Below are 57,671 nucleotides of genomic sequence, written 5' to 3'. Positions count from 1 at the left end.
CATCGCCTCGGCGATCTCGCCGTCGGCGGGCACGAGGGGGGCGTCCGGGTCGGCCTGGGCGTGGAACCCCACCATCAGCGACCGCGGGAACGGCCACGCCTGGCTGCCCAGGTAGCGGATGTCGCGGATGGCGGCCCCGACCTCCTCGTGGATCTCCCGCAGCACGCACGCCTCGAGCGACTCGCCCGCCTCCACGAACCCGGCGAGCACCGAGTACCGCCCCTCCGGCCACGTCGGCTGGCGGGCCAGCAGCACGCGGTCGGCGCCGTCGTGGACCAGGCAGATGATCGCCGGGTCGGTGCGCGGGTAGTCCTCGTGCCCCTCCGCCTCGCAGACCCGGTGCCACCCGGCGTTGCCCGGGCGCGTCGGCGACCCGTCGCGCCCGCAGAACCGCGCCGCGTCGTGCCAGTTGAGCACCGCCACCGCGCCGACGAGGAGGCCGGCACCGAGGTCGTCGAGGGCCGCGCCCGCGGTGCGCAGGTCGGCCCAGTCGCCCTCGTCCGCCCCGTCGGACGAACGCATCGCCCAGTACGCGACGCCGTCGGCCTCGCCGAGCAGCACGGCGTCGGGTGGCGGCAGCTCGCCCGCCGTCGGGCGCGTGCGCAACCGCGCCCACTCCCGGGTGGCGGCGTCCCAGGGGCCGTCCGGTGGGCCGGCTGTGCCCCAGTCCACCGGAGCGCGGCCCTTCTCGTCGATGAGGACCAGCCGCGCGGCAGGCCAGCCGGCGACCTGCCGCTGCGCGTCGGTGCGCAGCGGCTCGTCGCGGAGCACGGCCGAGCGCGAGAGCACCGGCGGGTCGAGCAGCGTGAAGTCGGCCCTCGTCAGTCCCGTCACGGTCCGGTGATCCCGCCCAGCGCGCGGACGCCCGCGCCGATGACGTCGGCGTCGCCGACCACCACGCCGGTGAACGTGGTCGGCGCGAAGAACTCCAGCGCCGCCTCGGTGACCTGTTCGACGGTGACGGCCTCCAGTCGGTTCGGGTGCTCGCGCAGCCAGTCGATGCCGAGCCCGTCGGCGGCCAGCGCGGCCAGCGTGGACGCGAGCCCACCCTGGCTGTCGAGCGAGATCAGCAGCGACCCGACGGCGTACGCGCGGGCGGCGTCGACCTCGGCCGCGGTCGGCGGCACCGCCGTGAGCCTGCCCAGCTCGTAGCGGGTCTCGAGCAGCGCGGCGGCGGTGACGTCGCTCGCCACGTCGGTCTCGACGCCGAGGACGGCGCCGTCCGGGATGAACTCGATCCCGGAGTGGGCGCCGTAGGTGTAGCCCTTGTCCTCGCGGATGTTCTCCATCCAGCGCGAGGAGAAGTAGCCGCCGAACACGAGGTTGGCCAGCTGCAGCGCGGCGTAGCGCTCGTCGTGACGGCGCAGCGCCGACGCCGAGAGCCGCAGCTGCGACTGCACCGAACCGGGGCGGTGCACGAGCTGCAGGTCGCCCGGCGCGAGCGGCGGCGGAGCGGAGAGCTCGCGGGCGGTGGCGTCCGACGTCCACGCGGCGAGTGCCTTGTCGACCTCGGCGATCGCCGCGGCGGTGTCGATGTCGCCGACGAGGGTGAGGATCGACCCGCGCGGCACGAGCGCCGCGGCCTGCAGCGCGCGCACCTGCTCGGGCGTGACGGCCGCGACCTCGGCGCCCGTGGGCATCTCGCGGGTGATCGGGTGATCGCCGAAGCGCCTGCGCTGCAGCGCCTCGCGCGCGATCGTGCGCGGCTGCGACCGTGCCACCGTGATCCGCTCGACGAGCCGCTCCCGCTCGCGGGTGACCTCGCCGTCGGGGTGCGTGGCGGACGTGAGCACGTCGGCGAGCACGCCGAGCAGGTCGGGCAGCCCGTCGGCGAGCCCGGAGCCGCCGATCTGCAGCCGCTCCGGGTCGACGTTGACGCCGAGGTCGGCGCCGACGGCGGCCAGCTCGTCGTCGATCCCGACGCGGTCGCGGGTGGCGGTGCCGGTGAGCAGCGAGGACGCCAGCAGCTCGGCGACGGCGGGGTGCTCGGGCGCGTCCCCCGCGAACGGGACCCGCAGGCGCAGCTCCACCATCGGCACGCCGGGCCGGTGCGCGGCGAGCACGCGCAGCCCGTTCGGCAGCGTGCGCTCCTCGACGTCCGGGAGCGGGACGGCGCGGGTGGGACCCAGCGGCGGCAGCGACCGCGGGCCCGCCGCGGTGCGACCGATCTCCTCGGCGGTGCGGTGGGTGGTGACGGTCATGCGGCGTCCTCCTGGGCGGCGCTCGGCTCCACCAGCAACACGCCCCGCCCGCCCGAGCGCAGCGCGGCCGCGGCGGCACGCACCTGCTCGGGGGTGACGGCGGCGAGCCGGTCGGGCAGCTCGACGCTGATCTCGGCGCGGCCGTACAGCAGCTCGCGCGCGCCGAGGCCGAGCATCCGGTACATGACGCGGTCGTTCTCCTGGTGCATCCCGGCGGACCAGCGCGCCACCTGGCGGGCCAGCTCGTCCTCGCTCGGGCCCTCGGCGGCGAGCTTGTCCAGCTCCTCGTCGACGGCGGCGAGCACGCGGTCCGGGTCGACGGCGGCCGGGTGCACGGCGGTGATCGTGAACGTGTCGGGATCGCGGGCGTCCAGCGGGCCCATCAGACCGGCGCTCGCGGAGATGTCGGTGACGAGCCCGTCCGCGTGCACGAGCCGGCGCTGCAGACGGGCGGCCTCGCCGTCGCCGAGCACGGAGCCGAGCAGTGCGTGGCCGAGGTAGCCGTCGAGGTCGGTGGCCGGGTCGGGCATCCGGTAGCCGAGCGCGAGCGCGGGCAGCGGGGCGTGCGCGTCCGGTGTGGCCTCGCGGCGCTCGCCGCTGGGCAGCGGCTCGCCGAACGACGGACGGACGGGCGTCGGCCGGGCCGGGATGTCCCCGAAGTGCTTCTCGACCAGGCGCAGCGTCTCCTCGACGTCCAAGTAGCCGGCCACGGTGACCTGCGCGTTGCCCGGGGCGTAGTAGGTGTCGAAGAAGGCGGCGGCGTCGTCGAGCGAGGCCTGCTCCAGCTCGGAGAAGTCGCCGTAGCCGTTGTGCGCGTTGGGGAACGTGTCGTACAGGACCGGCGGCAGCAGGATCCACGGGAACCCGCCGTAGGGCCGGTTGAGGACGTTGAGCCGGATCTCCTCCTTGACCACGTCCACCTGGTTGCGCAGGTTCTCCTCGGTGAGCTTCGGCGCGCGCAGGCGGTCGGCCTCGAGGAACAGCGCGCGCTCCAGCGCCGCCGCCGGGAGCACCTGGAAGTAGTCGGTGTAGTCCTGGTGCGTCGAGCCGTTGAAGACCCCACCGGAGCCCTGGACGTGCCGGAAGTGGGCCAGCTTCTCCAGGCTCTCGCTGCCCTGGAACATCAGGTGCTCGAACAGGTGCGCGAAGCCGGTGCGGCCTTCGGGCTCGGAGCGGAATCCGACGTCGACGTGCACCGCGACGCCGACAACGGGGGTGGCCGGATCCGGGACGATGAGGACCCGCAACCCGTTGGGCAACGTCGTCCGATGCAGTTCTACGGCAGGCACGCCGCCGAATGTAGCCCGTGGTGACGGCGGCTCGCTCGGGCCCGGGAGGGCCGCCCGGTCCTGCCGGGTCCGATTGCAGCAAAGCCACTTTCACGCAGCCTGCTGGCATGAAAGTGGCTTTGCTGCAACGGGGCGGACCGTACTCCCGGGTCAGGCGGGCGGCAGCACCACGAACTGGCGCAGCGACAGGTCCACGTACGTCACCGGGCCGCGCGGGCCCGGCGTGTGGTCGACGTTGATGCCGGTCTCGGGCAGGCCGAGGAGCTTGTAGCCGTCGAGCAGCCGGGTGGTGGCGTTCCAGAACACCCCGGTGCCGGTGTAGGCGTCGATGAACGCCGTGGCGGCGGCCTCGTCGGTGGCGCAGACGGTGGCCGCGAGCCCGGACGTCTCGCGGGCCGCGGTGGTGGCGGCGTCGACCGGGCCGTCGACCTGCGCGACGGTGACGTGGGCCTCGGCGCCGGAGTCGAGCGCCCACTCGTGGCCGAGCCGGTGGTCGTGCGGAGGGAGGCTCGGCGTGATCCTGCGCTCGGCGAGAGCGCGCTCGGCGACCGGCCACAGCCGGTCGTACGCGGGCCGGTCGATGAGCAGCAGGTTGAGCCGGTTGCAGACACCCAGCCGGTCGGTGCTGTCGGTGACGAGGCGCGTCACGTCCGCCTCGTCGGAGCTGGCGTCGAGGTAGAGGACGCCGCCGCCGTCGGCGTGGGCCAGCACTCGGGTGCCGGCGGCCGCGCCGAGCGTCGAAAGCTTGCGGGTGACCTCGCCGCTGCCCCGCACCACCACGAGCGGGACGAGGTCGGGCAGCCCGACGAGCGCCTCGGCTCCCGCGTGCCCCGGCGTGGGGACGAGCTGTACCGCCGCCTCGGGCACCCCGTGGCGGGCGAGCGCGGGCGCGATGACGAGCTCGACGAGCGCGGTGGCCGACCCGAGTGCGGCCGAGCCGGTGCGGAGGACGGCGGCGCTGCGGGCCTTGAGCACCTGCGAGGCGACGTCCACCGTGACGTTGGGGCGGGCCTCGAACACCGCGCCGATCACCCCGACCGGCACCCGGCGCTCGAACACGCGCTCACCGGTGGGCAGCGTCCGGACCTCGCGCTGCAGCGGCGGCTCGGGAGTGTCGGCGAGCACCTCGAGCTGCGTGGCCATGTCGGCCAGCCGCTCCGGGCTCAGCCGCAGCCGATCGAGCAGGCCCTGCGCCATCCCGTTCCGCTTCGCCGCCTCGACGTCGGCGGCGTTGGCGGCGAGCAGGTCGTCGGAACGCTCGCGGAGCAGGCCCGCTGCGGTGCGCAGGGCGGCGTCGATCGCCGGTCCCCCGGCGGCCCGGACGCCCGGCGCCGCGGCCGCGGCGCGCTGGGCGGCCTCGCGGACGGCGGTGGCCTCGGGAGTGACGTCGGTGGGTGCGGTGGTGCTGGTGCTCACGGGGAAAGGTTGCCACGCGTGGGCCGGGGCGGATCCGAGGGCTGGCTCAGATCTCCAGGATCCCGTCGACCGCCTCCGTCATGGGCGGCAGGTATCCAGTGTCCAGGTCCTCCATCAACCCGATGTCGGCGTACTCGGGCTCGACCGGGCGCCCGAGCTCGTCGACGAGGGGGATGCGGCGGCTGAGGAGGCCGCCCGGGAAGTACGGGTGCCGGAAGGTGACCCGTACGGCGAGGTCAGGCCACTCACCGTCGAGCGCCGCGCGGGCGTCGGTCATCCCGGCCGCGAGCGGTGCGGTCGCCCCGGCCTCGTCGGTCCAGAACGCCTCGAGACCGGCGAACCGGCCGAGCCATTGCTCGGCGTGCTCCATCACGTGTGCCGGCGGGGCGGACGGCGGCGGCCAGCAGTGCGCCGCGATCACGACGGCGTCCGGTGCCAGCGCCTGTGCCACCCGACGCGCGACCGGGTCGAGCACGACCACGTCGGCGGGCGCGTCGGCGTCCACGTGGAGGAACCGTCCGCGCCACACGGCGAGCCAGATCCGCTCACCCACGATGCAGCCGGCGCGGATGCTGCCCCTGCCCAGCGCCACCCTGGCCTGCTCGGCACCCTCGTCGTCGACGCCGACGGCGAGCAGCGGGCGGTCGATCTTCGATCCGGCCGGGTCCCAACCGCCGCTCCACCACAACCCGCCGGCCCACCAGCCCGCGTGGGGCCTGGGCCGCAACCAGCCGGGGTTGCCTGTGTGACGGCGTTCCACCCGTGGATGGTCGGCGCAGACGATCCGGTCCGCCCCCAGCGCCTGCCACGGCACGATCAGCGTCGTGCGGTGGTAGTCGAACGTGTTGCCCCCGGGCCCGGTCGGGATCGCCTCCGGCGGCCGTTCCGACACCGTAACCAGCAGGCCGCCGGGGTCGGCGGCCAATACGGACACCGGGCGATCCAGCCGGATCTCCCGGTGGCGGCGGTCGGGAGTGACGAGCACGATCCGGCCGTCCGGCAGGGGTGGCGCGGGGCCCCACGTGCCGTCCGGTCCCGCCTCGCCGACATCGATGTACGGAATCTCGGCGAGCCATGCGCCGGGCCCACCCGCGGCGAGCAGGGTGGCTCCCGCCGCGCGGCAGGTGCCGCGAACCCCGTCGGCGTCGAGGAGACCGAGTGTTTCGCCGTGCTGCACCCAGACGTTGCCGGGCGTCGGCCGCGACGAGCCGGGCCCGGTCGACCGGCTGCGGCGGCAGTTCCGGCCAGGCCACGGTCCCGAGCAGCTGCCCGTCGACCGGGTCGAGGCGGGCGGCGACGGGCTGGAAGTCGTCGACCGCCCAGACCGCGTCGGCGGTGGCGACGAGGTGGGACGGGCGCAGGAACCGCGTCATGCGCGTCCGCCCACGAGCGCGGCGCCCTTCACCAGTGAGCGGAGCTCGGCCCGCGCGTTCCGCGGGTCGATCCCGTCCGCACCGACGGTCACGGTGGCGATCCCGCAGCCGGTGGGCGCCCCCACCACCTCGGCGTACCGCTCGATCCGCTGCGCGACCAGGTCGGGGTGCTCGACGTCGTCAGTGCCGTCGCGAGCAACGGTGCGGGCCGCGGCAGTCTCCCCGCACACGTCGCCGCGATGCGGTCGTGACCCATCGGACCCCCATGATGGAGAACCAGGTTGACCTGAACCCCTGTCAAGGTTGCACGATCGTCGCCGTGACCGCAGCCCCTGTCCCCGCCCCCGTCCGCGCTGAGCTCTTCGGCCCGAGCCGCCGCGCGACGACGACCGGGCTGGTGCTGCTGATCAGCCTGGTGGCGTTCGAGTCGATGGGCGTCGGGACGGCCATGCCCGCGCTCGTGGCCGACCTCGGCGCGGTCGCGCTGTACGCCTGGCCGTTCGTGGCGTTCATGGCGGCGTCGGTGTTCGGCACCGTGCTCGGCGGGCGTTGGTGCGACCGCGCGGGGCCGAGGGTGCCGCTGGTCGCCGCGCCGCTGCTCTTCGGCATCGGCCTGGCCGTGGCCGGCACGGCGGGCGCGATGGCGCAGCTGCTCGTCGGGCGGGTGCTGCAGGGACTCGGTGCCGGCACGATGACCGTGGCGGCGTTCGTGCTGATCGCCGTGGTCTATCCGGAGCGGGCCCGGCCCGCGGTCTTCGCGCTCATCTCCTCGGCATGGGTCCTGCCCGCGCTGATCGGTCCGCCCGTCTCGGGCGTGGTGACCGAGGCGCTGTCCTGGCACTGGGTGTTCCTCGGGCTGGTCCCGCTCGTCCTGCTGGCCGTCGGCCTCGTGGTGCCGGCCGTCCGACAGCTCGAGCCACCGAGCGGTGAGGTGGCCGCGCCGCGGCGCGGGCTGGTCGTCGCCGCCCTCGCCGCGGCGGCCGGCGTGGCCGGGCTGAGCTGGGCGTCGCAGCAGGTGAGCCTGCTCGCGCTCGGGGTGGCGGCCGCGGCGCTCGGAGTGCTCGTGCCCGCGCTGCTGCGATTGCTGCCGACCGGGGTGTTCCGGGCCGGACGGGGCATTCCGACCGTCGTCGCCGCGCGCGGGCTGCTCGCCGGCGCGTTCTTCGCGATCAACTCGTACCTGCCGCTGATGCTCAACGGCACCCACGGCTGGTCGCTGACGGCTGCCGGCATCCCGCTGATTCTGGGCTCGCTCGGCTGGTCGTGCGCCGCCGCCTGGCAGGGCCGCCACCCCGACCTGTCCCGGGTCACGCTGCTGCGCGCCGGCTTCTGCTCCGTCGCGCTCGGTGCGGCCGGGATGCTGCTCGTCGCGCCGGCCTGGGGTGTGCCGTGGCTCGCCGCCCCGTTCTGGGTGGTCGCCGGCGTCGGGATGGGGCTGGGCTTCTCGTCGGTGTCCTACCTGCTGTTGCAGCAGTCGGCCCCGAGCGCGGTCGGATTCCACTCCTCGGCGGCGCAGATCGCCGACCAGCTCACCGTCGCCCTCATGATCGGCCTGGGCGGCGCGCTCCTCGCGCTGTTCACCTCGCCTGCGGTGGCGCTGCCCGTGCTGGTCGCAGGGATGGCCGGGCTCGCCCTGCTGGGGGCGGCAATCACCGGCCGCGCCGGGGCTCAGGCCTTCGCGGCGAACACCACCACGTTGTCCTCGTAGTGCCGCGTGCGGGGGTCGAACCGGCCCCCGCACGTGATCAGGACCAGCCCGGGCGGCGCGCCCGCCGCGAACACCTCCGGCGGCAGCTCGGCCTTGACGTACTGCCGCCGCGCGACGACCTCGTACGCGAACGTGCGGCCGTCGACGCCGGTCACCTCGATCCGCTCCCCGACCTCCACGACGCGGAGCACGGCGAGCGCACCGATCCCGGCGGCTGCCGTGTCCACGTGCCCGGCCAGCACCGTCGGGCCGGTCGCGCCACCGGCGAGCGCGCTCGGCGACCACCACCCGACGGTCGACGGGGCGTCGGGCACCACGAGCGCGCCCGCGCCGTCGGTGCGAACCGGGACGACCGGGGCCCGCACGTCGCGTCCCGGGAACGCGATGCCGACGGGCACCACGCCCGCGTCGACGGCGCCGGGGGCGGACCACGGGGGACGGAACGGGACGGCGGGCGGCCCGAGGAGCACCCCGCGCGACGGAACCGCGACGACGGGCGCCGGCAGGGTGCCGAGCGCGCCCGGCTCGGGCGGCGCCGTCGCGAGCAGCGTGGCGCCGGCCTCCAGGCAGAGCACGCCCCAACACGCGAGCAGGATCCGGGGCCGGCGGGTGGCCGAAGCGGTCAGGTCGCGCGCCGCCGCCACAGCGCGCTGCACACCAGGACCACGCCCGCGGCGAGGAGCCCGAGCGCCACGCCGGGCGGCGCGTCGGTGGCGGCCTGGCCGCCGGTCCCGGCGTCCACCGCGGCGGGGGTGTCGGCCCCCGCTGAGGTCGCGGCCCGCCGGATCTCGGCGTTCATCCCGTCCAGCAGCGCCAGCAGCGACTCGGCGGCGTCGCGGGCCTCGGCGGAGGCGTCCGCCGAGGAGAGGATCGCGGTGGCCGCGTCCCGGGCCTGCTGCTGCACCTGCATCGCGGTGCGCAGCCAGGCCTGGTCGAACGGCTGCCCGGACCGCGCGCGGAGGTCGGCGAGCAGCGCCTGCTGCTCCGCGCTGGGGAAGTCCCCGAGCGCCACACCCTGGGCCGTCGCCGCCTGCTGGAGCCGGTCCAGGAACGCCTGACCCTCGGTGGCGAGCCGGGTACCGAGGTCACGGACCTCGTCGCCCGCGGCCTGCTCGCGTCCGAGCCCGCCGAGTGCCACCAACGTCAGCGCACCCTGGTTGGCCCGGCCGAGCGCGCTCCGCTGCACGTCGCCGGACGCGCCGTCGCCGTCGGGCTCGGTGGGCGCGGCCGCGGGCGGCGCCCCCTGCGACTCCGCCGCCGGATCCGTGGCCGAACAGGACGCCACGGCGACGATCGCGAGGCAGGCGAGCGCCCCCACGGCGTGCCTCCAGATGGAACGAGCACTCACGGGGCCTCCTCGGTCGGGCCGGTGACTCGTTCGCAACGGTCGCGCGCACCGGCCCGACGTGCAGCTCAGGACCCAGGAGACCGCCCGGACGGGTGTCGCCCCATCCGGTGGGCGCGCGGCCCGAGTTGCAGCAAGGTGGCTTTGCTGCCACCGGACCGCAGTAAAGCCACCTTGCTGCGATCGGCGGGACGGGCAACCGCGTCAGCCGCGCGGTGCCGGCGACAGGTGCACCGCCTTCGTCGTCGTCATCTCGTCCAGCAGCTCGGGGCCGTAGCCGTAGCCGGTGCCGCTCGCCCCGCGCGGCTGGGCCGCCCCACCAGGCGCCCCTCCGAACACGTTGTTTATCTTCACGGTGCCGACCGGCAGCTCCCGCCACGCCGTCTGGGCGTTACCCATGTCCGAGGTCAGGACGGTGGCCGCGAGCCCGTAGCCGTCGTCGCACGCCTCGGCGAGCGCCGTGTCGAAGTCCGTTACCACGCGCACAGGTGCGACCGGGCCGAACGTCTCGTCCCGCAGCACCGCCATGTCCGGCTCGACGCCGATCAGCACGGTCGGCGGGTAGAAGGCGCCGGGCCCGTCGGGGATCTCGCCGCCGGCGAGCGCGTGCGCGCCGCCGGACAGGGCGCCCGCCACGTGGCCGTGCACGTGGACCCGGTGCTCCCGGTCCACCAGCGGGCCGATCCGATCCGCCCACTCCCGGGCCTCCTGCGTGAGCGCCGCGAGGAACGGGTCGGCGACCGCGGCGTGCACGTAGATCCGCTCGACGGCCACACAGATCTGTCCGGCGTTGGCGTACGAGCCGAGCGCGGCCTGCGCGGCGGCCCAGGCCGGGTCCACGCCGCCGTCGACGATCAGCGGGTCGTTGCCACCGTTCTCCAGCAGCGGCTTGGCCCCCGTCCGCACGCAGGCCTCGCCGATGGACCGGCCGGTGGCGGTGCTGCCGACGTGCGCGACGACGTCCACCGGTGCCGCCGCGAGGAACGCGCCCACCGCGCCGTCCCCGTCGAGGATCTCCAGGACGCCCGCGGGCAGGTGCTCGGCGACGATCTCGGCGAACCGCCGCCCGGTCTGCGGGCACCGCTCGCTCGGTTTGTGGACCACGGTGTTGCCGGTGGCGAGCGCCGCGCCGATCAGGCCCGCCGCGACGGCGACCGGGTCGTTCCACGGCGTCAGCACGGCCACCACGCCGCGCGGCCCGGGCACCATCAGGTCGGTGGCGTCCCAGCCGCCGTGCAGGCTGCGGCCCCGGTGCACCGGGCCGAGCTCGGCGTACTGCACGAGCGTGCCGATCCCGGCCTCGACCCCGCCGCGGGCGTCGTCGAGGGGCTTGCCGGTCTCGCGGGTGTTGAGCTCCGCCAGCTCGTTGGCGGCCGCTCGGACGGCGGCGGCCGCGGCGTGCAGGGCGGCCCCGCGTTCGGCGGCGGGCGTCCGGGCCCAGGTGGAGGCGGCGGCGCGGGCGGACCGCACGGCGGCCTCGCACCGCTCCTCGGAGGCGATCGGGACGCGCGCCACCACCTCGTCGGTGCGCGGGTCGAGGACGGTCAGCTCACGGTTCTCCAGCAGCGTCACGCGGGAGCAGTACCCGGATGGATCATCCGTCACCCGCCCGAGTCGTCGGCCCGCTCAGCCCGGGTGTCGCGGTGGGTCCTCCCATGCGGGTGGCGGGCCCCAGCCGCTTCGTGGCGCGGCGGCCCCCGGCGGGGCCAGGGCGGTGGCGCTCCGGGCCACGGCGGTGCGAACGGGCGGCGCCCCGGGCGGCAGGACCTCGGTGCGCCGTGGGACCAGCAACAACACGGCCGCGACGAGCGCGGCCGACGACGCGGCGAGGATCAGGTATCCCCCGGCACCGATCTCGATCCCGTCCAGGAAGCCGCTTCCCGGCTCGATGCCGTCCCGGGCCACGTTGTGCATCGAGGTGAGCAGGCCGAGCCAGACGACCGAGACGATGCCGATCAACAGTCCGGCAGCGCCGACGCCGAGCAACCGCGCCGGGGCGGGATCGTCCGGCCGCCGGGCCGCGACCACGAGCAGGACCGCCGCTCCGAGCGCGAGCGCGGCGGCCGCGGCGAGCGGGACGCCGAACAGGGTGGGAAGCGCGGTGCTCGGCGTCTCGGGCGCGGGCTCCACCGTGACTCCCCAGCCGCTCGCCGTGCTCGTGGTGGGTGGGGTGAACGCCGACTCGTACCGGTAGACGGAGAAGGCGCCGAAGCTCCCACCCACCGCCAACCCGGCCGCGACCACCAGCAGCGCGGCGGCGACCAGCCGCACCACCGCCGCGCGCGGGCGCTGCGGACCGAACTGCGGATACCCGTACGCGCCCGACATGCGAGCACTGTCCCAGGCGGTGGGCTCCCGTGAGCCGGTTTCCGGGGATTCAGGCCCGGTGCGGCAGCTTCGCGGGCGTCGAGGGCGGGGGCACGACGGGCCCGATGTCACCGTCCGGGGCGGTGTCGAGGTCGACGATCACGGGCGCGTGGTCGCTGGGGCCCTTCCCCTTGCGCGCCTTGCGGTCCACCCATGCCGCGGCCACCCGGCCCGCGGGATCGGCCCCGGCCAGCACCAGGTCGATCCGCATCCCCTTGTCCTGGTGGAACAGCCCGGCGCGGTAGTCCCAGTACGTGAACACGCGCTCGCCGGGCCACCGGTCGCGCACCACGTCGTGCAGCCCGAGCTGCTGCAGCTCCGCGAGCGCCTTGCGCTCCGGCGGCGTCACGTGGGTCGACTCGACGAACAGCGACGGGTCCCAGAGGTCGTCGTCGGTCCACGCGATGTTCATGTCACCCGCGACGACCGAGGTGGCCGGATCCGTCACGGACGCCTGCAGCGCCGCGAGCCACTCGAGCTTGTAGCCGTAGTGCGGGTCGCCCGGGGCACGCCCGTTGGGCACGTACACCGAGGTGACGCGCAGCCCGCCACAGGTCGCGGTCACGGCGCGCGCCTCGGCGGGCGACGTCGGGGCCGGAAACCGCGGCTCGTCGACCAGGCCGCGGACGACGTCGACGAGCCCGACGCGCGAGAGCAGCGCGACGCCGTTCCAGCGGCCCTCCCCGAAATGGGCGACCTCGTACCCGCGCTCGCCCAGCGGTGCGGCGAACGACTCGGCGAAGGCCTCGTCCGACAGCTTCGTCTCCTGGAGGCAGACGACGTCCGGGGCGCGTTCGTCGAGCCACGGCAGCAACCGGGGCAGCCGGGAGAGAGCCGAGTTCACGTTCCACGTAGCCAGACGCACGTGCGGCACGCTACCGTTCCCCTGTTTGTACGATGGTCGAACAAAAGGGGTTCCCCAATGCCGCAGCCCACCCGCGACGACCGCTTCAGCTTCGGCCTGTGGACGGTCGGCTGGCCCGCCCGCGACCCGTTCGGTGACGCCACCCGGCCGGCCCTCGACCCGGTCGAGAGCGTCCACCGGCTGGCCGAGCTGGGCGCGTACGGCGTCACGTTCCACGACGACGACCTGATCCCGTTCGGCACGCCTGCGGCCGAGCGCGACCGGCTGATCGCCCGCTTCAAGCAGGCGCTCGAGGAGACCGGGCTCGTCGTCCCGATGGTCACCACGAACCTGTTCACCCACCCGGTGTTCAAGGACGGCGCGTTCACCAGCAACGACCGCGGGGTGCGCCGCTTCGCGCTGCGCAAGGTGCTGCGCAACCTCGACCTGGCCGCCGAGCTGGGCGCGTCGACGTACGTGTTCTGGGGCGGCCGCGAGGGCGCCGAGGTCGACGCCGGCAAGGACATCGGCGCGGCGCTCGACCGCTACCGCGAGGGCATCGACATGCTCGCCGGCTACGTCAAGGAGCAGGGCTACGGGATCCGGTTCGCGATCGAGCCGAAGCCGAACGAGCCCCGGGGCGACATCCTGCTGCCCACCGTCGGGCACGCCCTGGCGTTCATCGCCGAGCTGGAGCACGGCGACATCGTGGGCGTGAACCCCGAGGTCGGCCACGAGCAGATGGCCGGGCTGAACTACTCGGCCGGGATCGCCCAAGCGCTGTGGGCCGGCAAGCTCTTCCACATCGACCTGAACGGCCAGCGCGGCATCAAGTACGACCAGGACCTCGTGTTCGGCCACGGCGACCTGCTCAACGCGTTCGCCACGGTCGACCTCCTCGAGCACGGCGCCCCCGGCGGCGGCCCGGCCTACGACGGGCCGCGGCACTTCGACTACAAGCCGCTGCGCACCGAGGACGTCGACGGCGTGTGGGTGTCGGCGGCCGCCAACATGCGCACGTACCTGCTGCTCAAGGAGCGCGCCGCGGCGTTCCGGGCCGACCCCGAGGTCGCCGAGGCGCTGGCGGTAGCGGGCGTGGCCGACCTCGCCAAGCCCACGCTGAACCCCGGCGAGACCGTGGCCGACCTGCTCGCCGACCGCAGCGCGTTCGAGGACTTCGACGCCGACAAGGCCGGCGAGCGCGGCTACGGCTTCGTGCGGCTCGCCCAGCTCGCCGTCGACCACCTCACCGGCGCGCGATGACGCTCGTGGCAGGGGTGGACTCCTCCACCCAGTCCTGCACGGTCGTGGTCCGCGACGAGCAGACGGGCGCCCTGGTCCGCGAGGGCCGGGCGCCCCACCCGCCAGGCACGGAGGTCGACCCGGCCGCGTGGTGGGACGCGCTGCAGGCCGCGCTGGACGCGGCGGGCGGGCTGTCGGACGTCTCCGCGATCGCCGTCGGCGGGCAGCAGCACGGGATGGTGTGCCTGTCGGCCGACGGCGAGGTGGTGCGGCCTGCGCTGCTGTGGAACGACACCCGCTCGGCGGGTGCCGCAGCGGACCTGGTCGCCGAGCTCGGCGCGAAGGAGTGGGCGGAGGCGACCGGCAGCGTCCCGGTCGCGTCGTTCACCGCCACGAAGCTGCGCTGGCTCGCGACGCACGAGCCGGAGCACGCCGCGGCGACGGCGGCGGTGTGCCTCCCTCACGACTGGCTCACCTGGAAGCTGCGCGGCACCGGGGTCCTCGACGACCTCGTCACCGACCGCAGCGACGCGAGCGGCACCGGGTACTACTCGGGCGTCACCGGCGAGTACCGGCGGGACCTGCTGGCCCGGGCGCTCGGCCGCGACGACGTCGTGCTCCCCCGGGTGCTGGCTCCGGGCGAGACCGCAGGCCGGACGCCCGACGGCGTGCTGCTCGGCCCGGGAGCGGGCGACAACGCGGCCGCGGCGCTGGGACTGGGCGCGGCCGTGGGCGACGTGGTGGTGTCGCTGGGCACGTCGGGCGTCGTGTCGGCGGTGAGCCCGACGCCCACGGCGGATCCGACCGGGATCATCGCCGGGTTCGCGTCCGCGACGGGCGAGCACCTGCCGCTGGTGTGCACGCTCAACGCGGCCCGGGTGCTGGACGCGGCGGCGGCGCTGCTCGGCGTCGACCACGACGAGCTCTCCCGGCTGGCGCTGTCCGCGCCGGCCGGCGCGGGTGGGCTCGCGCTCGTCCCGTACCTGGAGGGTGAGCGCACGCCCAACCGGCCGGACGCCACGGGCGCCCTGCACGGGCTCACGCTGGCGACGTCGACGCCCGCGCACCTGGCCCGGGCCGCCGTCGAGGGGCTGCTGTGCGGGATGGCCGACGCCCTGGACGCGCTCGTCGCGGCCGGGGTACCGGTGGGCAGGGCCTTCCTGATCGGCGGCGGGGCGCGCTCGGAGGCCGTGGCGCGCATCGCGCCCGCGGTGCTCGGGCGGCCCGTGCTGCGCCCGACGCCCGGCGAGTACGTGGCCGACGGGGCGGCGCGGCAGGCAGCCTGGGTGCTGGCCGGGTCGGCCGAACCGGCGGTGTGGGCTGCGGCCGACACCACGACGTTCGAGGCGGAGCCGACCCCGGCCGTTCGGGAGCGCTACGCCGAGGTCCGCGACCTGACGGCCGCCCGGACGTGACCCGAGCCCCCGCGAGTCGGCACGAAGTGGCGGGCGAGTCGGCACGAAACGGCGGCGCAGCCGGTCAGCAGACCGTGCGCCGCCACAACCTCGCGCTCGTGCTGGGCGAGATCGCCGGCGGCGAGCCGGTGTCGCGGGCGGGGGTGGCGGCACGGACCGGACTCACCCGCGGCACCGTGTCGTCGCTGGTGGAGGAGCTGCTGGCGGCCGGGCTCGTCACCGAGCTCGCCGCCGCCCGGGGCACGCCGGGCCGCCCGGCGAGCCCGTTGCAGCTCAACCGCTCCGGACCGGCCGGGCTCGGCATCGAGATCGGCGTCGACCACGTGAGCGCCTGCGTGGTCGACCTGTCCGGCGCGGTGCGGGCTCGCCGCACGGTCGCGTCCGACCACCGCGACGACGTGCCGTCTGCCGGCCTCGCCACGGCCACGGCGCTCGCGGGCGAGGTGACCGCCGAGGCCGGGCTGCCCGTCGCCGGTGCCACCGTCGCCCTGCCCGGCGTGGTGGGCGCCGACGGCGTACTGGAGCGGGCCCCGAACCTGCCCCGATGGGTCGACGTGGCGGTCGGCGACGAGCTCGGCGTCCGGCTCGACGGGCTTCCGGTGCGCGCCGGGAACGAGGCCGATCTCGCCGCGCTGGCGGAGCTGCGCACCGGCGGCCCGGCCGACGCGGTGTACGTCTCCGGCGGCATCGGCGTCGGCGCCGGGATCCTCCTCGGCGGCGCGCTGTTCCGCGGGGCCGGTGGCCGGGCCGGGGAGATCGGCCACGTGGTCGTCGAGCCGGACGGGCCGGCGTGCAGCTGCGGCGGGCGCGGCTGCCTCGAGACGGCCGCCGGGCTGGAGGCGCTGCTGCGCGCGGCCGGGACGCCCGATGTGGACGCCCTGCTCGCCGCCCGGCCGGGCCCCCCGCTCGCGCGGGCGGGACGGGCGCTCGGGGTGGCGTTGGCCGGGGCGGTCAACCTGCTCGACGTGCCGTCGGTGGTGCTCGGCGGGATCTACCCCCGCTGCGGCGAGCCGCTGATCGACGCGGTGCGCACCGAGCTGGCCGCGCGCGTGGTCTCCCGCCCGGCCGTCGACGTCCGGTTCTCCGCGCTCGGGCCGGACGCCGCGCTGCTCGGCGCGGCGACGGCGGTGGTGCACGACCTGCTCGCCCGGCCGTGAGTGGAGAACGTCGTGATGGCGACGTTCTCCACTCATGAGCCGGTCAGGCGACCCGCGGGAAGACGCGGATGCCGTCCGCCCGCAGCGTGCTGCGGTCGGCGGCGATGCCGGTCAGGGTCACGACATCGCCCACGACGGGCTTCTGCGACAGGGCCGCGACGTCGACGGCGACGACGAGCCCGTCCACGCCCGTGACCGTGGCGCGGTCGCCGTCGAGCGCCGTCACCGTGCCGGTGACAGCCGCCTCGGGCGTCCACACGCTGTCGGCGACCGCGGTGTCGCCGCTGCCCTCGACCTCGACGACCACCCGCTCGCCGGCCTGCAGGTCACCCAACCGGCTGTTGCCCGCGCCGCGGACGTCGGTGTCGCCGTCGGTGCGCAGGACGCGCTGCGCGGCACCGTCGATGTTCACCGCGAGGGTGCCGTCGCCGACCGCCGCCACGGTGCCGGTGAGCACGGCGTCGTCGGAGTCCAGGCCGTCGCGGCCGTCGGCGGGGCCGCGGTCGGCGTCGCGGTCGGCGTCGCGGTCGGCGTCACCGTCATCGTCGCGGTCGTCCTCGGCCCACCGGGCGTCGCCGCGGCCGGGGCCGTCCCGCCCGTCCATGCGGACGGACGCGGGGTCGAACCCCGGTCCGAACCCGTCGAGCAGTGCCACGACCGCCGCGCCGATGACCAGGCGGCGCCCGCGCAGCCTGCGGCGGCGCGGGGAGGGGGATGTGGTGGGGGTGCTCATGGTGGTGCTCCTCGTGGTCTCGATCGGTCCCCACCGACGCTGCTGCCCGTTCCTGAACGCGACCTGAAATCCCCGCCACACCTTCAGCCGATCTTCAGCCCGGGCCGGGCGGGGCGGCACAGAATGGTCGGGTGGACGCGCGCGTGCTGGTGGTGGAGGACGCCGAGGCGATCCGCGCCGCCGTGCTCGCCGGGCTCGGCGAGGCCGGGTTCGGGGTGACCGGACGCCCCGACGGGCGGACCCTGGAGGCTGACCTCGCCGCGTTCCGACCCGATCTCGTCGTCCTGGACATCATGCTGCCGGGGCGCGACGGGTTCACGCTGCTCGACGTCGTGCGCCGGCACAGCGACGCGGGCGTGGTGATGCTGACCGCGCGCGACGCCGTCGACGACCGGCTGCGCGGGCTGCACGGCGGGGCCGACGACTACGTCGTCAAACCGTTCGTGCTGGCCGAGCTGGTCGCGCGGGTGACCGCGGTGCTGCGCCGGATGGGCCGCACGCCCTCGGTCGTCGAGATCGGCGACCTGATGATCGACGCCTCCGCCGGGGAGGTGCGCCGGGCGGGCGTGCCGATCGAGCTGACCGCCACCGAGCTGCGGCTGCTCGACTTCCTCGCCGGCCAGCGGGGCCGCGTCGTCGGCAAGGGGCAGATCCTCACGCGCGTCTGGGGCTACGCGAGCTACGACCCGAACCTGGTGGAGGTGCACGTGTCGGCGTTGCGGCGCAAGCTCGGCGAGCCGCGACTGGTGCACACCGTGCGCGGGCTGGGATACGTCCTCCGGGCCGACCCGCCGGAGGGCGGGGCGTGACGCGGCTGCGCACGGTGTCGCTGTGGCGGCGCGTCACGGCGCTGAGCATGGCGGTGCTCGCCGCGGTGCTGCTGCTGGTCGGTGTCCTGACCGACGTTGTGTTCAGCGCGCAGATCCGGGCGGAGCTGCGCGAGCAGCTGGACGTCCGCGCCGCGCTGGCCGGCCAGCTCGTGGCGCAGGGGGTGCCGGCGGAGGAGGTGGCGCGGCGGGTGGAGGCACCGGGGGTCCGGGCCGAGATCGTCGCGCCGGACGGGCGCGTCTACGAGGGCGACGCCGACGACGACGAACCCGGGCAGCCGCCGGGCCGGCCAGGGCCGCGCGATGACGACTGGTGGGACGATGACGGCGACGACCGCGACGACCAGGTGCTGCAGGCGCCGCTGGCCGACGATTCACAGCTCACCCTGGTGGCCGACGGCGGCCCGGTGAGCGGCGCCCAGGGCTTGCTGCGACGGACGTTCCTGCTGCTGAGCGTCGGGGCGCTGGCGGTTGCCGGGGTGGTGACGCTGTTGACCACCCGCGTCGCGCTGGCCCCGCTGGACACCATGACCGGGCTGGCGCGCTCCATCACCCGCGGCGACCGGGGGCGCAGGCTCGCGCCGTCGCGCACCGACACGGAGCTCGGCCGCACCGCCTCGGCGTTCGACGCGATGCTCGACGAGCTGGAAGGGGCGGAGGCGGCCGCGCGGACGTCCGAGGCGCGGACCCGGCGGTTCGTCGCCGACGCCGCACACGAGCTGCGCACCCCCATCGCGGGCGTGCAGGCCGTCGCCGAGGCGGCGATCGCCCCCGGACTCGGCGACGAGGAGCGGGAACGGCTGCACCTGCTGCTGCTCCGGGAGAGCCACCGCGCCGGACGGCTGGTGGACGACCTGCTGGTGCTGGCCCGGATCGACGCGGGCATCGAGCTGCGCCGCGAACGGGTGGACCTGCTGGAGGTGGTCGACGCCGAGGTCGAGCGGGTGCGGCTGCTGGCGCCCGACCTGACCGTCGAGGTGCACGGCGACCCGGTGCGGGCCCCCGGCGACGCGGCGCGGCTCGGGCAGGTGCTGGGCAACCTGCTCGACAACGCGCGGCGGTACGGCGGCGCGGACGGGCGCGTCACGGTGAGCGTCACCTCGGACGGGCCGACCGCGACGGTGCTCGTGACGGATCGCGGCCCCGGCGTGCCGCCCGCCGACCGGGAGCGGATCTTCGACCGGCTCGTGCGTCTGGACGAGGCGCGCGCCGCCGACGGCGGAGCCGGCCTCGGGCTGGCGATCGCGCGCGGGATCGCCCGCGCACACGGGGGCGGCCTGCGGTGCGTCGAGCCGCCGGACGGCCGCGGCGCCACCTTCGCCCTGACCCTCCCCACCGCCTGACAAGGGGCGAGTCACGTGCGGATTCCGGGCGACTCGCGGACAGTTCCCGCGAGTCGCCCGATTCCGACGCGCGAGTCGCCCGATTCCGACGCGCGAGTCGCCCGATTTCCGCGGGCGATCACCCCGACGGCGTCAGTCCTCGTCGGGCGGGCTCGCCTTGCGGACGTAGAGCAGCCGGTCGCCGTGCTCCAGGGCGTCGACGGCGGAGGCGTCCACGCGGTAGAGGTCGTCGCCGCGCACCACGCCGAGCACGATATCGGACAGGTGCCGCGGCGACCCGCCGATCTCCGAATCGTCCACCGGCCGCTCACTGATCGCGAATCCCGCGTCGGGCGTCAGGAGGTCCTCGACGACCTCGACCACACTCGGCGTGGTGGTCGCCATCCCGAGCAGGCGGCCCGCCGTCTCCGCCGAGACGATCACCGAGTTGGCGCCGGACTGCCGCAGCAGGTGCACGTTCTCCGACTCCCGCACCGACGCGACGATCCGGACGTCCGCCGCGAGCTCGCGCGCGGTGAGCGTGACCAGCACGGCCGTGTCGTCGCGGTTCAGGGCGATCACGATCGCCGCGGCCTTCTGCAACCCGGCGATCCGCAGCACGCTGGAACGGGTGGCGTTGCCGGTGACCGTCACCAGCCCGAGCGCGGACGCGGCGTCGAGCTGGGTGCGGTCCGTGTCGACGACGACGATGTCGGTGGGATCGGCCCCGTCGCCGAGCAGTGTCTCGACGGCGGCCCGGCCCTTGGTGCCGTAGCCGACGACGATGGTGTGGTCGCGCACGCGGGACCTCCAGCGTTCGATGCGCACTGCCTGCCGGGAGCGCTCGGTGAGCAGCTCGACCGTGGTCCCGACCAGGACGATGAGGAACAGCAACCGCAGCGGCGTGATCACGACCGTCGTGATCAGGCGCGCCTGGGCCGTGACCGGGACGATGTCGCCGTAACCGGTGGTCGACAGCGACACCGTGGCGTAGTAGAAGGCGTCGCCGAGCGAGATCGGTGTGTCGCTGTTGTTGTCGACGTAGCCCTCGCGGCCGAGGAACACGACGAACGCGGCGACCGCGAGCGCCCCGAACGCGATGAACAGCCGCCGCAGCAGCGCAACCGCCGGGCTCGCCCCGCTGGCGGGCATCCGGATGAGCCCCACCAGCGATGGGTCGGCCAACGGCCGCCGCCGATCGGTCATCACGCGCGGAGGGTAACCGCATCCTGTCGGCCAGGTCGCGGCGACCGGGCGGTCTGCGATGATCGCCCGATGACGAGACGACGGCCCGGCGCAGCGGAAACGCTGGCGACGATGCTCGCAGGGATGGGCGCGCTGCACTTCGCCGTCCCCCGTCCGTTCGACGAGATCGTTCCGGAGCAGCTCCCCGGCTCGGCGCGGTTCTGCACGCTCGCGTCCGACGTCGCGGAGCTGGGCGTCGCCGCCGCGGTCGCCGCACCGCGCACCCGGAGACACGGCGCACTGGCGGCGACGGCGTTGTTCGCCGCCGTGTTCCCCGCGAACATCAAGATGGCCGTCGACTGGTCCGACGCCCGCCCCGGCAGCGGCTGATCGCCTACGCCCGGCTCCCCCTGCAGATCCCGCTCATCCTGTGGGCACTGCGCGTGTACCGATCCGCTTCGGAGCCGGCCCGACTGCGCTAGCGTCGGCCGGGTGCGCCGCGCCCTGCCGCTGATCGCCGCCGCGGTCCTGCTCACGGCCTGCTCGGCGGGGACGCCGGGAAGCGCCGAACCCGCCCCCGCCCCCACGGCCGCCGAACCGACGGGACTCGTGCTGCCGCCCCGGCCGCGCGAACTCCCGCTCGACGACGTCGACCCGTGCGCACTGCTCACACCGACGCAACGGGAGACCCTCGGGTTGACAGACGATTCCTCACGTTCGAGAAGCACTGCTCCCGGTTTCGTCGGCCCGGCCTGTTCCATCCGCGGCTACCAACCCCGGGCTGTGGCGATCAACATCGCGCTCGTGACCGGCAGTGGGATCGGCGTGCTCACCGGTCCCGGCGCGACGACCGACGACATCACGCCCATCACCGTTGCGGGTTTCCCCGCGCTCCTCGCCCGTCCTGCGAGCGCCGACTTCTGCTCCGTGGACATCGACACCGCCGAGGGTCAGTTCATCGATGTGCAGTTCGCAGACGGCGGCCGCACACCCCCGATCGCCCAGGACGAGTTGTGCCGCGGCGCCATCGAAGTCGCTGAACAGGCCGTCACCACACTGGGAATTGGTTGAAGTTCGCGATTGCAAAGCGTTTTGCCTTCAGCGGCGCCTCGGCCTCCCGCAGTCAGTAACCTCGGACAGGTTCCTCTCGATCTATGGAGGCATGGTGTACCACGCAACACTCACCCTCCGAACCGAACCTCACGCCCTACCCGCTCTCCGGGCCGCTTACGAACGTGCAGCTGTCGATCTGATAGATCTCCTGGCGACCATTCGGCGACGAGGTCGGCTGCCGGAGCCATGGGCCGCCGATGACATCAGCATCGCCATGACGGAGCACTACAACCGCGAGGTCATGGACGGCCCCCACTCCACCTACGCCGCCCTGCGTGCCTACGAGCAGGAGCTACTCACCATCGTCGACACCCTCAAGCGCATGGAAGACGACTACCGCAACACCGAGCAGGCCGTCGCCGACCAGTGGAAGCACCTGTGAACGACCACCGCTGCACCGCCGCGCTGCGCTAGCGTCGGTCCAGTGCGCCGTGTCCTCCTGCTGATCGCCACCGCGGCCCTGCTCGCGGCATGTTCGGCAGAGACCCCCGGACGCGCCGAACCCGCCCCCGCCCCCGAACCGACCGGGCTCGCCCTGCCGCCCCGGCCACACGAACTCCCCCTCGACGGCGTCGACCCGTGCGCGCTGCTGACCCCGGATCAGCGGGCATCGCTCGGTCTGGACGGCGATCCCGTCCCCTACAGGAGCACCGCACCCGGGTTCGCCGGCCCGGCCTGCTCGATCAGCGGATTCGAGCCCCGGGCAGTCGCCGTCGGATTGGCCTTGGCCACTGGCAACGGCATCGAGGTACTCACCAACTCTGACGCTCTCACTGACGAGATCACCCCCATCACCATCGCAGGGTTCCCGGCAATCCTCGCTCGACCCAAGAACCCCGACTTCTGCTCGGTGGACGTCGACGTCGCCGATGGCCAGTTCCTCGACGTGCAGTTCGCCGACGGAGGTAGGTTGCCCCCGATTCCGCAGGACCAGCTCTGCCGCGACGCCGTCGAGGTGGCAGAGCAGGTCCTCACCACTCTGCTCTCCCGCTGATCTGACCATTCACGATCGCAAAGCGTTTCCGGCGGAACCGGGTACGCGCCCGTTTCGCTCGGTAGCGTCGGGAACACAATCCCGGCCTGGCGAGCGGAGGCACGCGTGTCCGACCGACCCAGTCTCACCCTCCGGATCGAGGCGCACGCACTTCCCATCCTCCGTGCTGCCTACGAAAGGGCGCTCCAGGACTTCCGCCCCCTGCTGATGGACGCCCGGAACAGGGGGCGGTTGCCGGAGCCTTGGGCCGCCGACGACATCAGCATCGCCATGACGGAGCACTACAACCACGAGGTCATGGACGGCGCGTACTCGGCCTACGAGGCACTTCGCCTGTACGAGCAGGAGCTGATCAAGGTCGTCGATTCCCTCAAACGTATGGAGGACGACTACGTGTACACCCAGGACGTCGTGGCCGATCAGTGGGGGCGGCTGTGAGCGACATCCGGTGGAAGGGCTTCAGCCACCAGGAGATCCACCAACTCGTCACCGCCGGTCCGGGCCATCTCGCCTCCGTCGACGCGCAGACGCTCTGGCTCGACGTCGAGCGCCGGCTCCGGGAGATCGACACGAACCTCGCTGCCGCGACCGCCCGGCTCGCGGGGAGCTGGGAAGGTGCGGCGGCGGACTCCACGCGGTCCGGTCTCACCCCGCTCGGCGACTGGGCCACGCAGGCGGTGCGGCACGCGGCGCGAACGGCGCAGGCCCTCGAACGCCAGGCGGAGCTCGTCGCCACCATGCGCAACAGCGTGCCGCCGCCTCCGCAGAATTCTGTCCCGGAGGAGTCGCCGGGACTGTCGCCCAAGGACGGAGCTGCGCTCGATCCGGACTGGGCGGCGGCCGACGCCGAACGCGACCGGCTGGCCCAGCAGGCCGTCGACGCGATGGAGAACTACGGCAGCGGCTCCGCGCAGAACAAGCCCCACATGTACCCGATGGGCCGGCCGCTGGCGGTCACCGTCGACGTCGCAGCGGCCCCCGCCGGCGGGGAGGGCGTCGGGTCCTCGCCCGGATGGGACGCCGGCGGTCGGGGTCCGGCGGAAATCGGCGGCGCGGGCCACCTGCCCGGAAGCGTCGCCACACCCGGCGCCGCCGGTCCCGGCGCGTCCCTCGCCACCCCGCCTCCCCCTGCTTCCCCCGCTTCCCCGGCCGCCGGCAGCGCGCCCGGCGCGGCTCCACCCGTCGTTCCCGCCGCGCCCGGCGGGTTCGGCGCCGCAGGTGTTGGCCCCACGGGACCGGGGCCCGCTGCCGCACCCGGCCGCGGGGCACCGGTCCCCACCGGGAACGGCGGCAGCGGCATCGGTACGGGCAGCGGCACGCCTGTCGCGGCCGTGCCCGGCGGCCTCACAGCGAGCGGCGGTGGAACAGGGCGGGCACCGGGATCGTCGGCCGCACCAGGGACGGGCCGGCAGCAGGGCGGCTCGGCCGGTCCGGCGGGCGCACCCTTCCGGCCCGTCGTCCCCGCGGTCCCCCAGCCCGGCTCGGCCACGCCCGGCTGGCGCTCGGCGCCCGCCGTCGTCGACTCCCGAACGCCGCCGCCCGAGCGCGGCCGCGGCGGCGCCGGCGGGCCGGCCGTTCCCGGCTCGGCCGGAGGTGCTCCACGCCCCTCGCCGGAGCTCCGCCCGCCCGCATCCGGCTCCCCCGCCGAGCGACCGGCGACCTCGACCGCGGCGTCGGGCGAGCCGGCGCGTTCGGGAGGCACGCCACGCACCGGCCTCGGGCACGGCTACTTCCCACCCGTCGGGATGGGCGGCGCAGCCGGGGGCAGCGAGCGGGAACACCGCCGCCCCGCCTACCTCGTCGACGACACCGACGCCTTCGCCGACGACCGCTGGTTCACCGAGCCGGTGATCACCCCGGACGACCCCCTGCCCCGCCGGTCCGGGTGACGGTCAGGCCGTCTCCACGATGCCGGCCTCGGCGGCGCCCGCGGACAGCTCGTCGAGCCCGAACGCGGCCACCGGGTCCAGCGCGCCGCTGCCGCGCACGCCGTGCTCGGCCGCGCGCCCGGCACCCCACGCCAGGAGGTCCGCGGTGATCGCGTACGGCTCGGGCGCGGTCAGCCGGGTGCGCGCCAGCAGCGTGCCCGTGGCGTCGAAGGCCTCGGCGACGAAGTGCGAGGTCATCGCCCCGAGCACCGACGACGACGGGGCGGCCGACGTACGCCGCGCCGCCAGCCCGCCCACGGCCCCGACGACCCGGCCCGCGCCCGGCACCCGGGACAGCCACGGCGTGAGCCGGGACCCCGTGTGCACGGCCTGCGACGCCTTGCCGAACCACCCCAGGTAGACGTCCACCGTCCGCAACCCCGGCGCGATCCGCGGGAGCGCGAACTGCTCGACCGCGCCGATCGTGACGCCCTGCCGCGGCTTCCCGGCCACGTCGAACGAGCGCAGCCTGGCCCCGGCCGGCTCGATCCGCAGCTCGCCGTCCCGCCATGCGTACCCCTGCTCGGTCGCCACCCCGAGCAGCGAGTCGAACGTGCCCCGCGAGAACGGCTGCCCCTTCCCGCCGCCGCTGAGGAAGTACCCCACATCCACCCGGACGGCGTCGGGGCCCGCCGACCGCAGGGCCAGTGCACCCGCGAGCACCCCGGGGACGTAGTCGTTGCCGAACGCGGTGAGCAGTGCCGCTCCCGCGCGCTCCGCAGCCGGGCCGTACTGCTCGAACACCTGCCGGATGAACGGTGGCTCGCCCGTGGAGTCGAGGTAGACCGCCCCCGACTCGATCGCCGCGGTGACGGCGGGCCGCCCCAGGCGCAGGAACGGCCCGACGGTGCTGACGAGCACGTCCCCACGCCCGACCAGCTCCGCCACGGAGGCGGCGTCGCCCACGTCGGCGCGCGCGGTCTCCAGGCCACCGAGCCGCTCGGCGAGCGCGGAAAGCCGCTCGGGGCTGCGCCCGGCGAGCACCGGTCGCAACCCACGTCCCACCATCGCCTCGGCGGTACGGCCGCCGGTGTATCCAGTGGCCCCGAACAGCACGATCCGCGCGGTCATGGCAGGCACCCTACCCACGAGTAGACGCTGACCCGAATGGGACGGACGGGCGCGTCGCCGGGCGTAGGCTGCCCGCGTGCCCCGCTACGTCGCTCTGCTCCGCGGGATCAACGTCGGGCGCGCCAAGCGCATCGCGATGGCAGACCTGCGCGCGCTGCTCGGCGACCTCGGGTACTCCGACGTCCGCACGCACCTCAACAGCGGCAACGCCGTGTTCACCGGTGCCGAGGCGGACCCCGCCGAGCACGCCGCCCGCATCGCGACCGGGCTCCTCGACCGGCTCGGGCTAGACGTCCGCTGTGTCGTCCTCACCGCCGACGAGTTGCGCGCGATCGTGGACGGCCACCCGCTCCCCGAGATCGCGTCGAACGGCTCGCGGATGCTGGCGAACGTGCTCGCCGCACCGCTGGACCCCGCGCTGCTCGCCGCCCACGACCCGATCGCCCTGGACCCGCAGAACGCGCGCCTCGGCTCCCGCGTGATCTATCAGTGGTGCCCGGACGGCGTGCTCCAGGCCCCGCCGGTGGGCGAGTTCGTCGAGAAGCACCTCGGCGTGGCCGTGACCGCGCGGAACTGGAACACGATCAGCAAGCTCGCCGAGTTCCTCTGAACCACCCGGCGGTGTCGCTCAGCTCGCCGCCGGCACCGAGGTCAGCAGGTCGCGCAGCCCGGCCGCGTCGAGCAGGTCGGCGGGCCGCAGCGTGACGTTGGGCCGCACGTAGTGGAACGCGGCCCGCACCCGCTCCGGCTCGCACCCGGCCAGCGCCGCCCAGGCCAGGCGGTACGCCGCGAGCTGTACGGCGAGCGCCGGTATCCGGGACTCCTCGGGCAGAGCACCGGTCTTCCAGTCGACCACCGTCCAGTCGCCGTCGGGGTCGGCGAACACGGCGTCCATCCGGCCGCGCACGCCCACGCCCGCCACGACGGTCTCGAACGGCACCTCGACGTCGACGGGCCGCCGGTCGGCCCACGCCGAGGCGAGGAACGCGTCCTGCAGCTCGGTGAGCGCGTCGTCGGATGCGGCGTCCTCGTCGGCGGCGCCCGGCAGCTCGTCGAGGTCGAGCAGCTGCGCCGCCCCGAACCGCTGCTCGAGCCACGCGTGGAAGGCCGTGCCCCGGCGGGCGTGCGGGTTCGGCGGTAGCGGCACCGGACGGCGCAGCCGGGCGGCCAGCGCGGCCGGATCGGCCGCGAGCTCCACGAGCTGGCTCACCGACAGCTGCCGCGGCAGCGCCACGGTGGGCCGGGCGCGCGCCGCGGCCCGCTCGGCCAGCAGGACATCGACGTCGGCGGCCCAGCCCTCCGGGTCCGGGTCCTCGTCCTCGGGTTCCTCGGGCGGCGGTTCGTCGGGCAGCGCTTCCTCGGGCAGCGCTTCCTCGGGCAGGGGTTCCTCGGGCAGGGGCTCGCCGAATGACGGCTCATCGGTCGCTCCCAGCAGCTTCAGCTGGGACCCGGGTTCGGCGGCGTCGGCGCGCGCGGCCCGCACCGCGTCGAGCTCCCCCCGCAGCGCCGACCGCACCAGTTCGGCGCCGCGGTGCACCGGGGCCGAGCGGGCCCCCAGCGGATCGACCGGCCAGGCCGCCGTGGGTAGATCGACGGTGGCGGGGTTCACCGCGTCGGCCTCGGGCTCGTCGGCCCACTGCTCGGGCCGGCGGACCGCGGCGATCTCCACGAGGAACTCCGAGGGCTGCCGCGGCCGCTCGCCCGCGGCACCCCACCGGTGCCCGGATACGAGCAGCATCCGCTCGGCGCGGGTGAGCGCCACGTAGAACAGCCGGCGTTCCTCGGTGAGCCGCCGCTCGTCCAGCGCGTCCGAGTGCTCCTTCAGGGCGTCCTCGAGCTGCTTGCGGTCGCCCCCCGGCGGCAGGCGCAGCGCCGGTAGGTCGACGGCGTCGCCCCGCAGCGCGACGGGCAGCTCGGCCGCGCTCGTCAGCCAGGTGCCGCTGATCTTCCGGCCGGGGAACACCTGGTTGACCAGGTGCGGGACGGCGACGACCTCCCACTCCAGCCCCTTGGCAGCGTGCACCGTGAGCACCTGCACCCGGTCGGGCGCGACCTCGACCTCGCCGGGGGTGAGGCCGTCCTCGGCCTTCTCCGCGGTCTCCAGGTAGTCGAGCAGCGCGGGCAGCGTGGCCACCTCGGCCCCGGTGGCGAACTCGGCCACGACGTCGGCGAACGCGTCGAGGTGCGCACGGCCGATCGGGCCGGGCCGGGCGACGCTCTCGGCGTCCAGGAGCAGCACCCGCTCGGCATCGGCCACGAGGTCGGTGAGCGGCGCCGACGCGCGGGACCGCAGCCAGGCGAGCTCCCGGGCCAGCCGCACGATCCGCTCGTGTCCCTCGGCCGAGTACCGCTCGGCGGGACCGGGGTCGTCCAGCGCATCGACGAGCCCGGCCTGCTCGGCCTGCTCCCCGGGCAGCGCCCCCAGCGCCAGCTCGGCCGGCGAGAGCGGGCCGGGGCGGGACGGTTGCGCCGGGACGAGCTCGCGCGCCCGCTGCCACAGTGCTGCGAGATCGGCGACGCCCAGCCGCCACCGCGCTCCGATGAGCAGCCGGACGGCGGCCGGGCCGGCGAGCGGGTCGGCCACGAGCCGCAGTGCGCTCACCAGGTCGCGCACCTCAGGGGTGTCGAGCAGCCCGCCGAGGCCGACGACCTCCACCGGCAGCCCGCGGGCCCGCAGCGCGGTGGCGATCGCATCCATGTCGGCGCGCCGCCGCACCAGAACGGCCGACGTGGGCGGCTCGTCCCCGGCCGTCTGCCACTGCTCCGCGATGGCGTCGGCCATCCAGGCGATCTCGGCGGCGATGTCCGGCAGCAGCGCGACGCGGACGTCGCCGGCCTGCGTGCCCGGCCCCGCCGTCAGCTCGCCGACCCCCACCGCCCCGGGGGCCGCGCGCAGCGGCGCGGACACCGTGTTGGCCAGCGCGAGCACCTCGGGCGGGTTGCGGAAGCTGGTGAGGAGGCCGTACTCCTCGGCCGGGCTGCCGTCGGGTGTCGGGAAGTCGGTGCGGAACCGCGTGAGGTTGCCCGCACTGGCGCCGCGCCACCCGTAGATCGACTGGCACGGGTCGCCCACGGCTGTGACGGCCGGGCCGTCGACCCGGACCGGCTCTCCCGGCGGCGTGCCGAACAGCGCCCGCAGCAGCACCCGCTGCGAGTGGCCGGTGTCCTGGTACTCGTCGAGCAGCACGGCCCGATAGGTGGCCCGTTCGGTGGCCCCGACCTCCGGGTGCGCGGCCGCCACCCCGGCGGCGATCGTGAGCTGGTCGGCGAAGTCGACGGCGCGTTCGGCCCGCTTGCGCGCGGCGAAGGCCTCGACGAGGGGAAGGAGTGCGATGCGCTGCCGCTGCCCGTCGACCCATTTCTTATAGGTCTGCGACGGCTCGGCGCGCTGCCGCTTGCCGGGCACGGCGTTCGCCAGCACCGCCACGAGCTCCTCGGCGTGCCTGCGGACCGCCTCGGGCTCGACGAGGTGCTCGCCGAGCTCGCCGGCCAGTGCGAGCAGCCGCTCGGTGACGGTGGCGGGCACGAGATCGATCTCGAGGTCGTCGGCCCAGCTCGTGACGACCCGGTGCGCGAGCTGCCACGACGCCGTGCCCCCGAGCAGCCGTGACGCGGGCTCGGCAGGCAGCCGCAGCGCGTGCTCCCCCACCAGCCGGCCCGCGTAGGCGTGATAGGTGGAGATGGTGGGCTCGCCCGCCAGCACCTCGGCCCGGCGCTGGCCGCTCGGGTCGAGCTCGTCGAGCAGGCGGGACCCGGCGAGGCGGCGCAGCCGGGAACGCACACGCGCGCCCAGCTGCTGCGCGGCCTTGCGGGTGAACGTCAGACCGAGCACCTGCTCGGGCAGCGCCTGCCCGGTGGCGACGAGCCAGACGACGCGCGCGGCCATCGTCTCGGTCTTGCCCGCCCCCGCCCCGGCGACGACCAGGGCGGGCCGGGCGGGCGCGGAGATCACCGCGGCCTGCTCCGCCGTGGGCGGCGGGAGGCCGAGCGCGGTGGCGAGGGCGCCGGGGGTGAGCTCCACGCCGCCCGTTCTACCTCACGGGTCCGACAAGATCCGATCGGCGCCGGAGGTCACTGCTGGGCGTAGATGCGCACCCAGTCCACCTCGAGCCGGACCTCTTCCGGGGTGGTCTCGTCGCGCGCCTCGATCCAGTTCGCCTTCGGCCCCTGGTCCAGCTGGATCGTCAGGTGCATCGGCGTGGTGGGGATGGCGACCTTGTCGGTGTTCTCGTACTGCTTGGCGCCGTCAACGTACCAGGTGATCCGGTCGGGCAGCCACTCGACCGCGAACGTGTGCCACTGGGTGTAGTCGCCGGGCACCGCGGTGCCGTGCACGTGGTTCTCCGCACCCCAGTGCACCACGAAGTGCGCGAGGTCGCGGTTCTCGCCCGGCACCTCCATGATGTCGAGCTCTCCGTCCTCGGGCCACTGCTCCGAGTCGGGCCACAGCAGGATCGCCGAGCCGAAGCCGCGGCCGGCGTCGGTGCGGGCGCGGAACTCCCACCGCCCGTACAGCTGACCGAACTCGTGGCCCATCCCGCCCGACACGTCGCCCTTGGCGGTGATCTTCAGCGTGCCGTCGGACTGACTGATCGCCTCGGGCTTGCGGTAGCCCGTGCCGAACCCGCCGACGCTGTCGTAGAGGTTCCACGCCGCGGTGTCGAGGGCGGGTGCGTTGAACTCGTCGCCGCCGACCGGACGCCACTGCGGGTCGACGGGCGGCGGTGGCTCCTCCAGCGGGGCAGCGGCCGCCACCGGCACCGGCGCCGGCTCGGCCGCCTCGCGTGGCCGCGGCGCGGAAGTGGCGGTGGGCCTGCTGCGCTGCGACGTGGTGGGCGCCGCCGCCGGGCCGGGCGCCGCCGAGGTCGTCTCGGCGGTCGCGCTGGACGGCGGCGGCAACGCCTCGAACAGATTGGGTGCCGGGTCGGGGGCGGCCGAGCTCGAGCCCGGAGCGCCGGCACAGCCCGCGAGCAGCAGACCGATGGCAGCACAGACGGCAGACGAACGCACCCGGGTCGAGAATCGCGACATTGCGCCTCCTAGCGTGCCCGCCGGTGGGGGAGCTCGGGGAGCGCCGGCGTGGCGCCGACCGTACCGGGCCACCCGATTGCGGCAAACCGCCCCACCCCCTGCGTGTCGGGCGCAGGGCGCTGACCCGGATCTCTCGCCCCGCGTCACCCCTTCGGCCTACGGCTCCGGGACGGGGCGGCCGGACTCGCTGAGCGGGCAGCTGGTGCGCACGGGGCAGCGGTCGCAGTCGGATCCGACCCTGGCGACGAACTCGGCCCCGGAGGTCTCCTCCCCGCACCGGCGCACCACGCCCTCCCAGTGGGCCAGGTCGTCGTCGTCGAGGGGCGGCTGTGCGGGTTCCTTCGCCTGCCCGCCCACCTTCTGGTCGGCGAGATACACCAGGCGGGCCCCGCCGGGACGCGCGCCGGGCTCCAGGAGCTTTCCGAACGCCCCGAGCGCGGCCGCGAGCTGGTAGACGGCCAGCTGCGGGTGCTCGGCCGCCGCCCGCCCGCTCACCGCCGTCTTGCCGGTCTTGACGTCGACGACGACCGGGCGCCCCTCCGCGTCGACCTCCAGCCGGTCGACCCGGCCGCGAAGCCGCAGCCACGGGCCTCCCCCGGCGGAACCCTGCTCGTCGGGGGCATCGGGCTCGTCGCCCGCGAGGTCGAGCTGCACCGGCTGTTCGACGGCGACCAGCCGCAGCCCCTCGGCCCGGCTCGAGCGCAGCCACCCGTCGAAGGCCGCGAGCATTCCGCGCACCCGCGACAGCTCGCGCCGGCCGAACCACGGCGCGCCGGCGTCGAGCCGGGACCACGCCGAGTGCAACGCCCCCTCCAGCTCGGCCCCGTCGGCACCCGCGGCCTTGGCCTGCACGAGCGCGTGCACCAGCGAGCCCGTGACCGCGGCCAGCGCCCCCGCCTCACCACCGCCGTGCCGTTCCAGCACCCACCGCAGCGGGCACCGGACGATCTTCTCGACGTCCGAGGGCGACACCGGGACGACCTCACCAGGTGTGCGGAGCGGCGCGGTGGTGGAGACCGGCGCCAGGCCGTACCAGTCGTCGGGCTGCGCGCCCGGGACCCCGGCCTCGGCCAGCCGGGCCAGCTGCACGGCGGCCCGCCGCCTGCGCGCCTCGCGCCCGGGGCTCCCGGCCCCCGGCTCGTCGGGTGCGCAGACGGCCCGGCGCAGCTCACCGACGAGCTCGGCCAGCACGAGCGAGCGGCCCGGGCGGTGCACGGGACGGTCGGTCTGCCCCGCCGGCACGGGGTCGAGCTCGTCGAGGAACCGGGACGGCTGCTCGTCCTCGCCCTGCACCGCGCTGACGAGCAGGGTGTGGCGCGCCCGCGTGCACGCCACGTAGAACAGCCTGCGCTCCTCGGCGAGCAGCGGGGCCACCCGCGAGACCGTGGCCCCGCGCGGCTCGGCCACTCCTGCGACGAGGTCGACGAGCCGCTCGTTGCCGAGCAGGCTGCCGCGCAGCCGCAGGTCGGGCCAGCTGCCCTCCTGCACGCCGGGCACGGCGACGACGTCCCACTCCCGCCCGCGGGCCGCGTGCGCGGTGAGCAGGGTGACCGCCTCGCCCTGCGGGGCGCGCGGCGCCAGCGAGTCGCCGGGCAGCTGCTGGTCGGCGAGGTACTCGGTGAAGCTCGCGACGCTCGCGCCCGGGAGCCGGTCGGCGTACCGGGCCGCGGCGTCGAAGAGCGCCAGCACGGCGTCGAGATCCCGGTCGGCCGCGGCGCCGACGGGGCCCCCGCGCGCGCTCGCGTCGCGGAGGCGCGGCCCCAGCCCGCAGGCCTCCCAGACCCGCCACAGCACCTCCTCGGCGCTCTCCCCGTCGCGCGCGGCGTGGCCCGCGACGGCCAGCAGTGTGCCGACCCGGCGCAACGGCGCCGTGTCGCCCGGCGGCAGCGCCGCCAGCGGGTCGGGTCGCCCACCCGCCGCCTCCCGCAGTGCCTCGACCAGCAGGGGGGCGCTGCCGGCCCGTTCGGCGTCGGCGGGCCGGACGGGCTCCGACCCCTGCTCCCCACCGTGCTCCGGGGCGGCGGCCCACCCGCCGTGCGCGGCGTGCAGCCGCAGCAGGCCCCGCCGCAGCCTGCGCAGGCGCATCGGGTCGGCCGAGCCCAGCGGCGAGGTGAGCAGCGCGGTGGCCGCGTCGGAATCGAGCTCGTGGGGACGTGTGGCGTAGCGCAGCACCATGAGCAGCGGGACGACGGCGGGCTGCCGGGCCAGCGGAAGCTCGTCGGGAGGGGCGGCGATGGGGACGCCCGCCGCGAGCAGCGCCCGCCGGAGCGTGGGCAGCGAGAGGCGGGTGGACCGGGCGAGCACCGCCATGCGCGACCAGGGGACACCCTCGGTGAGGTTGGCCCGGCGCAGCTGGTCGGCCACCCATCCGGCCTCCTGCGCCGCGGAACCGAACACGCGCACCTGGACACTGCCCTCCGGGCCGTCGGCCGCGCCCGGGGGCGGAACGCGCTCGCGCCCCTCGCCGGAGCCGGGCAGGCGGGCCACCACCCGGGTCGCCGCCGCCCGCACGGCCGGGGCGCTGCGGTGGTCGGTGGTGAGCACGACGGTGGGGGCCTCGAGCGCCCGCAGCCCGGCCGGGTCGGCCCCGCGGAAGTTCAGCACGGCCTGGTCGGGGTCGCCGGCGAGCAGCACGGTGGACGCGGTGGCGCCGAGGGCCCGGACCAGCTCCATCTGCTGGGGATCGAGGTCCTGGGCGTCGTCGACGACGAGGTGGCGCACCCGCTCACGCTCGGCGGCGAGCAGCTCGGGATCGGCCGCGAGCGCGTCGAGGGACGCGGCCACCAGCTCCGCGGCGTCGAGAGCGGGCGCGGTGGCCTGCGGCGCCCCACGGCCCGCGGCACCGCGGAGCAGGATGACGTGCTCGTAGGTGCGGAAGAACCGGCCCGCCGCCGTCCACTCGGGCACGTCGTGGCGCCGGCCCAGCTCGACGAGCTCGTCGGGGCCCAGGCCCCGCTCGGCCGCCCGCAACAGCAGCTCGCGCAGCTCGGCGGCGAAGCCGGGCAGCCCGATTGCCGGGCGCACCCGCTGCGGCCAGCCCGAGTCGGGCGCCTCCCCGTACAGCTCGCCCGCCAGCAGGTCGCGCACCACGGCGTCCTGCTCGGCGCTCGCGAGCAGCCGCGGCGGCGGGTCGTCGTTGCGCGCCGCGTGCAGGCGCAGCACCCCGAAGGCGTAGGAGTGCACGGTGCGGACCAGCGGTTCGCGCGCCGTGCGGGGCGTCGCCGGTGCCTCCTGTTCGGCACCGTGCACGAGGTCGGCCAGCCGCTCACGCAGCTCCGCCGCCGCCCGCCTGCTCCCGACGAGCACCAGCGTGCGCGACGGATCCTCGCCCGCCCGGATCCGCGCGGCCACGGTGGCCAGCAACAGCGTGGTCTTGCCGGTGCCCGGGCCGCCGATCACACGCAGCGGGCCCGCGTCGTGCGCGAGCACGCGCCGGGCGGCGTCGTCCCACACCAGCTCCGGTGCGACGGCGCGCTGCGTGCGCACCAGGCCGGGTGCGAGGGCGGCGCGGCCCGGCGGCTGACGGAGGGAGCGGGACATGCGGCGATGCAACCACGGCCACCGACAGTTCCGGGCACCGCCCGTACGCGGTGTGGCTCCGGGCGGACCCGCGATGGCACGATCGGCGGCGTGACCGACGCGCTGCTCCACGTCCACACGTTCGGGCCCGAGGACGGGGTGCCCGTGCTCGCCCTGCACGGCGTCACCGGGCACGGCGCGCGCTGGCGGGTGCTCGCCGACGCGCTGCCGGAGTTCCGGTTCGTCACCGTCGACCTGCGCGGGCACGGCCGCTCGCCGTGGACGCCGCCGTGGCACATCGAGCAGCACGTGTCCGACGTGCTCGGCGCGCTCGACCACCTCGGGCTCGACCGCGTCCGGCTGGCCGGGCACTCCTACGGCGGTGCGATCGCCGTGCACCTGGCCCGCACCGCGCCGGAGCGCGTCGAGCGGCTGGTGCTGCTCGACCCCGCGATCGGCATGGACGCCCAGGAGATGCTGGAGACGGCCGAGGAGACCCGCGCCGACGAGTCCTACCCGGACCTGGGCGCGGCCCACGCCGACCGGGCACGGCGCTGGGAGGGTGTCGCCGACGCGCTGGTCGAGGCCGAGCTCGCCGACCACCTCGTCACCGACGGCGACCGCTGGCGCTACCGCTACTGCCGGTCGGCGGCCATCGTGGCGTGGAGCGAGATGGCGCGCCCCGCCGTCACCCCGCCCGCGGGCACGCGCACCCTGCTGCTGCCGGCGGGCAAGGCCAACTACGTGCACCCGGACTGGGTCGCCGCCTGCCGCGCCGAGCTGGGCGACGACCTCACCGTCGCCGAGATCGACGCCGGCCACATGCTGTTCCTGGAGCGCACCGCCGACGTGGCGGAGCAGATGCGCGCGTTCCTGACGGCCTGACCGCCGTGGACGACGCGACCATCGAGCGGGTGCGGGCCGTGGTGCTCGCGATCCCCCCGGGCGAGACGGCCAGCTACGGCGAGGTGGCCGCGCGCGCCGGGCTGCGCTCGGCCCGGCTGGTGGGGCGCATCCTCTCCGAGGACGGGCACGACCTGCCGTGGCACCGGGTGTTGCGCGCCGACGGGACGTGCGCGCCGCACCTGGCGACGGAGCAGTCCGCGCGGCTGCGGGCCGAGGGCGTGCTGATGGTGGACGGCCGGCTGCCGAGGGAACGCCGCCGCTGAGGCCGCCCACCGCCGTCGCCCGAGTGCCAGCAAGGTGGCGATACTGCCGTCCGGTGACAGTATTGCCACCTTACTGGCGTCCGGGCGCCGGTCAGGCCGAGCGCGCCCCCTACGCCGAGCGCGCCGCGACGCGGTCCGCCGCGCGGTAGCGGTCGAGTACCAGGTCGAGCACCGCGGGGTGATCGGCCAGCGGCGCCGCCACCACGTCCGCCCCGCACGCGTCGAGCTGTCGCTGGAACAGCCCCGGCGCGAGCAGCCAGGACGCCACCGCCACGCGGCGGTCGCCGTCGGCACGGAGCCGGGCCACCGCGTCGGCGACGCGGGGACCGCCGGTCGCGATCGTCGCGAGGGCGACCGGCCGGCCCAGCCGGCGCCCGAGCCGCCGGGCCGCGCGGGCCCCGTCGGCCTGCGCGTGCGGGTCGCTCGACCCCGCGACGGCGAGCACCACGGCGTCGTCCGCACGGGCGCCCGCCGCGGCGAGCCGGTCGGTGGCGGCGGCGACCAGTGCCGGGTCGGGGCCGAATGTCCCGGCGAGGAGCACGTCGCGGCGGCCGGTGGCGGTCAGCTGCTCCGGGACGTCCACCCGGACGTGGTAGCCGGCTGCGAGGAACATCGGCACGGCCACGCACGGCCCCGGCAGGTCGGCGAGGGCGTCGGCCGGGGTCGGGCGGCGCACGTCGGTGTAGCACGCGGCGACGCGCACGCCGGGCAGGGCGCGCCGGGCCTGCTCGGCCACCTGCTCCGTCACGGTCGCACCCGCCGGGTCCCGCGTGCCGTGCGCGACGAGGAGCAGCGCCGGCGCGGCGGCGGGGTCACTCATCGGCGTCCCCGCAGTGGCCGGGTGGGTCGAGGGCGAGCCGGTACCCGCGCTTGACCACGGTCTGCACGAGCCTCGGCTCGCCCAGCGCGGTGCGCAGGCGGGCCATCGCGGTCTCGACGGCGTGCTCGTCACCGCTGCCGCCGGGCAGCGCCCGCAGCAGGTCCCCGCGCGCGACGACCCGGCCGGGTCGCCGGGCCAGCGCCCGCAGCAGGGCCATCCCGGCCGGGGGCACCGACCGCAGCTCGCCGTCCACGAGCGCGGCGTGCCCGCGCAGCTCCAGCCGGTGCCCGGCCACCGGCAGCCGCCGCGCCCTGGCCGGCAGCTCGGCCTCCAGGTGCCGGACCATCGCGCCCAGCCGGGAGCGCTGCGGCTGCACGGTCGGCACGTCCACGGCCTCCAGCGGAGCCGCGGTGACCGGGCCGACGCACAGCGCCAGCACCGGTCCGCGCAGGGCCGCGAGCAGGTCGTCCCGCAGGCCGCGCTCGGCGGCCCGGGCGAGCAGGCTCACCGCGGCCGGGGCGCTGGTGAACGCGAGCACGTCGACGGCGCCGGCGAGGGCGGCGTCGGTGAGCCGGTCCAGGGGCCCGATGTCGACCGGTGGCAGCCACCGGTACACCGGCACCTCGACCACCTCGGCGCCCGCGACCGTGAGCGCCTCGACGACGTCGGGCAGCGGCTCGCCGTGCAGCTGGACCGCGATGCGCAGCCCGCCGACACCCGTCACCAGCAGGTGGTCCAGCACCTCGGCCGACGACTCGGACGCGGGCGACCAGGCGTCGACGAGCCCGGACGCCCGGATGGCGCCGCGCGCCTTGGGCCCGCGCGCGATCAGCCTGCCCCGCCCGAGCGCGGCGATCAGGTCCTCGCCCAGGCCCCACCCGTCGGCGGCCTCCACCCAGCCGCGGAACCCGATGCCGGTGGTGGCCACGGTGACGTCCGGGGGATGCGCGATGAGCCCGCGGGTGGCGTCGGCGAGTTCCGCGTCGTCGGCCAGCGGGACGATCCGCAGCGCGGCGCCCTGCAGCACGGCGGCGCCGCGCCGTTCCAGCATGGTGGCGAGCTCGTCGGCCCGCCGGGCGGCGGTGATCCCGACGGTGAAGCCGGCCAGCGGGGGCACCGTCGCGGGGGCGGGATGGGTGCTCACCACGGCGGTCACGGTAGTCCGATCTGCAGCCATCCGTCCGCCAACCGGACCGGGTACACCGGCACGGCGACCGCCGGGTCGTCCTGGCACTGCCCGGTGAGCAGGCTGAACGCCTGCTTGTAGACGGGAGAGGCGACGATCGGCACTCCCGCCCGGTCGCCGACGATGCCGCGGGAGAGCACGGCGGCCCCGGAGAACGGGTCGACGTTGCCGACGGCGTGCACGGCGCCGTCGTGCGTGCGGAACAGCGCGATCTGCACCTCCCCCAGCAGTGCCGCGACACCGCGCTCCGGCTGCAGCCGCTCGTAGCGGCACACGGTCTCCCAGCGCAGGTCGCGTTCGCGCGAACGGCCCGTTCGTCCGCTGGGTTCGTGCGAAAGTGCCGTTCGCGTCATCGGGCCACCACCCCGGGCACGCCGAGCGACACCGGCCCGCGCGGCGGCGGCACCGACTGGCCCCGCTCCGTCACGAACGCGATCGTCGGGTCCGGCGTCCCGGGCGCGTTGACGAAGGAGACGAACCGCTCGAGCTTGGCCGGGTCCTCCAGCACGCCGCGCCATTCGTCGGCGTAGGACTCCACGTGCTTCTCCATGGCGGCCTCCAGGTCGGCGCAGATCCCGAGGGAGTCGTCGATGATCACCGCGCGCAGGTGGTCGAGCCCGCCGTCCATGGCCTCGATCCAGGCCGCGGTGCGCTGCAGGCGGTCGGCGGTGCGGATGTAGAACATGAGGAACCGGTCGATGACCCTGATCAGGGTGGCGGTGTCGAGGTCGGACGCGAGCAGCTCGGCGTGGCGCGGGGTGAACCCGCCGTTGCCGCCGACGTAGAGGTTCCAACCGTTCTCCGTCGCGAGAATCCCGAAGTCCTTCGAGCGGGCCTCGGCGCACTCGCGCGCACACCCCGAGACCCCGGACTTGATCTTGTGCGGGGCCCGCAGCCCGCGGTAGCGCAGCTCCAGCTCGACGGCCAGGCCCACCGAGTCCTGCACGCCGTACCGGCACCAGGTGGTGCCCACGCACGACTTCACGGTCCGCAGCGCCTTGCCGTACGCGTGCCCCGACTCGAACCCCGCGTCGACCAGCCGGCGCCAGATCTGGGGCAGCTGCTCGACGCGAGCGCCGAACAGGTCGATCCGCTGCCCACCGGTGATCTTCGTGTAGAGCCCGAAGTCGCGCGCCACCTCGCCGATGACGATCAGCCCGTCCGGCGTGATCTCCCCGCCGGGGATCCGCGGCACCACGGAGTAGGTGCCGTTGCGCTGCATGTTGGCCAGGAACGCGTCGTTGGTGTCCTGCAGCGCCGCCTGCTCGCCCGCGAGGACGTGGCCCCCATGCCCGTCGATACTGCCTTGCGACGCCAGGATCGACGCGACGGCAGGCTTGCAGATGTCGCAGCCGCGGCCCGTGCCGTGCTCGGCGATGAGCTCCGAGAACGTCCGGATCCCGGTGCCCGCGACGATCTCGAACAGCTCGGCGCGCGAGAACGCGAAGTGCTCGCACAGCGCCTTGGAGACCTCGACGCCGTCGGCCACCAGCAGGTTCTTGAGCATCGGGACGCACGACCCGCAGCTCGTCCCGGCCCGGGTGCAGGCCTTGAGCGCCGGGACGTCGTGGGCGCCGCCGCAGATGGCCTCGCGCAGGTCGCCCTTCGTCACCGCGTTGCAGGAACAGATCTGGGCGGAGTCGGGCAGCGCGTCGGCCCCGAGCTCGACGGCACCGGGAGCGATCATCGCGACCGGGTCGGCCGGAAGCGCCGAGCCGACGAGCGGGCGCAGCACCGCGTACTTCGACGCGTCGCCGACGAGCACGCCACCCAGCAGCGTCTGCGCGTCGTCGCTCACCACGAGCTTGGCGTAGGTGCCCGCGACCGGGTCGTTGACCACGACCTCGAGCGCGCCCGGCGTGGTCGCGAGCGCGTCGCCGAAGCTCGCGACGTCGACGCCGAGCATCTTGAGCTGGGTGGACATGTCCAGCTCGGCGGGCGTCATCGTGGCGGCACCGCCGAGCAGCCGGTCGGCGACGACCTCGGCCATCGCGTAGCCGGGCGCGACCAGCCCGTACGTGCGTCCCTCCAGCGCGGCGACCTCGCCGATCGCCCAGATGTTCTCGTCGGCGGTGCGGCAGCGATCGTCCACCAGCACCCCGCCGCGCTCCCCCACCGGGAACCCGGCCGCGCGGGCGAGCGCGTCGGCGGGGCGGATGCCCGCGGAGAACACGACGAGGTCGGCGTCGAGCTCGAGCCCGTCCGAGAGGCTCGCGATCAAGCGACCCCGGTCCTCGGCGATCCCGGTGACCGACACCCCGCAGCGCACCGCGAGGTCCTCGGACTCCACGAGCCGCCGCAGCAGCGCTCCGCCGCCCTCGTCGACCTGCACCGGCATCAGGCGCGGCGCGATCTCCACGACCTGCGGGGAGAGGCCGAGCAGCCGCAGCGCCCGCGCCGCCTCCAGCCCGAGCAGCCCACCGCCGACCACCACCGCCGAGCGACGGCCCGCCCGGGGCGCCGCGACGGCCCGCTCGGCGGCCGCCATGATCGCGTCGAGGTCGTCGAGGGTGCGGTAGACGAAGCAGCCCGGCAGGTCACGCCCGGGCACCGGCGGCACGAACGGCACCGAGCCGGTCGCGAGCACCAGCGCGTCGTAGGACAGCTCCCGACCCGACGCCGTGCGCACGGTCCGGGTGTCGCGGTCGAGCGCGACTGCCGGGTCGCCCAGGTGCAGCTCCACCAGCGGGTCCGGGGTGGCCGGCAGCGTCAGCTCCTCGGCGCTCCTGCCGTCCACGTAGGACGAGAGCGCCACGCGGTCGTAGGCCGAGCGGGACTCCTCGCCGAGGACGGTGATCCGCCAGTCCCCCGCGGTGTCGCGGTCCCGCACCGCCTGGACGAGCCGGTGCCCGACCATTCCGTTGCCGATGACGACGAGCTCCTTCATGCGGCTCCCTCCTCCGGGACGGGGGACAACGACGGGGGATCGGACTCGGCCAGCCAGGAGCAGATGCCGCGCACCGCATCGCCGCAGCCGCCGCAGCCGGTGCCGGCACGGGTGGCGCGGCCCAGGGCGGCGACGTCGGTGGCACCGGCGCGCCACGCCGTGACGAGCGCACCCTTCGTGACCGTGTTGCAGCGGCACACGACGGCCGACGCGGGCAGGCGCCCGGGATCGGCCGTCTCGGGGGCGCCGGGCAGCGCGCGGCCCAGCAGCAACCCGAGCCGGTCGGCGGGCGCGGGCTGACCCGTGTCGTAGAACTGGATCACGGACGCGGCGGCGTCCGGCAGTCCGATCATCGTGCCCCCGACGACGCGGTCGCCCTGCAGCGCGAGGGCGGCGTAGCGCCCGCCGACGGGGTCGGCGAAGCGCAGCACCTCGGCGTCGGCGCCAGTGAGGACCGCCGGGTCGCCGACCGTCGCGAGGTCGACGTCGCGGGCCTTGAGGCGGGTGACGACGGGAGTGCCGCCGTAGCGGGCGGCCGGGTCGCTGCCGGTGATCAGGTCGGCGAGGACGGTTGCCTGCTCCCAGCCGGGCTGGACCAGGCCGGGGGCGGTGCCGCCGTGCTGGGCGCAGTCGCCGATCGCGTGCACCCGGCCGTCGGAGGTGGCCAGCCGGTCGTCGACGAGCACCCCGCGGTCGACCGCGATGCCCGCGGCGGCGGCGAGGCCGGTCTCGGCGCGGACACCTGCGGCCACGACGAGCGCGTCGGCGTCGACCAGGCTGCCGTCGCCACAGCGGAGGCCCTTCTCCGGCTCCCACGCCATGCCCTGGGTCTCGAGCCGGACATCGATCCCGAGCCGCTCCAACGTCCCCGCCAGCACGTCGCCCGCGCCCCGATCGAGCTGGCGTTCCATCAGGTGCGTGGCCGGGTGCACGACCGTGACGCGGACGCCACGGGCGGCGAGCCCGCGCGCCGCCTCACAGCCCAGCAGGCCGCCGCCGAGCACGGCGAACCGCGCGCCGGGGCGGGCGAGGGCGAGGATCCGCTCGCAGTCGGCGAGGTCGCGGAACCCCACCACCCGCTCGTCGTCGATGCCGTCCAGCGGCGGCAGCCACGACCGGCTCCCGGTCGCGAGCACCAGCTCGTCGTAGCGTTCGACGGAACCGTCCGAGCAGTGCACCACCCGCTCCGCCCGATCGACGGCGCTGACGGTGACACCCGTGCGCAGGTCCACCCGCTGCCGCGCCGCCCACCCGCTCGGGTGCAGCTCCACCGCCCGCGCCGACAGCCCGCCCGCGAGGACGGTGGACAGCAGCACCCGGTTGTAGGCCGGACGCGGCTCGGCCCCGAGGACGGTCAGGCGCACCCGCCTGCCGCCCTGGTCCCGGCGCCGCACCTCCTCCACGAACCGGGCACCCACCATCCCGTGCCCCACCACGACCACTCGCCTGCTCACGGCGATGACGGTAGGTAGCCGCAGTTACAGCCGTGGGGCTCGCTGTGACGGGTAGGTAACGGCGCTCGCACAGCGGTGGGCGACAGCCGTGAGCGCCGCGACCGGGACCGGCGGCGGTAGCCACCGCCTGCAAGGTCGCGGCGAGATACGTTGCGCTGCCGGCACGACAGAAACCGCACACTCGCGCACCATGATCGCTGCGAGATGCGCATCCGCGCTGCCACGACGACAGCAACAGCACTCTCACGACGATCACCGGCCCGCGGCCCGCAGTGCCCGCCCCGAAGCGACCGAGCCCGACGATCACCGCGAGATGAGCATTTGCGCTGCCGGCACGACAGAAACCGCACACTCGCGCACCATGATCGCTGCGAGATGCGCATCCGCGCTGCCACGACGACAGGAACCGCACTCTCACGACGATCACGGGCGCGCGCACCTCGCCCCGGGTACGACGAACGGCGCGTTCACCGGAAGGTCCCGACGAACGCGCCGCTCGTGCTGCCGCCTCGGGCTACGGCCGCTCCAGCCGTACCGCGGCCACCTTGAACTCCGGCATCCGGCTGATCGGGTCCAGCGCGGGGTTGGTGAGGTTGTTGGCGGCCTGGTCGCCGCCGAAGTGGAACGGCAGGAACACCGTGTCCGGACGCAGGCTCGCCACGCAGCGGACGCGCGCCTGCGCCGTCCCGCGCCGGGAGACGACCCGCGCGAGGTCGCCGTCGGCGAGCCCGGCCCGCGCGGCGGTGTCGGGGTGCACCTCGACGAACGCCTCGGGCACGACCCCGGCCAGCTCGGTGACCCGCCGCGTCTGCGCCCCGGACTGGTAGTGCACGAGCACGCGGCCGGTGGTGGCGCGCAGCGGGTACTCGACGTCGGGCAACTCGGCGGCCGGCGTGTGGTCGACCGGGACCAGCCGCGCCCGGCCGTCCGCGTGCGCGAACCGCTCGGTGAACAGCCGCGGCGTGCCGGGGTGCTCCTCGGCCGGGCACGGCCAGTGCAGCGCCTCACCCGCGTCGAGCCGGTCGTAGCTGATCCCGGCGTAGTCGGCGAGACCGCCCGCCGAGGCCGCACGCAGCTCCTCGAAGACCTTCTCGGGTTCGGCCGGGAACCCGCCCACCCCGAGCTCGGCGGCGAGCCCGGCAATCACCTCGAGGTCGGTGCGCACCCCGGACGGCGGGTCGAGCGCCCGCCTGCGCCGCAGCACCCGGCCCTCGAGGTTGGTCATCGTGCCCTCCTCCTCGGCCCACTGGGCGACGGGCAGGACGACGTCGGCGGCCATCGCCGTCTCGCCGGGGAGGACGTCGGCCACGACGAGGAGGTCGAGCGCGGCCAGCCGCTCGGCCACGGCGGTGGCGTTCGGCGCGGAGACCAGCACGTTGGAACCGAAGACCAGCAGTGCCTTCGGCCCGTCGGGGCGGCCCAGCGCGGCGAGCAGCTCGGTGGCGCTGCGCCCCGGCCCGGGGAGCGCGTCCGGGTCCACGCCCCACACGCCCGCGACGTGCTCGCGGGCGGCGGGATCGGTGATCGGCCGGTAGCCGGGGAGCTGGTCGGACTTCTGCCCGTGCTCGCGCCCGCCCTGCCCGTTGCCCTGGCCGGTGATCGTCCCGAAGCCGGATCCGGGACGGCCGGGCAGCCCCAGCGCGAGTGCCAGGTTGATCCAGGAGCTGACGGTGTCGACGCCGTGGGCGTGCTGCTCGGCGCCGCGCGCGGTGAGCACGTACCGCCGGGACGCCTCGGCCAGCCAGGTGACGACGGTGCGCATGTCCGTGGCGGGCACGCCGCAGACCCGTTCGGCCCGCTCCGGCCACCACTGCGCCGCGACGCGCCAGGCGTCGTCGAAGCCGGTGGTGCGCTCGGCGAGGTAGTCGGCGTCGAGGTGCCCGTCCACGACCGCGGCGTGCAGCATCCCGAGCGCCAGCACCAGGTCGGTGCCGGGAACGGGCTGCAGGTGCAGACCACCGGAGGCGATCGCCCGCTCGGCCGTGGGCGTCCGCCGCGGGTCGATCACGACCAGCCGGGCGCCGCCGAGGTGACCCATCAGCGGCGGCATCGTCTCCGCGACGTTCGCCCCGGCCAGCACCACGACGTCGGCGTCGTCGAGGTCGGTGACCGGGAACGGCAGCCCGCGGTCGATCCCGAAGGCCCGGTTCCCCGCGGCCGCAGCCGAGGACATGCAGAACCGGCCGTTGTAGTCGATCTGGGAGGTCCCGAGCGCCACCCGCGCGAACTTGCCGAGCAGGTAGGCCTTCTCGTTGGTCAGACCGCCCGCGCCGAACACGGCCACGGCGTCGGGCCCGTGCTCGGCGCGCACCGCGGCCAGCCGCTGCGCCACGTGGGCGAGTGCGGTGTCCCATCCGACGGGCGTGAGCTCGGCGTCCCGCGACGCCCGCAGCAGCGGCGTCGTCAGGCGTTCCGGGTGCGCGAGCAGCGACCCGGACGTCCAGCCCTTCTGGCACAGCCCGCCCCGGTTCGCGGGGAACTCGCGGGCGTCCACCCGCCCGGAGCGGTCCACCCACTGCCCGCACTGCAGTGCGCAGTACGGGCAGTGGGTCGCCGCCCGGGCTTCCACGATCGCGCCCACGCCTACACCCGCGCCGGGACGGCCGCCGGCCGCGCCGCCTCTGCGCGCCCGTAGCAGAGCACCGTCACGACCGTGCAGACCAGGTAGAACGCCAGGAACGCCCAGAACGCCGGTGCCCCCGACTGCGTGGTCGCGAACGACTGCCGGAACGCGAGGTTGATCAGCAGCCCGCCGAGCGCCCCGACCGCGGAGATCAGGCCGATCGCGGCGCCCGAGATCCGGCGAGCCTCCAGTAGCGCCTGCTCCTCGGCGGCACCGGCGGCGACCTTCTCCAGCGCGTGGGCGCGGAAGATCGCGGGGATCATCTTGTACGTCGAGCCGTTGCCCAGCCCGGAGAAGACGAACAGGGCGATGAAGCCGACGGTGAACAGCGCCAGCGAACCCGCCCCCGACGCGAGGATGCAGACCAACGTGCTCGCCGCCATCGCCAGGAAGTTCACGGTGGTGACGCGGGCGCCCCCGACGCGGTCGGCCAGCCACCCCCCGACCGGGCGGATGAACGAGCCGAGCAGCGGGCCGATGAACGTCACGGCGGCGGCCTGCAGCGGTGTGCGTCCGAACTGCGTCTGCAGCACCAGCCCGAACGCGAAGCTGTAGCCGATGAACGAACCGAACGTCCCGATGTAGAGCACCGACATGATCGCCGTGTGCTTGTCGGCGACCGCCAGCCGGAACGCGCCGGTGTCGTTGCGAACGCTCGCGATGTTGTCCATGTACAGCGCCGCGCAGACCGAGCAGATCACGATGAGCGGGATGTAGATCGCGAGCAGCAGGCGCGGCTCCCCCGCCCCGATCGTCGCGATGACGAAGAGCGCGATGAGCTGGATGACCGCGACGCCGAGGTTCCCGCCGCCCGCGTTGAGCCCGAGCGCTGCGCCCTTGCGGTGGTCCGGGAAGAACGTGTTGATGTTCGTCATTGACGACGCGAAGTTGCCGCCGCCGAACCCGGCGAGCGCGGCCATCAGCACGAACACCCAGTACGGGGTGCCGGGCTGCAGCACGATCGCCGCCGCCACGGTCGGGATCAGCAGCAGCAGCCCGCTGACCACCGTCCAGTTGCGGCCGCCGAACCGGGCCACCGCGAACGTGTAAGGCACCCGCAGGACCGCGCCGACGAGCGTCGCGGTCGCGCCGAGGAAGAACTTGCCCGCCGCGTCGACGCCGTACTCCGGGCCCATGAACAGCACGAAGACCGACCACAGCGTCCAGACCGAGAACCCGACGTGCTCGACGAAGATCGAGAACCACAGGTTCCGGTTGGCGATCGTCGCACCGGCGCGCTCCCAGAAGCCCTTGTCCTCGGGGTTCCAGTCCTCGATCCAGCGGCCCGCGAGCCGGGATCGTGCGGGGGGTGCGTCAGGTGCGGTCGTCGTCACGCCGGGCCTCCGAGGGGTGGTCGCTGTCGTCGGGCGTGACGCTAGGAAGGGCCCGTTACCGCACGGTCGGCTCCGTGTGACGGGGACGAAAACCCGCACTCACCGGATGCGGGGGGCGGTGTGAGGCACCGAGGTGACGGGGTATCCGCGGCGGGAGCGGGCCAGGTCGGACCGCAGGCGGGTGGTCGGGCGTGCATCCGGTGCGCAGGCGGAGCGTCCTGCTCGCCGCCCTGACCACGACCGCTTGTACCGACCGAGGAGGCCCGGACCAGGTGAGCGCGTTCCCCCGATCCGCCGACGGACCCGCCCGGATCGACGCGCGCCCGCCCGCCACCGCACCCGCACCCGCCGCGCCACCGGGCACCCACGCCCTGGACCTGGGACCGGGGCCGGAAGTGCTGCTGCACGTCCCACCCGGGCTGGACGCGGCACCCGCCCGCCTCGTGCTCACCCTCCACGGCGCAGGCGGCGATGCCCGCGCCGGACTGGGCCCGCTCCTCCCACTGGCCGACGCCCACCGGCTCCTGCTGCTGTCCCCCAGCTCACACGACAGCACCTGGGACGTCATCCGCGGCGGCTGGGGACCGGACGTCCGACGGATCGACGACGCCCTCGAGCAGGTGTTCACCGGCTACCCGGTCGACCCCACCCGGGTCTGTGCCAGCGGCTTCTCCGACGGCGCCTCGTACGCGCTGTCCGTCGGACTCGCCAACGGGGACCTGTTCACCCACGTCATCGCGTTCTCGCCGGGGTTCGTCGCGCCCGTGGACCGCGTCGGCGCGCCACAGGTGTACATCTCGCACGGCCGCTCCGACACCGTGCTGCCGATCGACCGCACGACCCGGCGGATCGTGCCACGGCTGCGAGCCGCGGACGTCCCGGTCGACGTCCACGAGTTCGACGGGCCGCACATCGTGCCGACCGAGATCGCCGAGGAGGCGGTGCGGTGGTTCGTGGGGTGAGCGGCGGGGTCAGAGCACCGCGGTGACGAGCCGCGCAGCGCGCTCCAGCCCCGCGAGGGTCTGCGGCGAGCCCTCCGGGTGCTGCGCGTGCAGGGCGAGCCGGTGCAGCACGGCACGCAACATCATCTGCGGCCACTCCTCGAGGTGCGCCCACCGCTGCAGCAGGCTCTCCTCCGCCCCACCCCAGGCGAGCGCGTCGACCACCACGACCGCCGCCGCCCACTCCTTCGGCCGCCAGCACGGCACCAGGTCGATCAGCGCGGGCACGCCGACCTCGTCGAACAGCACGGCCCCGAACAGCTCCGGGTGCACCACCTGCGACATCGCCCGGACCGGCCTGCGGTACTGCGCGAGCTGCGCGTACAGCTCACCGCCCTTGTGCGGGTCGAGCGCGAGCCTGCGCTCCCCGAATGCGCCGGCGGCCGACCGCGTGAGCAGATCGTCGCGGTCGTCCAGCAGCCGCGGCCGCGGCAGCGTGGCGGTGGCCGCGTGCAGCCGGGTGGCCGCGCCGATCACGCCGTCGTAGCGCGGCTCCAGCACGCCGGGCACGAAACGGCACGCCGCCCAACCGGCCACCACCCACCGTCCGTCCGACGACCGGACCGGGCGCGCGAGCCGCAGCCCGTCGACCTCGAGCGTGTCGAGCACGCTCGCCGACCACGCGGCGACGGCGTTGTCCGGCACCGGCCGGATCAACACGTCGGCGCAGTGCCAGGCGCGTCGACCGGCCCACTCCACCGGCCTCGGTTCGACATCGGCAACACCGAAGGCCATCCGGACGTGCGGCGGCAGGATCGCCCCGGCCGGGCCGGCAGGCGGGAGGACGGGCGCTGCGGTCACGATCGGCACGCTACCGGCGCGCGCCGACGGAACGGGGCTGCCACGCGGAGCACCGGGCAGCCCCGACCGGGTCGAGTCAGTCGTCGGAATCCGACGATCCGGAGCTGACGGTCACCGATTTCCTCGACGAGCCGTCCGAGGATTCGCGCGATGCGGTGAACCCGTCCTTCGAGGTGGTCAGGCTGCGCGTGCCGGAGTCGTCCTTGCGGGTGATGGTGGTGCTGTCGCCGTCCCGCCGGACGGTGATGTCCTTCGAGCCGCCGTCCGATCCGTCCTTGCCCGCGCTCGACCCGTTCGAGTCGCGCTTGCCCGAGTCCGCCTTCTTCGCGTCCGACGGGGCCGCGTCCGGCTTCTTCGACCCCGACGACCGGTCCGCCGACCGCTGCGAGTCCTTCTTGTCGTCCTCGGATCGGCTCGAGCCCGACTTGTCCGAGCCCGACTTGTCCGAGCCCGACTTGTCCGAGCCCGACTTGTCCGAGCCCGACTTGTCCGAGCCCGACTTGTCCGAGCCCGACTTGTCCGAGCCCGACTTGTCCGAGCCCGACTTGCCGGCGTCGGTCCTCTTCGCCTCCGAGGACTTGTCCGCACCCGACCGCCCGGAGTCCTTCTTCTCGTCGTCGGACCGCTCCGAGCCCGACTTGGACGAGTCCGACTTGCCGGATTCCGACTTGCCCGATTCCGCCTTCTTCCTCGACTCGCGCTGCTTCTTCGACTCGGGCCGGTCGGACGTGGATGAGTCCGACGTGGCCGAGTCCGCCTTCTTCGCGCCCGACGACCCGTCCGAACCCGACCGCTCGGACCCCTTCTTCCCCTCCTCGGACCGGTCCGAGCCCGACTTGGACGACTCCGACTTGCCCGACTCCGACTTCTTCGCCTCCGACGACCCACCGGAACCCGACCGCTCTGAGCTCTTCGTCTCGTGGTCGGACCGGTCGGAGCCGGATTTCTCCCCGTCCTTCTTCCCGGAGTTCGAGCCCGACTTCGCGTCCTTCTTCTTCTCGTCGGCGTGGTCCGAGCCCGATCCGCTCGGCCGCCGCTTCTCGGACTTCTCGTCCGACCCGTCCGCATCCGCCTTCTTCTTCGCGTCCGCCTTCTTCGCGCCCGAGGACCGGTCCGGCTGCTCTTCGCTGTCGCCCGACGTCCCCGAGCCGGACAGATGCCCCGCCTCGCGCAGCGCCGCCTCGACCTCCGGAGCCGCGAGCTTCCCCCCGGGCACCGATTTCACAGCGGCCAGCACGAACTCGGCCGCGGCCTCCTCCGTGCGGGAGCGGTCGCCGCCCTTCCGGTCGCCCTGCTTCTCGTCCGCGCGCTCCTCGCCGCGCTCGGACGCGTCGCCGCCGTCGTCGCCCCGTGACCCGGAGCGGTCCTCGGCCCGGTCTCCGGACCTCCGGTCCACTTCCTTGCGGTCCTCGTCGGCCTTGCCGCGGGCTTCCTTGCGGTCGCCTTCCTTGCGGTCAGTTTCCTTGGGGTCCGGCTTTTTCCGGTCCGCTTCCTTGCGGTCCTCGGCGGCCTTGCGGTCCGACTCCTTGCGCTCCGACTCCTTCGAGTCGGAGCGCTTCCGGTCCGAGTCCTCCGCCCCGCCACCGCCCGACAGCACTCCGCCCACGACCTCGACGACACCGCCGACCGGATTCCCGCGCCGCTCGGACTCCTCCTCCCCCTCGCCCGCGCGTCCGGCCTTCTCCGTCTTCTTCTCCGCCACCTTCTCGGCTGCCCCAGCCGCCTTCGCGTCCCGGTCGTCCTTCCGGTCGGAGTCCTCCCGGTCCTGCTCCTCGCGGTCCAGACGCTCCAAACCCGAGCTTTTCCGGTCCGAGTCCTCCGCCTCGCCACCGCCCGAGAGCACCCCGCCCACGACCTCGACCACGTCGCCGACCGGGCCCCGACGCCGCTCCGACTCCTTCTCCGCTGCCTCGGCCGCCTTCGCGGCCCGGTCACCCGTCCGGTCGGACTCCTCGCGGTCCTGCTCCTCGCGGTCCGGACGCTCCGAGTCCGAGCCCTTCCGGTCCGAGTCCTCCGCCTCCCCGCCGCCCGACAGCACCCCGCCCACGACCTCGACCACCCCGCCGACCGGGCCCCGACGCCGCTCCGACTCCTTCTCACCCTCGCCCGCCCGCGCGGCCTTCTCCGCCGCCTTGTCGGATGCCTCGTCCGACGCCTTCTCCGCCACCTGCCGCTGCTGCTCGCGCGGATCACCGTCGGTGTCCCGGTCGCGGTCCCCGGTCAGCGCCCCACCGACCGCGCCGACCACCTCCCCGACCGGGCCGCGGCCCTCCTCCGCATCCGGTGGCCCGACCGGCTCGCCGGGCCCGTCCGCATCGCGGTCCCGCCCGGCGTCGCCGCCCAGCACCCCGCCGACGGCATCGGCGATGTCCCCGACCGGACCCCCCGCCTCCGGGCGCTGCCGTTCATCCGCGCGCTGCCCGGGCCGGCGCTCCGCGGGCGCGGCCGGTTCGGCCACGTCCGGGCGGCCCCGCCCGGCCGCGGGTGTCCGCCTCGAGGGGCCCGCCGCGAGCGCCGTCGGCGGCTGCTCGTCCCGGTCGCCGTCGGCTCGGACGTCGGGGACGTCGGGGCGCTCCGCCGACTCGTCCCCGGGGCCGCGGGGATCCGGCGGCGCGCCCGTGTCGGTGTCCTGGCGCTCCTCGTCCTGCTGCTCCTCACGCGCGAGCGCGTCCGGGCGCGGCGGGATGGCGCTGCGCTCCTGCTCCTTATTCGGGCCGCCGTCGCCGCGGACGACCTCCAGCACCCGGTTGCTGACCTCGGCGGTCTCCTCGCCGTCGTCGGGAAGCGGGGCGCGCATCGCGCTCTCCACGCCCTTCTCGAGGCTCTCCACCTCCGCGCGCTTCGCCTCGCGCTGGCGCAGGCGCAGGTCGCGCTGCTCGTCGAGGGCGGCGATCACGGACGCCTGCTCCGGGGACCGGTCCGGCTCCGGCGGCACGTCCTCGAGTGCCTCCTCGACGGCCTCGAGGTGCTGTTCGGTGGCCTTCAGCTCGTTCTTCGTGCGGTCCAGCGACCGGTAGGTGTCGATCTGGGACTGGATCGTCGCCTTCCGTCGCTCGAGCAGCTCCTTGCGCTCCACCATGGCCTCCACCGGCGGGGGCGGCGTGGCGCGGCGCTCCTCCGGCAGCCGGTTCCACGCCTCCTCGGCCTGCGCGATGGTGTCCAGCTGGCGGTTGAGCGAGGTCAGCGTGACCTGGGCGCGGGCCACCCACTGCTCCTCGGCACCCGGGCGCGGCGCGGCCTGCGCGGGCGCCGCGGCGGGCGGCGACACCGGTTCCGATGCGGTCACCGCGTAGCTGCCGGCCAGGATCCCCACCGCACCGAGCACGGCGACAGCCCGCCGCCTACGCGGCAGCGGTTCGTTCAGCCGCGGGCTGCGCGGCCGGTCCGGCCGGGCCCGGGCCGACGCGCGCTCCCGCCGCAACGCCGCACGGGCCGGTTCGGGACGGGGTGCGGGCTCGGACGTCGCAGGACGGGAACCGGTAGACGCCTCCTCCGCGGGCTCCTGCAGCCACGGAAGGGTCTCCGCGAGACGCGCGTCCTGCGCCGCCTGTGCCAGCGCCCGGCGCGCCTGCCGGGCCGCCGCCCGATGTGCCGCAGTGCAGTATCGCCGGGGCGGCCGCCCCGGGATGTCCTCAATCACCGCGTCGCACCCGGGCAGGGCGCAGCGTCTCGCGTTCTCGTCCACCAATGCGACCCCCATCGCCGGGGGACGAAGACACGCCGAGTACGGCGGTGCTCCGTCCGGTCACCGTGGCTGCGCCGCGAACGCATCCCACCACCACGGCGCCGCAGCTCCGTCTTGATCTTCCGGAGAGGGAACGCTACTCGGACGGGTGAATGCTTGTCACTGCTCCAATAGGAGCGCCATCCACAGGCCGACGTGACACTGCGTATACGTTTCCGGTGGCGACGGTCGCTGGTGCACATGTCGTCGTCACATACGCAGACGGCGCCCGCCGGGAATCGTCTCCCGGCGAGCGCCGTCTGCGGTCGAAGAGGTGTCAGTACACGGGCTGCGAGGGGTCGACCTGCTTCACCCAGGCGAGCACGCCGCCGCCCACGTGCACGGCGTCGGAGAAACCGGCCTTGTGCAGCGCGGCGAGCGCCTCGGCGGAGCGGACACCGGACTTGCAGTGCAGCACCACCGGCTTGTCCTGAGGAATCTCCGCCAGCGCCTCACCCGAGAGGATCCGGTCCTTGGGGATCAGCACCGCACCCGGAATGTTGACGATCTCGTACTCGTTCTGCTCGCGGACGTCTATCAGCGCGAAGTCCTTGCCCGCGTCGATCATCTCCTTGAGCTCGAGCGCCGTGATCGTGCTGCCCGCCGCGGCATTCTGCGCGTCGTCGGACACCACACCGCAGAACGCCTCGTAGTCGATGAGCTCGGTGATCTTCGGCGTGTTCGGGTCCTTGCGGATCTTGATGGTCCGGTAGCTCATCTCCAGGGCGTCGTAGACCATCAGCCGACCCAGCAGCGGCTCGCCGATGCCGGTGATCAGCTTGATCGCCTCGTTCACCATGATCGAGCCGATCGACGCGCACAGGACGCCCAGCACGCCACCCTCGGCGCACGACGGCACCATCCCGGGGGGCGGCGGCTCGGGGTAGAGGTCGCGGTAGTTGAGGCCCTTGCCGTTCGGCGCGTCCTCCCAGAACACCGACGCCTGGCCCTCGAAGCGGAAGATCGAGCCCCAGACGTAGGGCTTGCCGAGCAGCACCGCGGCGTCGTTCACCAGGTAGCGCGTGGCGAAGTTGTCGGTGCCGTCGAGGATCAGGTCGTAGTCGCGGAAGACGTCGAGCACGTTGCTCGAGTCCAGCCGCGTCTGATGCAGCCGCACCTCGACGAACGGGTTGATCTCCTTGATCGAGTCACGCGCCGACTCGGCCTTCGGCTTGCCGACGTCGGACTGGCCGTGGATCACCTGTCGCTGCAGGTTCGACTCGTCAACGACGTCGAACTCGACGATGCCGAGCGTGCCCACACCCGCCGCCGCCAGGTACAGCAGCGCCGGGCTGCCGAGCCCACCGGCGCCGACGACCAGCACCTTCGCGTTCTTGAGCCGCTTCTGACCCGCCATGCCGACGTCCGGGATGATGAGGTGGCGGCTGTAGCGCTCCACCTCTTCCTTCGTCAGCTCGGCGGCCGGCTCCACGAGCGGCGGTAGCGCCATTTGCTAGCTCCTCGAATCGTTCGACTGGCTGGCTCTGCCGGTGCCAACGTCGGCCACCGGCCCGTTCTTCCCGCGGTGGCCCCTATGTGGCCCAGCGCCCCACGGCGACGTCGTCCCAGAGGCCGGCGACGGCGCGTGCCACGAGGTCCGGGGCCTCCATCTGGGCGGTGTGTCCCACGTCGGGCAGCATCAGCAGTCGCGCACGCAGCGCCGACGCGGTCCGGCGGGCCAGGCGGGGTGCCACGAGCCGGTCCCGCTCCCCCCAGGCCACGAGGGTGGGCGCCTGCACCCTGGCCGCCACCGACCACAGCGACTCGCGGCGCCACCAGCTCGACACCATCGCCCGGCCGGTGCGCTCGGCGGCCTCACGGGCCCACTCCAGCTTGCCCCGCTCGGCGAACTCGGCCGCCGCCTCCGCCAGCCGGTGCTCGGGCACCAGGCTCGGATCGGCGAAGCACAGCCGCACCACCTGCTCGACGCGGGCGCGGGGGTCCATGGCGGCCAGCTCGGCGCGGAACCGCTTGCCGACGACGGGCAGCAGCGCCAGCAGCAGCCGCGGGTCGGACACCCGCCGCGGATCGGGCCGCCGGTCCGGCATCGCCGGCGAGACGAGGGTGAGGGTGCGGACGAGCTCCGGACGCCGGGCGGCCACCGACATCGCCACCGCCCCGCCGAACGAGTTGCCGACCAGGTGCACCGGCCTGCCGCGCCCGGCCAGGAAGCACAGGAGCGCGTCGGCGTGGCCCGCGGGCGAGTAGTCGCGCGACGCGAGCGGCCGCGACAGCCCGAACCCGGGCAGGTCGACGGCCGTGCCCGCGGCCCGCGTCGAGAGCAGCGCGGCGAGGTCGGTCCAGTTCGTGGCCGACCCGGACAGCCCGTGGACGTAGACGGCGGGCACGTCGTCCGGGCCTGGGGTCTCCCGCACGTGCAGGGCCACCCCGCCCGAGGTGACCTCGCGCCCCGGCCACGGGGTGCGGTGCGGGTCGCGGACGGGCAGCGTCGCCGGATCGGCGAGCGGGACGTCGGGCTGCTCAGCGGGCACCGACGCGGCCCGGCTGCCGACGAACGGGCGCGCGAACGACGGGACGGCCGAGGACATCCGTCGAGGATGACTCGCCGGGCCCGCTCGTCGCCACTTCCCGTGGCGAGGCTCGCCCCGACGGGCACCTCGGCGAGCCGGGACCGCGGTGCCCGCGAGTCGGGCGACCCGTGCCCGCGAGTCGGGGCCTGAAGGTGCACGAGTCGGGCGATCCCTGCGCATGCGGCGGGCCGGTCGCGCACCGTGGCGGATCCATCACGTGTCGCGCGCGTTGTACCGGAAGAGATGGACGCGCGAGGAGGGCGGTATGGACGGCGCTGCCCGCTCGGCGCGCCTTCTCGCGGTCCTGGCGCTCGTCTTCGCGGTGACGTGGACCGCCGGCGCGGCCGGGCGAGTTCCCGACCCGCCCCCGCCCGCCGCGGACGTCGCCCCGGTCCTCCCCGCCACGGTGGACGACCGCAGGACACCGGATGCCGGTGCGCTCGCGGTGCGTGGTCTCGCCGCGACCGCGGCCGGGTACGCGCTCGTGCCGCACGCCACCACGTTCACCCCGGGAAAGGCGGGCGAGTTCGCGTTCACCGTCACCGGCCCCGGCGGTCGCCCGGTCACCGCCTTCGCCGTCGTCCACGGACACCCGATGCACCTCGTCGTCGTGCGCCGCGACGCGGCGGGATACCAGCGCCTGCACCCCACACTCGGAGCCGACGGCGGGTGGCGCGTTCCGCTCGTGCTGCCCGCCGCGGGCGTCTACCGCGTCTACGCCGACTTCGTCCCCGTCGGCGGACCGCCGCTCGTGCTCGGCACCGACGTGTTCGCACCGGGCCACTTCGCCCCGATCGAGTTCGCCCCGTCGCGCGTGGCGCAGGTGGACGGCTACCAGGTCCGCCTCGACGGCGAGCTCGTGGCGGGCGCGGCCTCCCAGGTCTTCGCGACGATCAGCCGCGGCGACGCGCCGGTCACCGACCTGGAGCCGCACCTGGGCGCGTTCGGCCACCTCGTCGCGCTGCGCCGGACCGACCTCGCGTACCTGCACGCGCATCCCGCCGCGGCGCCCCCCTCGCCCGCCGCGCAGGCGGGCCCGGGCATCGCGTTCCCGGTGGAGGTGCCCTCGCCGGGGCACTACCGGCTCTTCCTCGAGTTCCGGCACGGCGGAACCGTGCGGACGGCCGAGTTCACCGTCGACACCCGGGACGGCGCGTGACCCGGGCCGAGGTGCCGGCCGCCGCGATGTCCGTGGCGAGCGAGCCGCTGCGGGAACGCGTGGCCGTCTGCGGCGCGCTCGCCGCGCCGGTCGTCGCGATGGCGGCGGTGCCCGCCCTCCGGTTCCCCGACTGGCCGTGGGTCTGTCTCGTGCTGACCGCGCCCGTCGTCGTGTGGGGCGGCCTGCCGTTCCACCGCGGCGCCTGGGCGGCCCTGCGCCGCGGCGCGGTCACCGCGGACTCGGTGGCCTCGCCGGCCGTCGTCGCGGCGCTGGGCTGGTCGCTGGCCGCGCTGCTGTCCGGCGACGGTTTCGGCCCCGCCCGCCTGCTGGCCGTGGCCGCCGGGGTCACGGTGCTCGTGCTGGCCGCCCGCCACGGCGCGGCCCGGGTCGGGAGCCGGCTGGGTCCCGACGACGGGCCCGCGGCCCGCGCCGTCGTCCCGCACGTCGTCGTCGTGCTCGCTGTGGGAGCGCTGGGGTTCGCGCTCGGCGCGGGCGCGGACGGCTCGTCTGCCACCTCGGCCGCGATCGCGGTGCTGGTCGTCGGGTGCGCGGTCGGACCGGCCACGTCCGTGCCGCTGCTGGCAGGCACCGGTCGCGCAGCCCGCCTCGGCATCGGCATCGGGGACCGGCGGACGCCGGCGGCGGCGCGGCGCGCGGACACGGTCGTGCTCGGCCCGGGGATCCTGACCAGCGGTGAGCGCACTCTCGTCGAGACGGCCGTCGCCGAGGACGCGGACGCCGGCGAGGTGCTGCGCCTCGCCGCGGCCGTCGAGCAGGAGTCCGCGCACCCGCTGGCACGCGCGGTCGTGCGCGCCGCGGATGCCGACGGGCGGCTGCCGGGCGTGGCCGACTTCGACGAGGTGCCCGGCCGCGGCGTCCGCGGCGTGGTCGCCGAGGTCCACGGCGACACGGTCGTCGCGCACGCCGTACTCGTCGGGCATCCGGCGTTCCTGGCCGAGCACGACGTCGCGCTGCCCCCCGACCTCTCCGCCGCGCAGGCCGCCGCGACGGCAGCCGGTCACACCCCCGTGGCGGTCGCGTGGGACGGGGTGGCGCGCGGGCTGCTCGCGGTCGGTCACGCCGTGCCGCACACCGCCGCGCGTGCGGTGCGCAGGCTGCGGTCGCTCGGCCTCGCGTCCGTGCTGGTCACCACCGGTTCCCCGGCCGCGGCGCGGTCGGTCGCGGAACAGGCCGGCATCGACGCGGACGCGGTTGTCGCCGACGTGCCGCCCGGCGGGCGGACGTCCGTGGTCCGGCGGCTGCAGGCCGAGGGCCGGACGGTGGCGGTGCTCGTCGGCGGTGAGGATGCCGCGCCCGTCGACGCCGACCTCGTCCTGGTCGCCGGCCGCGGAACCGACCCTGCCACCGGGTCGCCCCTGCTCGCTCTGCCCCGCGACGACCTGCCGGCTGCGCTCGACGCGATCCGGCTCGTCCGCCGCACGGCCGCGGTGGCCCGGGACGTCCGCGGCTGCGGTCTCGCCGTCGCCGTCGCCGCGCTGCCCCCGGCCGCGGCGGGCCTGCTCGACCCGGTGCTCGCCGCGGCCGCCGTCGCGCTGGTCCCGGTGTTCGCGCTGCTCGACAGCACGCGGCTGTGGCTGTTCCGGCCGACGAGGTGACCACGACCGGGTCCCGGACGCCCGCACGTCGTCCTACCCACGGGTAAGGTGTGCTTCCCGCCCGATCGGGTGGGCGAAGGGAGGGGCGACCGCATGACCGAGGCATCCGCACCGGTACACCGCGGCACCCGGCTGTCGCGCAGCGCACGCCGCGCCCAGCTGCTCCTGGCGGCTCGGGACGTGTTCGCGGCGCACGGATACCACGCCGCCGCGATGGACGACATCGCGGAGCGGGCAGGCGTGAGCAAGCCGGTGCTGTACCAGCACTTCCCCGGCAAGCTCGAGCTGTACCGGGCGCTGCTCACCACCTACGCGGACGAACTGGTCGACCGCGTCGAGCAGGCGATCGCCCGGACCACCGACAACGAGGAGCGGGTCCACGCCGCCGTGGCCGCGTACTTCGACTTCGTCGCCGGTGAGGGCAAGGCCTACCGGTTGGTCTTCGAGTCGGACCTGCGGGGCGAGCCGGAGGCGGCCGCGGTGGTCGACGGCGCCACCCGCCGCTGCATCGACAGCGTGGCCGCCGCCGTCACCACCGACGCCGGACTGGACTCCGCCCGCGCGCGACTGCTCGCCGTCGGCCTGGTGGGGCTGAGCCAGGTGGCCGCGCAGTATTGGCTCGACGCCGACCAGGTCGTCCCGCGGGACGAGGCCGTGGCGCTGATGTCCAGCCTCGCCTGGCGTGGCCTGGCAGGCTTCCCGCTCATCCACGGCTGACCCGCCCCGCGCCGCGGCGGCGTGCGTCAGCGTCTCGACACGACCCGGTCGATCAGCCCGTACTCGGCGGCTTCGGCGGGTGTGAACCAGCGGTCCCGGTCGAAGTCGGCGACCACCCGATCCACGGGCTGCCCGGTGTGCCGCGCGGTCACCTCGGCGATTCGCCCCTTGAGCCGACGCAGCGCCTCCGCCCGGATGACGATGTCGGACTCCGTGCCGCCCGCCCCGCCCGAGGGCTGGTGCATCATCACCTCGGCGTGCGGCAGTGCGAGCCGCTTGCCCGGTGCGCCCGCGGTGAGCAGGACCTGCCCCATCGACGCCGCCATCCCGGACGCGACCGTGGAGACGTCGGGCTCGATCGCCTGCATCGTGTCGTAGATCGCCATTCCGGCGAACACGGAACCGCCGGGCGAATTGATGTAGAGCGTGATGTCGGCCTGCGGGGGCCTTATTCATAAGCCGCGAAGAAGAATAGTCCGACAATGGCTTTGACTGCGCTCGGGTACTTGCTGATCGGTGCGCGGTATCGGCCGCCTTCTTCGCTGAGCATCCGCCACGTCTTGAGATGA

Annotated in this window: 48 protein-coding genes and 1 pseudogene (1 of these 49 running past the window's edge); 21 read left to right on the top strand and 28 right to left on the bottom strand. The window is 75.2% G+C overall.

What is annotated here, in order from left to right; all coding sequences use genetic code 11:
• The 6 genes from nudC to KME75_RS03040 form a co-directional block, all read right to left on the bottom strand.
• Positions 1-825, bottom strand: the 5' portion of a protein-coding gene (gene nudC, locus KME75_RS03065; RefSeq protein WP_219412994.1) for an NAD(+) diphosphatase. It extends 144 nt beyond the left edge of the window; the window shows 825 of its 969 coding nt (coding positions 1-825); its start codon is at positions 823-825; the stop codon falls past the left edge of the window.
• A 5-nt stretch (positions 826-830) separates the two neighbouring features.
• A complete protein-coding gene (locus KME75_RS03060; protein WP_219412966.1) occupies positions 831-2,201 on the bottom strand; it encodes a M16 family metallopeptidase in 1,371 nt (456 codons plus the stop codon).
• Positions 2,198-3,490, bottom strand: coding sequence for a M16 family metallopeptidase (locus KME75_RS03055; RefSeq protein ID WP_219412965.1), 1,293 nt, complete (start codon positions 3,488-3,490; stop codon positions 2,198-2,200). The genes KME75_RS03060 and KME75_RS03055 overlap by 4 nt, the downstream gene beginning before the upstream one ends.
• Before the next feature lie 150 nt (positions 3,491-3,640).
• Positions 3,641-4,906 (bottom strand): aldehyde dehydrogenase family protein, encoded by a 1,266-nt coding sequence (locus KME75_RS03050; RefSeq protein ID WP_219412964.1) that lies wholly within the window; start codon positions 4,904-4,906, stop codon positions 3,641-3,643.
• 46 nt (positions 4,907-4,952) lie between these two features.
• Positions 4,953-6,083, bottom strand: a complete 1,131-nt coding sequence (locus KME75_RS03045) for a hypothetical protein (RefSeq protein WP_219412963.1) — start codon at positions 6,081-6,083, stop codon at positions 4,953-4,955.
• Positions 6,084-6,275: 192 nt separating this feature from the next.
• Positions 6,276-6,509 (bottom strand): hypothetical protein, encoded by a 234-nt coding sequence (locus KME75_RS03040; RefSeq protein WP_219412962.1) that lies wholly within the window; start codon positions 6,507-6,509, stop codon positions 6,276-6,278.
• An 89-nt stretch (positions 6,510-6,598) separates the two neighbouring features.
• Between KME75_RS03040 and KME75_RS03035 the strand changes: the two genes are divergently transcribed.
• Complete coding sequence (locus KME75_RS03035) at positions 6,599-7,987, top strand: MFS transporter (protein ID WP_308282517.1); 1,389 nt, start codon at positions 6,599-6,601, stop codon at positions 7,985-7,987.
• Here the strand turns inward: KME75_RS03035 and KME75_RS03030 are convergent.
• The 5 genes from KME75_RS03030 to KME75_RS03010 all read right to left on the bottom strand — a co-directional run bounded on the left by KME75_RS03030 (position 7,948) and on the right by KME75_RS03010 (position 12,564).
• A complete protein-coding gene (locus tag KME75_RS03030) occupies positions 7,948-8,643 on the bottom strand; it encodes a class F sortase (protein ID WP_219412961.1) in 696 nt (231 codons plus the stop codon). The two genes, KME75_RS03035 and KME75_RS03030, sit on opposite strands and share 40 nt — an antisense overlap.
• Entirely contained in the window at positions 8,610-9,335 is a 726-nt protein-coding gene (locus KME75_RS03025) for a DUF4142 domain-containing protein (RefSeq protein ID WP_219412960.1), read from the bottom strand. Before KME75_RS03025 ends, KME75_RS03030 begins: the two co-directional genes overlap by 34 nt.
• A 201-nt stretch (positions 9,336-9,536) precedes the next feature.
• Positions 9,537-10,904 carry an aldehyde dehydrogenase family protein gene (locus tag KME75_RS03020; protein ID WP_372452552.1) on the bottom strand — a complete coding sequence of 456 codons (1,368 nt, stop codon included), beginning with the start codon at positions 10,902-10,904 and terminating at the stop codon, positions 9,537-9,539.
• Positions 10,905-10,958: 54 nt separating this feature from the next.
• Positions 10,959-11,660 carry a hypothetical protein gene (locus tag KME75_RS03015; RefSeq protein WP_219412959.1) on the bottom strand — a complete coding sequence of 234 codons (702 nt, stop codon included), beginning with the start codon at positions 11,658-11,660 and terminating at the stop codon, positions 10,959-10,961.
• Between the two features lie 49 nt (positions 11,661-11,709).
• The gene (locus KME75_RS03010) at positions 11,710-12,564 is read right to left on the bottom strand and encodes an exodeoxyribonuclease III (protein ID WP_372452551.1); all 855 of its coding nucleotides are present in this window, start codon (positions 12,562-12,564) and stop codon (positions 11,710-11,712) included.
• A gap of 57 nt (positions 12,565-12,621) precedes the next feature.
• On the opposite strand from KME75_RS03010, the gene xylA reads away from it, so the two are divergent.
• The 3 genes from xylA to KME75_RS02995 all read left to right on the top strand — a co-directional run bounded on the left by xylA (position 12,622) and on the right by KME75_RS02995 (position 16,357).
• Positions 12,622-13,806, top strand: coding sequence for a xylose isomerase (gene xylA / locus KME75_RS03005; protein ID WP_219412957.1), 1,185 nt, complete (start codon positions 12,622-12,624; stop codon positions 13,804-13,806).
• Positions 13,803-15,200, top strand: a complete 1,398-nt coding sequence (xylB, locus tag KME75_RS03000; protein ID WP_219412956.1) for a xylulokinase — start codon at positions 13,803-13,805, stop codon at positions 15,198-15,200. The genes xylA and xylB overlap by 4 nt, the downstream gene beginning before the upstream one ends.
• A gap of 74 nt (positions 15,201-15,274) precedes the next feature.
• Complete coding sequence (locus tag KME75_RS02995) at positions 15,275-16,357, top strand: ROK family transcriptional regulator (protein WP_219412955.1); 1,083 nt, start codon at positions 15,275-15,277, stop codon at positions 16,355-16,357.
• A gap of 43 nt (positions 16,358-16,400) precedes the next feature.
• On the opposite strand, the gene KME75_RS02990 is transcribed toward KME75_RS02995, so the two are convergent.
• Positions 16,401-17,090 carry a hypothetical protein gene (locus KME75_RS02990; RefSeq protein WP_219412954.1) on the bottom strand — a complete coding sequence of 230 codons (690 nt, stop codon included), beginning with the start codon at positions 17,088-17,090 and terminating at the stop codon, positions 16,401-16,403.
• Positions 17,091-17,221: 131 nt separating this feature from the next.
• Between KME75_RS02990 and KME75_RS02985 the strand changes: the two genes are divergently transcribed.
• Together KME75_RS02985 and KME75_RS02980 are read left to right on the top strand one after the other, a co-directional pair.
• Complete coding sequence (locus KME75_RS02985) at positions 17,222-17,899, top strand: response regulator transcription factor (RefSeq protein WP_219412953.1); 678 nt, start codon at positions 17,222-17,224, stop codon at positions 17,897-17,899.
• Entirely contained in the window at positions 17,896-19,260 is a 1,365-nt protein-coding gene (locus KME75_RS02980; RefSeq protein WP_308282516.1) for a sensor histidine kinase, read from the top strand. The genes KME75_RS02985 and KME75_RS02980 overlap by 4 nt, the downstream gene beginning before the upstream one ends.
• 132 nt (positions 19,261-19,392) lie before the next feature.
• On the opposite strand, the gene KME75_RS02975 is transcribed toward KME75_RS02980, so the two are convergent.
• Positions 19,393-20,445 (bottom strand): potassium channel family protein, encoded by a 1,053-nt coding sequence (locus KME75_RS02975; RefSeq protein ID WP_219412990.1) that lies wholly within the window; start codon positions 20,443-20,445, stop codon positions 19,393-19,395.
• 69 nt (positions 20,446-20,514) lie between these two features.
• On the opposite strand from KME75_RS02975, the gene KME75_RS02970 reads away from it, so the two are divergent.
• From KME75_RS02970 to KME75_RS02945, 7 genes are all read left to right on the top strand, one after another.
• Positions 20,515-20,814 carry a DoxX family protein gene (locus KME75_RS02970; RefSeq protein ID WP_372452550.1) on the top strand — a complete coding sequence of 100 codons (300 nt, stop codon included), beginning with the start codon at positions 20,515-20,517 and terminating at the stop codon, positions 20,812-20,814.
• The gene (locus tag KME75_RS47570) at positions 20,784-20,906 is read left to right on the top strand and encodes a DoxX-related protein (protein WP_504739496.1); all 123 of its coding nucleotides are present in this window, start codon (positions 20,784-20,786) and stop codon (positions 20,904-20,906) included. Before KME75_RS02970 ends, KME75_RS47570 begins: the two co-directional genes overlap by 31 nt.
• Positions 20,907-20,916: 10 nt before the next feature.
• Positions 20,917-21,495 carry a DUF3558 domain-containing protein gene (locus KME75_RS02965; RefSeq protein WP_219412952.1) on the top strand — a complete coding sequence of 193 codons (579 nt, stop codon included), beginning with the start codon at positions 20,917-20,919 and terminating at the stop codon, positions 21,493-21,495.
• 256 nt (positions 21,496-21,751) lie between these two features.
• On the top strand, positions 21,752-21,919 hold the full coding sequence (locus KME75_RS02960; RefSeq protein WP_219412951.1) for a hypothetical protein: 168 nt from the start codon (positions 21,752-21,754) through the stop codon (positions 21,917-21,919).
• A 42-nt stretch (positions 21,920-21,961) separates the two neighbouring features.
• Positions 21,962-22,531, top strand: a complete 570-nt coding sequence (locus tag KME75_RS02955; RefSeq protein WP_219412950.1) for a DUF3558 domain-containing protein — start codon at positions 21,962-21,964, stop codon at positions 22,529-22,531.
• Between the two features lie 105 nt (positions 22,532-22,636).
• Positions 22,637-22,969, top strand: coding sequence for a hypothetical protein (locus KME75_RS45570; protein ID WP_219412949.1), 333 nt, complete (start codon positions 22,637-22,639; stop codon positions 22,967-22,969).
• Positions 22,966-24,420, top strand: a complete 1,455-nt coding sequence (locus KME75_RS02945; protein ID WP_219412948.1) for a PPE domain-containing protein — start codon at positions 22,966-22,968, stop codon at positions 24,418-24,420. The genes KME75_RS45570 and KME75_RS02945 overlap by 4 nt, the downstream gene beginning before the upstream one ends.
• A 3-nt stretch (positions 24,421-24,423) precedes the next feature.
• Here KME75_RS02945 and KME75_RS02940 read toward each other — a convergent pair whose 3' ends face one another.
• Positions 24,424-25,530: a saccharopine dehydrogenase family protein gene (locus tag KME75_RS02940; RefSeq protein WP_219412947.1), complete on the bottom strand. Its 1,107-nt coding sequence runs from the start codon at positions 25,528-25,530 to the stop codon at positions 24,424-24,426.
• A gap of 76 nt (positions 25,531-25,606) precedes the next feature.
• On the opposite strand from KME75_RS02940, the gene KME75_RS02935 reads away from it, so the two are divergent.
• On the top strand, positions 25,607-26,140 hold the full coding sequence (locus KME75_RS02935; protein WP_219412946.1) for a DUF1697 domain-containing protein: 534 nt from the start codon (positions 25,607-25,609) through the stop codon (positions 26,138-26,140).
• 18 nt (positions 26,141-26,158) lie between these two features.
• Here the strand turns inward: KME75_RS02935 and KME75_RS02930 are convergent, their stop codons facing one another.
• From KME75_RS02930 to KME75_RS02920, 3 genes are all read right to left on the bottom strand, one after another.
• Complete coding sequence (locus tag KME75_RS02930) at positions 26,159-29,551, bottom strand: ATP-dependent helicase (RefSeq protein ID WP_219412945.1); 3,393 nt, start codon at positions 29,549-29,551, stop codon at positions 26,159-26,161.
• Positions 29,552-29,601: 50 nt separating this feature from the next.
• Positions 29,602-30,561, bottom strand: coding sequence for a glycoside hydrolase family 16 protein (locus tag KME75_RS02925; RefSeq protein WP_219412944.1), 960 nt, complete (start codon positions 30,559-30,561; stop codon positions 29,602-29,604).
• Between the two features lie 156 nt (positions 30,562-30,717).
• Entirely contained in the window at positions 30,718-34,101 is a 3,384-nt protein-coding gene (locus KME75_RS02920) for an ATP-dependent helicase (RefSeq protein ID WP_219412943.1), read from the bottom strand.
• A 90-nt stretch (positions 34,102-34,191) separates the two neighbouring features.
• On the opposite strand from KME75_RS02920, the gene KME75_RS02915 reads away from it, so the two are divergent.
• Both KME75_RS02915 and KME75_RS02910 read left to right on the top strand, forming a co-directional pair.
• A complete protein-coding gene (locus tag KME75_RS02915) occupies positions 34,192-34,965 on the top strand; it encodes an alpha/beta fold hydrolase (RefSeq protein WP_308282515.1) in 774 nt (257 codons plus the stop codon).
• Positions 34,966-34,970: 5 nt separating this feature from the next.
• Positions 34,971-35,249: an MGMT family protein gene (locus tag KME75_RS02910; protein ID WP_219412941.1), complete on the top strand. Its 279-nt coding sequence runs from the start codon at positions 34,971-34,973 to the stop codon at positions 35,247-35,249.
• 109 nt (positions 35,250-35,358) lie between these two features.
• Here the strand turns inward: KME75_RS02910 and KME75_RS02905 are convergent, their stop codons facing one another.
• The 7 genes from KME75_RS02905 to KME75_RS02875 form a co-directional block, all read right to left on the bottom strand.
• Positions 35,359-36,069, bottom strand: coding sequence for a sirohydrochlorin chelatase (locus tag KME75_RS02905; RefSeq protein WP_219412940.1), 711 nt, complete (start codon positions 36,067-36,069; stop codon positions 35,359-35,361).
• A complete protein-coding gene (locus tag KME75_RS02900) occupies positions 36,062-37,216 on the bottom strand; it encodes a uroporphyrinogen-III synthase (protein ID WP_308282514.1) in 1,155 nt (384 codons plus the stop codon). Before KME75_RS02900 ends, KME75_RS02905 begins: the two co-directional genes overlap by 8 nt.
• A gap of 5 nt (positions 37,217-37,221) precedes the next feature.
• Complete coding sequence (nirD, locus tag KME75_RS02895; RefSeq protein ID WP_219412938.1) at positions 37,222-37,608, bottom strand: nitrite reductase small subunit NirD; 387 nt, start codon at positions 37,606-37,608, stop codon at positions 37,222-37,224.
• Complete coding sequence (gene nirB / locus KME75_RS02890; protein WP_219412937.1) at positions 37,605-40,142, bottom strand: nitrite reductase large subunit NirB; 2,538 nt, start codon at positions 40,140-40,142, stop codon at positions 37,605-37,607. Before nirB ends, nirD begins: the two co-directional genes overlap by 4 nt.
• Complete coding sequence (locus KME75_RS02885) at positions 40,139-41,596, bottom strand: FAD-dependent oxidoreductase (protein WP_219412936.1); 1,458 nt, start codon at positions 41,594-41,596, stop codon at positions 40,139-40,141. The genes nirB and KME75_RS02885 overlap by 4 nt, the downstream gene beginning before the upstream one ends.
• A gap of 514 nt (positions 41,597-42,110) precedes the next feature.
• Complete coding sequence (locus tag KME75_RS02880) at positions 42,111-44,177, bottom strand: molybdopterin oxidoreductase family protein (protein ID WP_308282513.1); 2,067 nt, start codon at positions 44,175-44,177, stop codon at positions 42,111-42,113.
• Between the two features lie 2 nt (positions 44,178-44,179).
• Positions 44,180-45,553 carry an MFS transporter gene (locus tag KME75_RS02875; protein ID WP_219412935.1) on the bottom strand — a complete coding sequence of 458 codons (1,374 nt, stop codon included), beginning with the start codon at positions 45,551-45,553 and terminating at the stop codon, positions 44,180-44,182.
• Positions 45,554-45,825: 272 nt separating this feature from the next.
• On the opposite strand from KME75_RS02875, the gene KME75_RS02870 reads away from it, so the two are divergent.
• Positions 45,826-46,515: an alpha/beta hydrolase gene (locus KME75_RS02870; RefSeq protein ID WP_219412934.1), complete on the top strand. Its 690-nt coding sequence runs from the start codon at positions 45,826-45,828 to the stop codon at positions 46,513-46,515.
• A gap of 9 nt (positions 46,516-46,524) precedes the next feature.
• Here KME75_RS02870 and KME75_RS02865 read toward each other — a convergent pair whose 3' ends face one another.
• On the bottom strand, positions 46,525-47,355 hold the full coding sequence (locus KME75_RS02865; protein WP_219412933.1) for a TIGR02569 family protein: 831 nt from the start codon (positions 47,353-47,355) through the stop codon (positions 46,525-46,527).
• Between KME75_RS02865 and KME75_RS46570 the strand changes: the two genes are divergently transcribed.
• Complete coding sequence (locus tag KME75_RS46570) at positions 47,288-48,091, top strand: pentapeptide repeat-containing protein (RefSeq protein ID WP_219412988.1); 804 nt, start codon at positions 47,288-47,290, stop codon at positions 48,089-48,091. The genes KME75_RS02865 and KME75_RS46570 overlap by 68 nt on opposite strands.
• Positions 48,092-51,356: 3,265 nt before the next feature.
• Here KME75_RS46570 and moeZ read toward each other — a convergent pair.
• Positions 51,357-52,529 (bottom strand): adenylyltransferase/sulfurtransferase MoeZ, encoded by a 1,173-nt coding sequence (moeZ, locus tag KME75_RS02855; RefSeq protein WP_219412932.1) that lies wholly within the window; start codon positions 52,527-52,529, stop codon positions 51,357-51,359.
• 82 nt (positions 52,530-52,611) lie between these two features.
• Positions 52,612-53,628: an alpha/beta fold hydrolase gene (locus tag KME75_RS02850; protein WP_219412931.1), complete on the bottom strand. Its 1,017-nt coding sequence runs from the start codon at positions 53,626-53,628 to the stop codon at positions 52,612-52,614.
• 247 nt (positions 53,629-53,875) lie between these two features.
• Here KME75_RS02850 and KME75_RS02845 point away from each other — a divergent pair, with 247 nt between their 5' ends.
• From KME75_RS02845 to KME75_RS02835, 3 genes are all read left to right on the top strand, one after another.
• Positions 53,876-54,769: a DUF8832 domain-containing protein gene (locus tag KME75_RS02845; RefSeq protein ID WP_219412930.1), complete on the top strand. Its 894-nt coding sequence runs from the start codon at positions 53,876-53,878 to the stop codon at positions 54,767-54,769.
• The gene (locus KME75_RS02840) at positions 54,766-56,385 is read left to right on the top strand and encodes an HAD family hydrolase (protein WP_219412929.1); all 1,620 of its coding nucleotides are present in this window, start codon (positions 54,766-54,768) and stop codon (positions 56,383-56,385) included. Before KME75_RS02845 ends, KME75_RS02840 begins: the two co-directional genes overlap by 4 nt.
• Positions 56,386-56,478: 93 nt before the next feature.
• Positions 56,479-57,102, top strand: coding sequence for a TetR/AcrR family transcriptional regulator (locus KME75_RS02835; RefSeq protein ID WP_219412928.1), 624 nt, complete (start codon positions 56,479-56,481; stop codon positions 57,100-57,102).
• 26 nt (positions 57,103-57,128) lie between these two features.
• On the opposite strand, the pseudogene KME75_RS02830 reads toward KME75_RS02835, so the two are convergent.
• Positions 57,129-57,545: pseudogene (locus KME75_RS02830) on the bottom strand (ClpP family protease); the annotation flags it as partial.
• Positions 57,546-57,671: the final 126 nt, after the last annotated feature.

Origin of the sequence: Pseudonocardia nigra (genome assembly GCF_019396355.1) — a bacterium.
GTDB classification, from domain to species: Bacteria; Actinomycetota; Actinomycetes; order Mycobacteriales; family Pseudonocardiaceae; genus Pseudonocardia; species Pseudonocardia nigra.
The sequence above is the reverse complement of the archived record's forward strand: the minus strand, read 5'-3'. Positions and strand labels throughout refer to the sequence as shown.

Excerpts from the sequence above, each read along its gene's own strand:
- KME75_RS02940 (WP_219412947.1), bottom strand. The coding sequence starts at position 25,530 with ATGACCGCGCGGATCGTGCTGTTCGGGGCCACTGGATACACCGGCGGC.
- KME75_RS03015 (WP_219412959.1), bottom strand. The coding sequence starts at position 11,660 with ATGTCGGGCGCGTACGGGTATCCGCAGTTCGGTCCGCAGCGCCCGCGC.
- KME75_RS02845 (WP_219412930.1), top strand. The coding sequence starts at position 53,876 with ATGGACGGCGCTGCCCGCTCGGCGCGCCTTCTCGCGGTCCTGGCGCTC.
- KME75_RS02970 (WP_372452550.1), top strand. The coding sequence starts at position 20,515 with ATGACGAGACGACGGCCCGGCGCAGCGGAAACGCTGGCGACGATGCTC.
- nirB (WP_219412937.1), bottom strand. The coding sequence starts at position 40,142 with ATGAAGGAGCTCGTCGTCATCGGCAACGGAATGGTCGGGCACCGGCTC.
- KME75_RS02835 (WP_219412928.1), top strand. The coding sequence starts at position 56,479 with ATGACCGAGGCATCCGCACCGGTACACCGCGGCACCCGGCTGTCGCGC.
- KME75_RS02960 (WP_219412951.1), top strand. The coding sequence starts at position 21,752 with ATGACGGAGCACTACAACCGCGAGGTCATGGACGGCCCCCACTCCACC.
- KME75_RS02850 (WP_219412931.1), bottom strand. The coding sequence starts at position 53,628 with ATGTCCTCGGCCGTCCCGTCGTTCGCGCGCCCGTTCGTCGGCAGCCGG.
- KME75_RS02990 (WP_219412954.1), bottom strand. The coding sequence starts at position 17,090 with ATGAGCACCCCCACCACATCCCCCTCCCCGCGCCGCCGCAGGCTGCGC.
- KME75_RS02905 (WP_219412940.1), bottom strand. The coding sequence starts at position 36,069 with ATGAGTGACCCCGCCGCCGCGCCGGCGCTGCTCCTCGTCGCGCACGGC.
- xylB (WP_219412956.1), top strand. The coding sequence starts at position 13,803 with ATGACGCTCGTGGCAGGGGTGGACTCCTCCACCCAGTCCTGCACGGTC.
- moeZ (WP_219412932.1), bottom strand. The coding sequence starts at position 52,529 with ATGGCGCTACCGCCGCTCGTGGAGCCGGCCGCCGAGCTGACGAAGGAA.
- KME75_RS03060 (WP_219412966.1), bottom strand. The coding sequence starts at position 2,201 with ATGACCGTCACCACCCACCGCACCGCCGAGGAGATCGGTCGCACCGCG.
- KME75_RS02925 (WP_219412944.1), bottom strand. The coding sequence starts at position 30,561 with ATGTCGCGATTCTCGACCCGGGTGCGTTCGTCTGCCGTCTGTGCTGCC.
- xylA (WP_219412957.1), top strand. The coding sequence starts at position 12,622 with ATGCCGCAGCCCACCCGCGACGACCGCTTCAGCTTCGGCCTGTGGACG.
- nirD (WP_219412938.1), bottom strand. The coding sequence starts at position 37,608 with ATGACGCGAACGGCACTTTCGCACGAACCCAGCGGACGAACGGGCCGT.
- KME75_RS02920 (WP_219412943.1), bottom strand. The coding sequence starts at position 34,101 with ATGTCCCGCTCCCTCCGTCAGCCGCCGGGCCGCGCCGCCCTCGCACCC.
- KME75_RS02975 (WP_219412990.1), bottom strand. The coding sequence starts at position 20,445 with ATGACCGATCGGCGGCGGCCGTTGGCCGACCCATCGCTGGTGGGGCTC.